General features: G+C 39.7%; 34 protein-coding genes (2 of these 34 cut by a window edge). 7 read left to right on the top strand and 27 right to left on the bottom strand.

Features of this window, described 5'->3' with window-relative positions; genetic code table 11:
- The 21 genes from ACFO6W_RS08905 to ACFO6W_RS08805 form a co-directional block, all read right to left on the bottom strand.
- On the bottom strand, positions 1-396 hold the 5' portion of the coding sequence (locus ACFO6W_RS08905; RefSeq protein WP_379995463.1) for a phage tail sheath family protein. It extends 1,089 nt beyond the left edge of the window; 396 of the gene's 1,485 nt are visible here — the first part of the coding sequence; the start codon lies at positions 394-396; its stop codon lies off the left edge, out of view.
- Positions 397-414: 18 nt separating this feature from the next.
- The gene (locus tag ACFO6W_RS08900) at positions 415-1,113 is read right to left on the bottom strand and encodes a hypothetical protein (RefSeq protein WP_379995461.1); all 699 of its coding nucleotides are present in this window, start codon (positions 1,111-1,113) and stop codon (positions 415-417) included.
- Positions 1,110-1,652: a Pvc16 family protein gene (locus ACFO6W_RS08895; RefSeq protein WP_379995459.1), complete on the bottom strand. Its 543-nt coding sequence runs from the start codon at positions 1,650-1,652 to the stop codon at positions 1,110-1,112. Before ACFO6W_RS08895 ends, ACFO6W_RS08900 begins: the two co-directional genes overlap by 4 nt.
- Before the next feature lie 113 nt (positions 1,653-1,765).
- Complete coding sequence (locus tag ACFO6W_RS08890; protein WP_379995457.1) at positions 1,766-2,149, bottom strand: hypothetical protein; 384 nt, start codon at positions 2,147-2,149, stop codon at positions 1,766-1,768.
- A 668-nt stretch (positions 2,150-2,817) separates the two neighbouring features.
- Positions 2,818-3,948, bottom strand: a complete 1,131-nt coding sequence (locus ACFO6W_RS08885) for a clostripain-related cysteine peptidase (protein ID WP_379995455.1) — start codon at positions 3,946-3,948, stop codon at positions 2,818-2,820.
- 45 nt (positions 3,949-3,993) lie between these two features.
- Entirely contained in the window at positions 3,994-6,879 is a 2,886-nt protein-coding gene (locus ACFO6W_RS08880; RefSeq protein ID WP_379995453.1) for a FimB/Mfa2 family fimbrial subunit, read from the bottom strand.
- Between the two features lie 80 nt (positions 6,880-6,959).
- Entirely contained in the window at positions 6,960-7,901 is a 942-nt protein-coding gene (locus ACFO6W_RS08875) for a FimB/Mfa2 family fimbrial subunit (protein WP_379995451.1), read from the bottom strand.
- Between the two features lie 119 nt (positions 7,902-8,020).
- Entirely contained in the window at positions 8,021-9,133 is a 1,113-nt protein-coding gene (locus tag ACFO6W_RS08870) for a hypothetical protein (protein ID WP_379995449.1), read from the bottom strand.
- 111 nt (positions 9,134-9,244) lie between these two features.
- Positions 9,245-10,297: a DUF3868 domain-containing protein gene (locus ACFO6W_RS08865; protein WP_379995447.1), complete on the bottom strand. Its 1,053-nt coding sequence runs from the start codon at positions 10,295-10,297 to the stop codon at positions 9,245-9,247.
- 18 nt (positions 10,298-10,315) lie between these two features.
- Positions 10,316-10,915 (bottom strand): DUF3575 domain-containing protein, encoded by a 600-nt coding sequence (locus ACFO6W_RS08860; RefSeq protein ID WP_379995445.1) that lies wholly within the window; start codon positions 10,913-10,915, stop codon positions 10,316-10,318.
- A 466-nt stretch (positions 10,916-11,381) separates the two neighbouring features.
- A complete protein-coding gene (locus ACFO6W_RS08855) occupies positions 11,382-12,236 on the bottom strand; it encodes a helix-turn-helix domain-containing protein (RefSeq protein WP_379995443.1) in 855 nt (284 codons plus the stop codon).
- Between the two features lie 359 nt (positions 12,237-12,595).
- On the bottom strand, positions 12,596-17,371 hold the full coding sequence (locus ACFO6W_RS08850) for an Ig-like domain-containing protein (protein WP_379995441.1): 4,776 nt from the start codon (positions 17,369-17,371) through the stop codon (positions 12,596-12,598).
- Positions 17,372-17,491: 120 nt separating this feature from the next.
- Positions 17,492-18,430: a fimbrial protein gene (locus tag ACFO6W_RS08845; protein WP_379995439.1), complete on the bottom strand. Its 939-nt coding sequence runs from the start codon at positions 18,428-18,430 to the stop codon at positions 17,492-17,494.
- A 12-nt stretch (positions 18,431-18,442) separates the two neighbouring features.
- The gene (locus ACFO6W_RS08840; protein WP_379995436.1) at positions 18,443-19,744 is read right to left on the bottom strand and encodes a fimbrial protein; all 1,302 of its coding nucleotides are present in this window, start codon (positions 19,742-19,744) and stop codon (positions 18,443-18,445) included.
- A gap of 35 nt (positions 19,745-19,779) precedes the next feature.
- Positions 19,780-20,760: a FimB/Mfa2 family fimbrial subunit gene (locus tag ACFO6W_RS08835; protein ID WP_379995433.1), complete on the bottom strand. Its 981-nt coding sequence runs from the start codon at positions 20,758-20,760 to the stop codon at positions 19,780-19,782.
- Positions 20,761-20,854: 94 nt separating this feature from the next.
- On the bottom strand, positions 20,855-22,438 hold the full coding sequence (locus ACFO6W_RS08830) for an Mfa1 family fimbria major subunit (RefSeq protein WP_379995431.1): 1,584 nt from the start codon (positions 22,436-22,438) through the stop codon (positions 20,855-20,857).
- A gap of 57 nt (positions 22,439-22,495) precedes the next feature.
- Positions 22,496-23,968, bottom strand: a complete 1,473-nt coding sequence (locus tag ACFO6W_RS08825; protein WP_379995429.1) for an OmpA family protein — start codon at positions 23,966-23,968, stop codon at positions 22,496-22,498.
- A 6-nt stretch (positions 23,969-23,974) separates the two neighbouring features.
- Positions 23,975-24,562, bottom strand: coding sequence for a DUF3575 domain-containing protein (locus tag ACFO6W_RS08820; protein WP_379995427.1), 588 nt, complete (start codon positions 24,560-24,562; stop codon positions 23,975-23,977).
- A gap of 1,470 nt (positions 24,563-26,032) precedes the next feature.
- Positions 26,033-27,055: a hypothetical protein gene (locus ACFO6W_RS08815; RefSeq protein ID WP_379995425.1), complete on the bottom strand. Its 1,023-nt coding sequence runs from the start codon at positions 27,053-27,055 to the stop codon at positions 26,033-26,035.
- Positions 27,056-27,819: 764 nt separating this feature from the next.
- Positions 27,820-30,693 carry a glycoside hydrolase family 3 C-terminal domain-containing protein gene (locus tag ACFO6W_RS08810; RefSeq protein ID WP_379995423.1) on the bottom strand — a complete coding sequence of 958 codons (2,874 nt, stop codon included), beginning with the start codon at positions 30,691-30,693 and terminating at the stop codon, positions 27,820-27,822.
- Positions 30,694-31,268: 575 nt separating this feature from the next.
- On the bottom strand, positions 31,269-33,833 hold the full coding sequence (locus ACFO6W_RS08805) for a glycoside hydrolase family 3 C-terminal domain-containing protein (RefSeq protein ID WP_379995421.1): 2,565 nt from the start codon (positions 33,831-33,833) through the stop codon (positions 31,269-31,271).
- A gap of 264 nt (positions 33,834-34,097) precedes the next feature.
- Here ACFO6W_RS08805 and ACFO6W_RS08800 point away from each other — a divergent pair, with 264 nt between their 5' ends.
- From ACFO6W_RS08800 to ACFO6W_RS08775, 6 genes are all read left to right on the top strand, one after another.
- On the top strand, positions 34,098-36,680 hold the full coding sequence (locus tag ACFO6W_RS08800; protein ID WP_379995419.1) for a hypothetical protein: 2,583 nt from the start codon (positions 34,098-34,100) through the stop codon (positions 36,678-36,680).
- Between the two features lie 263 nt (positions 36,681-36,943).
- Positions 36,944-40,258, top strand: a complete 3,315-nt coding sequence (locus ACFO6W_RS08795; protein WP_379995417.1) for a glycoside hydrolase family 2 protein — start codon at positions 36,944-36,946, stop codon at positions 40,256-40,258.
- A gap of 204 nt (positions 40,259-40,462) precedes the next feature.
- Positions 40,463-42,136: a DUF6377 domain-containing protein gene (locus ACFO6W_RS08790; protein ID WP_379995415.1), complete on the top strand. Its 1,674-nt coding sequence runs from the start codon at positions 40,463-40,465 to the stop codon at positions 42,134-42,136.
- A gap of 244 nt (positions 42,137-42,380) precedes the next feature.
- Entirely contained in the window at positions 42,381-43,454 is a 1,074-nt protein-coding gene (locus ACFO6W_RS08785; RefSeq protein WP_379995413.1) for a Gfo/Idh/MocA family protein, read from the top strand.
- 96 nt (positions 43,455-43,550) lie between these two features.
- Positions 43,551-44,465: a sugar phosphate isomerase/epimerase family protein gene (locus ACFO6W_RS08780; RefSeq protein ID WP_379995411.1), complete on the top strand. Its 915-nt coding sequence runs from the start codon at positions 43,551-43,553 to the stop codon at positions 44,463-44,465.
- 47 nt (positions 44,466-44,512) lie between these two features.
- Entirely contained in the window at positions 44,513-45,898 is a 1,386-nt protein-coding gene (locus ACFO6W_RS08775; protein WP_379995409.1) for a DUF1080 domain-containing protein, read from the top strand.
- A gap of 106 nt (positions 45,899-46,004) precedes the next feature.
- On the opposite strand, the gene ACFO6W_RS08770 is transcribed toward ACFO6W_RS08775, so the two are convergent.
- The 3 genes from ACFO6W_RS08770 to ACFO6W_RS08760 form a co-directional block, all read right to left on the bottom strand.
- On the bottom strand, positions 46,005-47,180 hold the full coding sequence (locus ACFO6W_RS08770) for a PepSY-associated TM helix domain-containing protein (protein WP_379995407.1): 1,176 nt from the start codon (positions 47,178-47,180) through the stop codon (positions 46,005-46,007).
- A complete protein-coding gene (locus ACFO6W_RS08765) occupies positions 47,180-49,561 on the bottom strand; it encodes a TonB-dependent siderophore receptor (protein ID WP_379995405.1) in 2,382 nt (793 codons plus the stop codon). Before ACFO6W_RS08765 ends, ACFO6W_RS08770 begins: the two co-directional genes overlap by 1 nt.
- Before the next feature lie 260 nt (positions 49,562-49,821).
- Positions 49,822-51,615 carry a glycoside hydrolase family 15 protein gene (locus tag ACFO6W_RS08760; RefSeq protein ID WP_379995403.1) on the bottom strand — a complete coding sequence of 598 codons (1,794 nt, stop codon included), beginning with the start codon at positions 51,613-51,615 and terminating at the stop codon, positions 49,822-49,824.
- 206 nt (positions 51,616-51,821) lie between these two features.
- Here ACFO6W_RS08760 and ACFO6W_RS08755 point away from each other — a divergent pair, with 206 nt between their 5' ends.
- Positions 51,822-54,008, top strand: coding sequence for a bifunctional alpha,alpha-trehalose-phosphate synthase (UDP-forming)/trehalose-phosphatase (locus tag ACFO6W_RS08755; protein ID WP_379995401.1), 2,187 nt, complete (start codon positions 51,822-51,824; stop codon positions 54,006-54,008).
- 55 nt (positions 54,009-54,063) lie between these two features.
- Here ACFO6W_RS08755 and ACFO6W_RS08750 read toward each other — a convergent pair whose 3' ends face one another.
- The 3 genes from ACFO6W_RS08750 to ACFO6W_RS08740 all read right to left on the bottom strand — a co-directional run.
- Positions 54,064-55,182 (bottom strand): DEAD/DEAH box helicase, encoded by a 1,119-nt coding sequence (locus ACFO6W_RS08750; RefSeq protein ID WP_379995399.1) that lies wholly within the window; start codon positions 55,180-55,182, stop codon positions 54,064-54,066.
- Positions 55,183-55,378: 196 nt separating this feature from the next.
- Positions 55,379-56,602 (bottom strand): DUF4374 domain-containing protein, encoded by a 1,224-nt coding sequence (locus ACFO6W_RS08745; protein WP_379995397.1) that lies wholly within the window; start codon positions 56,600-56,602, stop codon positions 55,379-55,381.
- Positions 56,603-56,639: 37 nt separating this feature from the next.
- On the bottom strand, positions 56,640-57,671 hold the 3' portion of the coding sequence (locus ACFO6W_RS08740) for a TonB-dependent receptor (protein WP_379995395.1). 1,386 nt of this gene lie beyond the right edge of the window; the window shows 1,032 of its 2,418 coding nt (coding positions 1,387-2,418); the start codon falls outside the window, past its right edge; the stop codon is at positions 56,640-56,642.

Genomic DNA, 57,671 nt, shown 5'->3' with positions numbered 1-57,671 from the left:
CTGCTCCATTTTGTCTTCCTCTATACCGGAAGAATAATCACCAACCGAAACTATATAACAAGGGCCTCCACCATTTGCATAGAATAGCAGCATACTATAATAAAGTATATAGCTATCGGTTCTTTGCAGCAAGTAACTCTTTCCGTTAAAATTAATGGCTGAAGAACCGGCACCCTCAGCTAATTCAAACCTGGGTTTCGGAGCCTCTCCGAAGTAAGACCTGAACTCTGCCATGGATGTGATTCTCCAAGGCTTATTCAACAAAGATTTGTTACCATTGGCTGCTTTTTCCGTATAACCGATAAAAGCAGGTACAGCAGTTGCCACTTCCACTACAGAATTGGGGAATGCGTTTTTTTCAACGATATACACCCCTGGTGTTTTCATTGCACTCATAGGTTGAAATTTATTGGTTTATATATAAAAATATGTCGTCACGGTATCTTCCGGCTGCGTCATGGAGACTTCATCAGGACGAGGAAGCGGAATATTTCCACTTAACAGACGTTCACCGTTGCTCCTGATTTCATAGAGCCGGACAACATGTTCCTGTGTCTCCTTTATCTTATTTTTCTCAACGGTGGATACTCTGAAAGCCTTTCCCACACTGGGAAAACCGATCTCTTCCATATCTCCGAATGTTATCCGGTTACGTTTTTCTTCTATTCTAAGAATCACATTGTCATCGGCATATCGGGGAATAATTACAAACTCCCAATATTTGAATTTGGTTCTTAATCCTATATCTATTTCCTCTTTTACATTGTCAAACGGAATCAATACATTCATCCATTTCCCCACAGCGAGACTTTTCTCCAATATATAATCATCATTATCTTTTTTCTGTGGCAATTCGGTAATATAGTAAAATATATTGTCCTGAGGAATCATTTCAAAAGATAATATGCCGGCAGTTTCTAAGGCAAAATCCTTAGATTGTGTCAGCAGCACCCATTTGTTGTTCCCCGTCATCTTACAAATTATTCCATTTCGTTTGAAGAAGCTTATGGTTTCCCGCGATGGAGTCAATGCGACAGGACAATTCCCATTGTCATAATATTCATGAACCACACGGATCGAGAACCATATATCATATTTTTCAATACTATTCATGTGTTAACTTCTTTTTGACTTACAACGCGTTGTAATTGTTTTATTTCTTCCGAATCGATATCCAATACTCTCACCTTACATAATACAGAAGGGAAATAATTACTGCCATTGATACTCCACAAATTGGATAATTCGTTAAAAGACAAATTAACAGGCTCCATATTAAAAGTAATATTCGATTGTGGTATAGTGAATTTACTGTTAGTCTGTAAAAAAGCAAATAAGGCTGACAATAACTGCAATGATTCCTCATATTGTTTTTCTGAAAATACCGCTGCAAACATTATATAAAGATTCAACATCCACGATGGAGCCCCTTTCTGAGCATATGAGCCGGAAATAGAAGTTTTATTAAACTGGATTCCTCCCGCAGTCTCCCTTTCCACATTTACTAATGAAAGATGGATTTTATTATCCGGAGATGATCGGGATAAATTGAACAATGGCTGCAGACAAACGATATCCTCATCTACGTTGAAAGTTCTCCTTAGATAATCCGATGAAAAAAAAGATAAAGCTGATAATGTTCTGGCTATCATAAACCGGCATGATTTTTATTTTACACCCTGATATAATAGAAATATGCGTTTCTCTGATCAAAAGTCAAATATAGACAGGTATAACGAAATTTTATTTCGTCATCTGATAAATTCTAACAGTTAAACATTCTTATTTTAGCGACAATCTCTTTAAGCGACTCATAGTCATCATCCAGAATATAATTTCGCATCAATACCAATAAATTTTGCATAAGAGAAACCTCTTTATTAGAAAAGCGATGCGGGAATAGTCGAAATTCGCCCTCTTCATAATAATATGCCTTCCTGCGGCGGCAATATTCTATTGGGGCAAAATATCCAAGAAATGGATCATCCCTCATCGCCTCAATATCCATTTGAATAGTACGTTGAGTAATATTACACTTTAATTTTCGCCGGCAAATCTCGACAATATACGCAGTTTTAACATACTCATGTTTATGAAGCAGGCTATCAATCATACAATAACGGGCCAAAGCAAATTTGTTCTGAGGCATATCTCTATCATTTTAAAGTTAATCCGATTCCCTTAATTCTAATAAAAGAATATGCGCTATAAAAATAGCGATATATAAATGATAACACTTTTTAAGATATTATATCCGAATGAATCCAGATAAAAAATTTAAGAATAGCTTATAAGGCTGGTAATATTTTATTGATCCCCACTGAATCTCTTTCAAATTCCGGCCGGTCATTACCCTATGATTCAAGCTTATACCTTTACATTTTGCATGGGAATAATTTACAATGTCTTACTTCAATCACGGCGTAATCTTTGAGGTTTACTGACAGAAAATATGAGGAAATAAAATTGTTATTCAATAAGGAATACGACTAACGCCTCCGGCCTGAAACATCTATGCATCCTCTTGAGATATATAAACACTCCTTATCTCTGAGGCAGAGGTATATGTATTCTCCAGGTATATACACAATAAAAAAGATAAAAGCGGATGTGTATTTTTAACTGATAGCTCTTTGAATTGAAAATCGGCGGAGCCAAAGATTAATTAGTAAATTCGTGTATTAGCAGATTAGCAAATGGGCGAAAAGGTGTAACTTTTTCGAACGTTACGAGTTGTTGACTGTTAACTGAAGGTGTTACCTTTTGAAGAAAAGTTACAAGCAGAGAGATACAATGTATCCTGCGACAAAAGTTTCATTATTTTTTCTTCGTTTTTGTAACTGCATAGTACCAATCCAGATATGTATATTCTTGATTGAGCCGTGTAAATTCCTCCTGCATAATGTAAGTTGTCAGCCCAGAATGTTTATTAATTGTAAAACCATTATATCCCGGCATGAACGCCTTAGTCGCAAGTTTATGAGCTACCACATTGTTTATCAGGATATGTAAGCCCTCTCTCTTGTCTTCCGGCATCAACCGGCTGAAATAATCTTCGAAATCGAAAAATAAGTGATAAGAATATCTGTCGAAATGCTGAATATCCGATACGGGAACTTCCTTGCTAAAATCACAATTCTGCCTGATATACCCGGCTAGGGCATCTAAAGAGTCGGTTTTTATCAGTGAGAAAGAAGCAGAATTCATATCTCCTGTTTGCTGGTTAAAATAATTAAAGGCAGCATCTATAAACTGTTCATTATCGCTATGTACTAATTTACTTACTTCATGAGGGAAGATATATGTAAATCCCGGGGAAAGTATCTCTGCCGATGATGCAACAATATAGTTCGCTTTATCTTTGAGCTGATATGCCACTTCTATACCCGCCATGAAACAGGCCTCGAAGATTATCGTATGAAATGCCTTATCAGGAATAGCTTCTGCAAAATCCGGAAGTTCCATCTCATCATCTCCATCAGCCAGTATGGTCTTTACCTTGCCTGCGGATTTGGGAGATGATAAAGTTCCGGCCGGAAGCCAGCCGGAAGCGTGAGAAAAGACTAACAGATTGAAAGATGCCTGAGGATACAATGCTTTCGTATCGGTAATTACACGGCGAAAAACATTCTTGCCCGCTGAATTTTCTTCTTCATATTGCCGGAGTGTGCCGAACGAGCCTTTCCCGTCAATCTCCAGCAAACGGGGAGGCTTATCCCGGGAATCCAGATAAACAAGAATCTTTGATTTCGGGTCTGATTGCCATCCGCGGGATAGAGCATCTAATTTGAGGCTGGCTTCATCCGACAGGTTGTTATCTCCTCCCAGATATACGAGCAGTACATGGCCGATTTCTGTATATTTGCTATCTTCAGATGTACATGAATATCCTGACCAGAAGATAAATAATAAGGCATACAGAAGTATTGTCTTCCTTTTCTTTACCATACTCTTATCACTTTATCAGCATTATAAAATCTATCTCTCCTTATTTTATTCTACAACACACCGGACAGAGAAACCAAGTCCCCGAACTATGCTTTGTCCCGGATTTACAGCATTATTGTTGCCAAAAGATATGAAATAACCACTTGCATCTATAGAAGAGGAAGACCAATAACATGCGTTTGATCCGGTATTGATTAAAATACCGGTACCTAAATTGCGATAACCGGCGGCAGGGAAGAATGGCGCCCCTATGTCTGCCTTATTATATCCCATACTAAACGAGAAACTGCCATTCGTCTGGGTAGATGTCACATTTCCGAAAGTTCCTGCCATTGTATATGCACCTGATGCAGGATAAAACTCCGAGGAAGTTGGCATACGCCATTTTTTTCCTGCCGGAGCCCAACCTTTATCTGTGAGGTACTTGCAAATATCACCAACTCCGGTCGGTCCATCAGTCATTTCGTAAAGATGGGCGCGGTCCTCTCTTGATTTTCCGGCAGGAGGATTACTACCTGCAAGAGTGACAGTTAAATAAGGAATAACACCCCAGGTAGCCATAGTTGTTGTACCGCCTAACGGTGGATAGATGACTGTCGAAGTTAAGAAATCACCTACAGGCGAGATACCATAGAGGCTTCCCCCCAGGAAGTACACTCCCTGATAATTCTTATGAGTAGTAACACCCGTATCGTCGAAAGTAAGGTGGCCTGCGGCAGTATCGTAATAGATGTTACTTCCCGCCCAACCTTTGTGAGCAGCAGGATAGTATTCATTACTCAAATTGAGGACAAGGGTTACATCGTCAAATTTCTTAGGAGAATCGGGGCTCTCAAAAACGACGGTCAATTGACCGGCCAGACTGACAATATTACTTGCAACCCGGAAAGTAACCGGAGTACCGGGGTTGGTATTGCTGCTGCCTGTAGCTCCTACCACCAGATTATCCGATACCTGCAAATTAAGGAGAGAGCCTGTGCCCGAAGTCAGCTGCTGTGAAATGGATTTGATCCGCCAATTGGCATTGCTTCTGACATTGAAAGTATAGGCGCTGCCATTTGTCCAATAAGAACTGCTTACATTACTGAATACCAGATTATAAGTAGACTGCCGCAGGAATATACTTTTTGACAGGTAAGTTTCTCCGTTGAATAATGTAAAATCAACTTTTGATATTTTCTCCAGGAATGGATTGCTGGTAAGATCCGAACTGACAATAGCCGTTGGGCGGATCGTAAATAACTTTTCGCCCGACGGATCGCTTATATTCAGTAATGCGCCCGAACCCGGCTGATCGGATGCACCATCGAATGAAAAGGCGGCGCTACCTACAGCACTATTAACCGATGTGACTGTAAAAGAGGCCGGAGACCATTTTATCCTGAACTGCTGCGACACCGGCTGTGTATTTATCGGTGCGGCAAACACTAATTCGGTGATATTATTAGTTCCTGCTGCATTTTTTATATTCAGGGCAATATCTGTATTGATACCCTGTGTGACTTTCACTACATAAGCAAGGCGTCCGGCCTTCAGATGGATGAAGCCTATACGGGCAGAGCCGCTTATATTTTCTGTGAGCTTCAATTTCACATTTGTTGTGGAACCCGATGCTCCCGACACAACAGGAGTGCCTGACAGGGATACCAGACTCAGCCAGCTTATACTGCTCCCTCCGGTATCGACAATCTTATCCACCAGCCATCCCGAAGGATAATCGGTTGTAATCGAAAGTGCATTATTATCATTCGAGGCAGTAAGCTCGTTACGAGGCAACGTAAACTCTCCCTGAGATACTCCGAGCATATACTGGCCATCGAAAACGATATCTGAAATTTGCCCGTCGTTCCACTCTATAATCTCGGCTTTAATATTTACAGGGCGGGAATTAAAAGCATCGGCAGGAGTAGCCAATCCCGGGCCGCTGACTTCAGAAATATTGACCTTATAATGATGGTTCCGGAGTAAAGACAGGTAGGTTGTGGTAGAAGAAGTCTGGGCAAAATCGACACGGTAGTATGTAGGCTGGGAATCACCTGTATATATTCCCCCTATAACAAGGCAGGTGGCGTTTCCCAGCGACGACGGATTTGCTTTTACAGCCTCGAAGGTATATATTTCACCGATAGAGGATACATCGGTAGTAGTAATGGAAGTTCCATCATATAATAATGGCCCCAATGTAAGTGCCGACGTAGAGGGAACACTTGGATTAGTAACAATATTTTGCGACTGGTTCCAGTTTGCGGCATCAGGAGCAATACGTCCCTGGTTATTGTAATTATACAGGCGTATACTTTTCAACTTGAGATTATCAGTTGCAGCAGTGCCTGTAAGGGTAACATCAATCTTGGAAACCATGCGTATAAGATTGACAGGATTATTGGCCGGTGTGCTCTGGTTTATAGTGATGGAAGCAATTTCTCCCCACATAGGCATCGGGATATATCCTCCCGATGCAGAATTTGCATTCCATTTCCCGGCGTTGGTGATTATCAGTTTATCAAGGACTGATGCTTTCGTATCGCCAACACTGAAACTGCCGGAAGTGTTTGATAACGGCTGACGCGAATTGGCAAGCACCACTATGTTGTAAGTTCCTTCGGGTACTTTTACAGTAAAAGTTTTAATTTTGCTGTCGATAGGATCTGTATTGATCACATTACTGAATATCGGCTGGTAAACATATTTACCATTAGTATCGAACAATAGTATTTCAATGCTTTTAACCTCGTTTTCGTCATTTGTATTCAAGGCATAAGTGCTTGGTGTGGACGAACCGGGAACTTTTACTGAAAAAGTCACCATCGCTGCATCTGTATCAGAAGCTTGTATGTCATCATTATCCTGACAGGAACCGGAAAGAAAGCCGGATAGGATAGACAGACTGACGATCAAGCTGTATCTGATATATAGTTCTATTGTTTTCATACTGTATCTCGTTTTACTTTATGTATTATATTTGATTCAGGCCGGAGCAGACAGTAACATCCACCTGCCTGATTTATTCTTTATAATTCGGGATCTACCGGAGTTTGTCCCCATTCGGGAACGCTTATTATAATAGAGGCTTCTTTATATTCTACCAGTATGGGTATCACCGCCTCCGGGGTGTTATCTACTGTTATATTATTTTCTAACATAAAATTTTTCAGATTTATATTAGTCAGTATGCTGCCATCCGAGCCTTTCCTTATGATAACCTCTATGGCATTATTATCTGTGAAGCGGGGAGTAAGAAAGGTTATTGCTGTAAATTCTTCCCCTGAAATGTTTTGAAACGCGGATGTATCCAGATAGCTGATCGGATTGCCGGCGGTCTCCATTGCAAAATTATAACCGCCGGGGACACCGGTCATTTCAATTATCGGCGGTAAAAGTTCTCCTTGTGCATTTTTATCTACGAGTCCTTTTGTATATACCTGTACTGTAATGTGAGCGCTACGGAAATTGAGGATGCGTTCTATGACATTTTCAGCTTTAGTTGCCGTCTTCAGGCTTGGGGACAATGTGAAATTGTCGGACGCAAAATATAAAGAATCCCCGTTTGTAGTAGCTATGCCGCTTCTGGCAGCAGTATTGTATAAGAGCGCATCGCTCAGGCGATTGCTTCTTTTTAATGGTGTTATATGGTTTTTATCTGATACATTACCCCAGCAAACAATCTGATAGCTGCCCGGATCGAGGTTTAAGGTGATACCTGTAAAAGAGGTTAATGCCGCGAGGTCTGCACTCTGTACTGTAACGAATAGCCCGTCGTCAGTGAAAACAAATACATCCACCTTTTGTATCTTTTTGATAAAAAGTTCATTCGGGTCGTTGCCCTGGTAACGGAACTTCAATATAAAATTGTCTTCAGGTTCAACCGGACATCCAGCGTTTGCGCTGTCATCGATGCATCCGTTCCACATCAAGACGGCAAACAATACAAAAATCAGATGAAATAGTTTCATAAATAACCCTTTTATATTTTATAAGCAGTATACTCAAACAAGGCAAATTATCTCAGAGTTTATCAGATAAGTCTTATGGGGAAAATACTTTCCGCATTTCCCCATAAGATTTTATTTGGTTATAATTCAGGTGTGACGTCAACAATTGTCCATGTAGCCAAAGTGACGGTTACAGTCACGTCTATTGCGTTCATATTCGGAGCCGGAGTCAGATCTGTTTCTTTGAACGAAAATGCTCCCGCGCCGATATTATAAACCTTTCCTGCTTCAATCGCAGTCAGGCTTACGCCCGAATCCTTCAACCCTTTAATTGTAATAAACTGAGGGGAAGCGTATGTAGACCCGTCATTGGTTGTAATATTGCTCAACCGGATAATAATGCGGGGAACGGCAAAAGCGCCGACAGTCGTATTGGCAAACAGGTTATATGCCCATACATCTCCTGAGGTAGCCGGTGCGGCAACTTGCGATGATGCAGTTATTCCTGAAGTGTAATAGTCATAAGCAATAGTCTTAAGAGCTGTAGGGTATGCAACTGAATTATCCGTGAAAGTAGCAGGGACAGATCCGTTGCTCTTCAGATCACCTGAATCTACCGATCCATCGGCTGTCGCTTCTGAGTAATAATTGTCAATGAAAATGCCATCGACCCGGAAACCGGTTATTTCACCCGTTGAAGTCATATCGGTCAGTTCAATACGTGCTACAGTCGGCTTCAGGGTGATAGCACAATTGTAACTGTTTCCTGACGTCGGAGTAGGTATTGCACTTCCGTACAGGTTTACCTCTGCGATATCCGATTGTGATGTTATCTGCAAAGCTGTTGCTTTTACTGTTGATATGTTTCCTGATGTGGGAAGACCAGAGGTATTTCCTACTACATGCACGGCGGCTACCTGGCCTGGCAGATTACTAATGATTTTCCCGGCCTGGATATCTGTCAGGCTGATATTCGTGCCGCTTGTCAGTGAGGAAGAAAGTGTATAATGCTTTAGGATAGCGCCTGCTGCGTTTACAAAGTAGAGGTCGCCGGAACTAAATCCAACAGTCGAACTACTGCCGACCGGGGATTCTTCGGAATAAGTTATCGGGGCTTCTTTGTTAATCTTTAGAAACACACTTTTGGTTTCCGTAGAGTCTTCTCCTTCTATCTCTTCTTTACTGGAACAATTACTGAATCCCAGTAACAAGACCATAGCCGATAGGATTAAATAAACGAATTTTGTCTTCATACTTTTTAATTTTAAAATTGATTCAATGTGATTGATAAAATAATTTTTTATATATCATTCATTTAATTAGATTCACCTGTTTCTGAGGTTGTTTAGCAGTGTATTCTGGAGTTAGTCCTTTACCGAATAACAAATTTTATATTCTGCATGTCTTAATTCCGGAAGTATCTTATGACGTATGCTGAGATAGGGTAGTCCCTTGTCGAGCTGTTTTAATGCTGCTTCGCGTCTGTCGTATGAGCTGGCAGATGTTATAATTTCCAGAATTTTATCTTTTTTGATTATATCACTGATGCTTAAGATAGCTGTCAATCCTTCCCAATCTTCTGCAACAGAGCTTATCACAAACAAATCTTCGGAGATGCTGAATTTATTCTTTATGTAATCTTTTAAGGCATAAGCCCTTGCCTTAGATAATAAATCATTCTTCTCATATACGCCATCTGGTGAAGCATAACCTTCAATATATACATTTTGCAGTGTTACATTTTTGTTATTTAACATATATTGAAAAATACTATCTATTCTGGCTAGTTCTTTTGGGTTAGACAAGTATGCAGGAACGATAGCCGAGCGTCCAATGGGAAAATACAAATTGCCTTTACTATAGACGCAATGAAGCTTATCTTCTTTTGGCGGAGTAATAAGAGTCAGCTGAGGCGATACAGTCGACGGCTCATCAGAAGCAGGGATTATTGGGCTATTAATAGAGTCTGCCATATAAGTGCTTTTCCCTCTGTATCCTATAAGGTATTTGTTGACAGTCAGATATGCTGAATCTGTTTTTTGTTTGTAAGGTAAATATACATTGAAAAAGAGGGTCGTATCATTTTTTATATCGGCATTGATAAAATCTGTACTTAGTTCTTTTTTATAGTTATTTGCCCAACGCTTAAGAACCTTTAGCTTATTTTTACCCATGATAGTTATCGGCGGTAAGTCATAGAAAGAACTATCCGTGGCCAGTACCGGCGTGATATACAATGCTTCTCCGCTCAAGACCGGTTTCGTGCCTATTTTTACCCGATAGTTAGCTACCAGACTATCCTCTATTTCTTTGATCTCAGTAACATCGAACCGGATATTCTGCCCAAAGATGTTGTATGCGGGGAAGAAATGCAGAACGAGTAAAATGAGTATAATACGATATTTGATCTGATCCATAAATATTGTAAGCTAAGTTTATTTAAGTATATAAATCAGGGAAATACCTGCTTTGGTAGGGCCAAAATAGTTATGGCTGCCCTTTCCCAATTCCCGTCCACAGACTTCACATTCGTAGCGTGTATAATCCATATGGATATAACCGATGCCGAGCGAAGCCTCGATACTCCAGCGCGGAGACAATATCCACTGATAACCATAAGAGACGCCAAATCCATAAGCATCACCCTGATAACGGTAGTCTGCAAAGTCACCGAAAGGTAAGTTGCCTACATTAAAATGGCTGTACAGAAGATGACCTCCCCAAAAATGCCCGTTGAAAGGCTCGTTGATCCAATAACGAAGCTCGGGCTGAATCATGAAATGTTTGAATTTCCTGTTGTTGGAGAATGTCCACGGATTATAATTCAGCGATATATCCAGGGTCAGATATTCCGACATGCGGACTTCTGCTCCCAGATTTACAGTAGTTGTTAAATCATAGATAAGGTTACTTTTTAACCCTAAGAAAGGCATTGTTTCCTGCAAAGGCGGGTTAGTTTTTAGAGGAAACTGTCCGTAGCATCTAAAAAATAGGCTCCCAGTAAGAGCTGTAAGTAATACAACTATTCTAATCATTGGAATATTATTGAGTAATTATTCTGCGTATTCTGTGTATCGAATTTATCTGAGTACAATTAACCATACCTTGTTTTTCAGATACCGGTTATGCTTAATCTTTTTTTGATTCTGACTTTAGTATTCGTCCCAGTTATTTTTTCCGGTATTCCCGAAACTTAATGCCATTACTTTTGAATACCGGATTTATTTCTTTATTAACAGATACTAAGCATTCTTTATATACAGAAATAAACACGGGTTTAATATGTCATTTTTCTTTCTTTATTAATATCTGTTAAATCCCCTGTTATTAGAAAATAATTTCAAAAAATCGGAATGGACTTTTATCAGATATCAGGTATACTCTCAAACCTAGCTTCTTATTATTGTGATTTCCTTGTTACAAAACTAATGTTAAGGCATCAAAAAAAAATTATACAAATTCTCCTTTTTTGTTTATTTAGTTTCCCATTTTATCTTTTTCTCACCGGTCTCGAAGTTGCTTACGTATATATCCGGGGGATAAACCCAGTTTAGTTTTACAGAATTTGTGAAAATGCGATACCGACGAAAAGCCATAATCAAAGCTTATTTGCTTTATACTTTTCTGAGTCTTGGTTATTTCGTGATAGATATCATCAGCTCTTCGTAACGCAATCCAGCGTGAAGCCGAAACTCCGAATACCTTTAGGAAACGTTTTTCAAAACCCGACAAACTATAACAAGACATGGTCGCCAGTTCACGGATAGATGAGGCCTGTCTGTAATTCTTATATATAAGGTCAGAAAATTTTTTATCGCTGGATATTAAAGCTTGAAAGAAAAAAGTCCTTTCAGCCAGAGAATAACTTATAGACATCAGCTGAAAAAGCTCCCTGGTTTTTATACCAAAATAGAGCGGATCATTAAAGCCCGATTGTAGAAACCATTTTAAATAATCAACATAAGCTGTAATCAATGGAGTGAATTGTAATACAGATAATTTATTTTCTGACTTTTTATTATTTGACTTCTGTCGTTGACTGTAAAACGGATAATTGTAAAGGTTTAAAATATCCCCGGGCTTCAGGCATATAAGTGATACCCCCTCGGTAGTGCTTATACAACAACGAGATCCCATCGATATGAATACCATTCGTCCAGATCCGATATCTTCATCAATATATCCTTGAAGAGAGCAGATAAGGCTGCCGGAAGTCACAAATAAAATATTATGTTCACCTGCTATAAATTCGTGATATTGATTTTGTCCTAATATCCAAATATTAACCGATACTGTTGTCTCCTCAGTATCCATGATATAGCTTTCGGGCGAATTGTTTCGATAATTTGTCTTCATAAATATCAAATTCTCCCTGTTTTGCCTTAATCCAACTATAAAAAAGGCCGAAATATACAATTTCAACAGACAAAAAGTAAGATTGTTCATTTTATTCAAATTATCATATCCTTATTTCCAATTATCAATCCTCTGTTGAAAGTGATAATTTGAAAACAACAAACGACTAAACATTGCGATTAAACTGCTATCTATTAAATTATCAAACATTTATCGGCAAAACATCAAAATACGCCGGCATTTCTCAAAAAACTAAAACCCACGAATCCTCTCGACTCATGGGTTTTATAAATCTTTACAAAACTATACCACAACCAATATTGAAAGGCTGTGTTTTTTATATAACAGGCCTGAATAATTTATTTTATCAAAACCCGTTCAGACTTATTTATGGATTTATCTTCACTTATTACTTTCACAATATATATACCTGTGCCGATTCGTTGATTTCCGGCAAAATATTCATTGGAATTCTTGTATATAGCCTTTTCTCCAAGTAATCGGCCTGTTATATCATAAACCGTAGCTATACAATTTTGGTCAGACTGATTATCAATAACAATCTGATTACCGCTGATATAAACATTTACGAGAGAAGCCTCCTGGCCGGTTGAAGCCAAAGGAGACGGACTTACTGCAATTTTGAATCGTCCATTAGTGATACTGCTTGTTCCGGAAATAGTATATTCTGCATTATTTTCAACCGGATAACTACGTCCTGTATATACATCAAGTAAATATAACTTGCGTGCTTCTACGTCTGATGTTACAGAGAGTATTATAGTATAATTCTCACCTTTTCCTGCATTTACGCCAAACGTTGTTCCCGAAAACTCAGGAACAGTCGCTATCTGGTATTTGTACCCGGCATCATCAGAGATATATACTTGCGTCAATCCCTCTTCCTGTAATTTATACGCGTCCCATCCGTTATCAAAGCCTGCAGTGGATTCGGAGTTTTCAAATAGCCATACACGGTCGGCTGAAGTATTACTCATTGCATCCATGATTATATAAGGAAATCGCAGTATGTTGCTTTCAGTAGCGGCAGACTTCCATGGTTTTGTTGTGGATGCATTCAATTCGTTTTTTATCAATTCATTATACCTCAATGTCATATTACCGGGGGTTGTTACATCCAGCATGAATGTATGCATAGATAATATCCTGTCCGGTATTCCGGCTTGTCCTGCCAGATTAAACGGTACAGCCTGGTATTGACCTCCTGTAACCCCACTAACTGTCCCTCCATTAAGTTTTCGCCATTGGTCACGTGTTCCTGTATTGAAAAGATAGACCGTATTTTCACTCAATTGTGCACTACCTAGTTCAATCGCTGCCGAAGTAATAGGTATAGCCGCGGTAAACGAATTACCGACAAGATTCATTCCCGAATAATTAACATTGGATGTTTTAGTAAGCGAAACAGTAGCGTCCCCTACATTCAAAGTACCCGCAAAAGTATAAATATTTGTCGGCAGGGTATTGTTATTGTTTGTCATTTCGTAGCCTTTGAATGCTTTTAATCCCGTGTCCGGCATGTATGGAGCCGGTTGCCATTTATTACCATTAAAAAATTCTACCCACTGGTTTACAGTTTCGACTTTTGGTACCAGATAGGGAAAGTCCGATGACTGAACCGGAATACCGAAATATTGCCATTGCTTCTTATAAAATCCGCAGGTTGAACATTCATATGCCTTATTATAAAACTCTACCTTAGCATTTACGTTCCGGTTATTGTTAGGATTAGCAAATATGAGTGTGCCTGTAGGTTTATCTGTTGATGTCCGAACGATGATGGTCCCTTTATCCGGGTTGTTATCTTTTACCTCACCGTTAATAATAAGCTGATTTTCGGTAGTTATCAGTAGATCTACCTCGGAATCGTTGATCAAGTCTCCGATTACACGGTCTTTGTCAAGATACAAGTCTCTCACAGCCGGGCTTCCGTTGTTGTTGGCATTAGTGGCAAATTCAATATTTTCTCCGGGCTGAGGAACGTAATCAGCTGTCCAATTGCCTGTTTTGGCCCAATCGTTATCAATCGTTCCATGCCAGAAATTATTGGGGGATTTCATTATTATGATATATACAGTCGCTTTGTCACAAGAAGATTCAGGAATACCGTCATCACATACTTCATAGATAAAGCTATCAGTACCTGTAAATCCATTATTTGGGGTATAAGTAAAAGTCCCGTCAGCATTCAAGACTACCGAGCCATAGACCGGATCTTTCAGAGGAACTGTATTTACTATTTGCCCGTCTCCTTCCGGATCAAAATCATTATCCAATACATTTCCGCTAACGGTTTTGTTTTCTTGCGTGTAATATACATCGTCATTTGCATATGTAATGTTTATATTGCTCTTGGGTAATACTGTGATTGTCACTATTGCTTTGTCACAAGTCTCAGGAATTCCGTCATCACATACTTCATACTCAAAAATGTCCGTCCCAGTATAGCCCGGATCAGGCGTGTAAGTATAAGTTCCATCTGGCAGGATTGTAACCGTTCCATGCGACGGAGGATTTACGGGAGTGGTATTTAAAATAAACTGATCCCCATCCGGATCAAAGTCATTACTCAAAACATTACCCGACACCGGTTTATCCTGCTCTGTTATAGCTTCATCATTATTTGCTATGACATTGTTATTGGCCGAAGGGTTAAGGACAGGAATAACATTGATAGTAACTGTTGCTGTAGCGCAAGCTTTAAGCGGTGCAGGAACATCATCACAGACCGTGTAAGAAAAACGGTCTGTACCTGTAAAATTCTCTTTTGGTGTATAGATATATGTACCGTCAGCGTTAAGTTGTACATTTCCTCCTTCGTCAGTCGTTATCGAACCTGTTGAAGTTACGGTCTGGATATGGCCTTCCAAATCATAGTCATTGGTTAATACATTCCCGTTGACAGGGGTATTCTCAAATGTTATATTGATATCATTTACTGCATTTGTGCTGTTGGTAGGATTTACCGCAACGGTTGACGAATTATTGCCATGATTCGAGTCCGAAGACCTTACTTCCGGATACCCTTCGGCCGTATTGTTGTATATTCCGGATTTAAGCACTTTGGCCGTAATAGTCAATACCCTTTTATTTTTGCTTAAATCATCGGTATCATAAGGGATGTCGTGCACCGTCCATTTTCCTGTAAGGGGATCGTATGTTGTTTGCGTATTTCCCCATGTTTCCGGATCGTTACTTCCTATAGGGGCAGGAGTAACGGTTGATCCCATAGGAGCTGTATGACTCACATACTCATATCCGGAAGGTAACAGATCGTCCACCGTTACATCCTGAGCATACATCAGACCTTTGTTCGTTGCCGTAATTGTAAAAGTAACTTCACTACCTATGGCCGGAGTGGGATTACTAACTGTTTTGAGAATTTCCACATCCGATTTATCCCAGTTAAAAATGAAGTTCAACTCAAGGGTTTCCATCCATGAACCGGCATAAACGTTGAGCGTATTATTATTTCCGATGCCGTTATCTCCGCTTGCCCACCATATATTACCGGGGCTGTCCGCTCCCGTGGTGTTGATAGCAGGTGATTGCACATTATAATCAGCATAAGTTGTTGAATTGTCATTTCTTGGCACCGTACCCCATTGATTAGCTCCTAAAGGGTTATTGTTGGTAACCCTTGTACCCGGTACTCCGGTATAAATATTACTATGGTCCCAGAATAATTTCACCGTTGCACTCTCCATATCTATCGGCCTTATGTTTTTCATTGTTATTCCAAGACTTTGTTCCATATCGTAGACCGGAAAATGTACCGGGAAAAAGTTTGCAGATGTAAGCAATTTTATTTGAGTACCTGCCGGAACAACATTTCCGTTCCCATCTTTACCATCCCAGTATACATCATATGCTCCCGGTATATCAAAATACCTGAATATCTGGACATCTCCGGCTGAGTAATTACCGGAATTATCCAGGTCGACCAAGATATCCAAAGACCCGGGAGTATCCACTTCTACCATGAAATATGCTTCTCCTCCGGTTGCATCCGCTTTTCTTCTGAACCTCACGTCTGTACTGGCAACAGGGGCAATTGAAGTCTTCCATATTGATTCATCGGGTTCTTCTACAAATAATGGATACTGATAACGGTTGGATGTGCCTTTAACAGACTTGCGGTTTCCTTCAATGTCGGGGTCCCCATTCGGTAAAAAATTGTTTAACGGGCCGGAATCATTCGCAAAAAATACCGCATAGCCTGCGTTAGATCTTCCAAAATTGACATACTTGATATAATAATCATCTGTCTGATCGGTATAAGTATTGTCTACCGGAACATAGAATCCGAAATTATCGTGGTAAGCTGAAGTATTCGGTTGCCCGTTTGTTCCGGAAGGCAGACCATTATAGATACTCCAATATTTACAATACAGCCGCCCCGGGCGCTTAGTAGTACCTGAAGCAACGGTTACATCCCATTCCGATATTTCAAAACCACTATTACCGGGTGAAGTCATCTCCACCCAGAAAGCCCGGTTTTGTCCGGTATTATTTGTGAACTGGCCTCCGGGATTGGAACTGGAACTACTTGCTGTCCCACTGGTAACATAACCTCCCGACGTTAAAGCAGACGGGCCGGCAACAGCTTGTGCCTGAATCAAATTTGTGTTAGTACTCGTCCTGCCCTGTAAGTTACTGTTTGCTGTTGTAACTTCTGTCCTTCCGGAGCCTGATATCCCCGAAGGAAAAAATGTATTATATCCGGCTGTTGTATTATCATAATACCAGGTAAGGTTACTGCTGGTACTGCTTCTGAAGCTAAAGTAAACTGTTTCACCCGCTTTCACATAGACGTAAAAGCGATGATTCGAATCATAGTTGGAAGCAGCACTCGGTCTCATCATGCTACCGCGGGTATTATAACCTGAATTTCCCGTATTATTCCCCGGAACCCACAACGAACTTTGGCGACTTGTCTGAGTACCTTTCCACTTACCCGAACCTTCAGCTTGAATATTTACCTGCGGTACTGCAATAAGCAACAGACCCAGAAGCAGCAAATAGAGGTTTATTTTTTTACGACAAGCGAAAAGGTATTTCTCTGCCTTTAAACCCAGATCCGGAAAAACCGGAGTATGATATTTTTTCTTCATATATCAAATGATTAAAAGATTTACTGATTCCCCATCTGAAAATTTTAATTCAGCGGTCTATCAATATATCATTAATATCTTCTTTCAATTTGTATTGTAGAGTTTAGCCCGACTTTAATATTATATCTCCATATCATATATATACCAATGATTGCGCTCAATTTTAGCAGGCAATAGCAGCTTATAGGTTTCATTACCAAATTCAGGCGGAGGCAATGGTCCTGCTCCCTGATAAGGAATACTTATCTCTATCGCACTTCCCGCATTATCACGCTCATTAATATAAGTGGTAATAATCAATCCCGTAACCGTCCCGTTCTCCAGATTGTATGCTGATACAGTTCCGTTAGCCTGCCATGCTACCCAATCTGAAGAACTTACCAGATCATCAGTTTTGGATATATGCTTTAACGCATATGTATTCTTATCAAAATCAATGAATTTATAATTATACTGCGCGATACTGTTGAACAAGGGGCTACTTTGATGTCCTGCCGAGAGTTTTACATTAAGCTGTACTTTAGCTACAGCACGGGTTAATGGTATATTATTGAGTTGAAAATTAGAATTAAAATCGTGAGTCGTATTCCCCGACATCAATACAGGTGTAGTTATATTATCCGACCAAGGTTGGGACGTTTCCTTCAGAATCGATTGTAATCCTGTTAATGAGGCCACAGCATCAAGCTCTGATTTGACAGAAGAACAGTTGGCTATGATATAAACCTGTCTGTTACCGGCTTCTGCCTGAGTCAGGTTTAACGATATCTTGCCATTGCTACTGTTCCATGAGCCTCCGGTAAAAGTTGAAGTATTGACATAATACTTTTTCAAGGTTTGTGAACCTGTCGTAGGAAACAGGAACAAGTATAAATCGTCTATACGTTGTTCTTCCACTGTTCCGGCATCAACTGCCTTTGTCTGCTTTGTGATGTAATTATCTATTGTGAAGGATAATTTAATCTTATTATTGTCTAAGGCCGGATCACTTGTTTCCTCTTTCGAACAGGCCCAAAATAACAAGCTTAAAAACAATGATATATATACTATTCTTTTCATACTTCTTATCTGTTATTTCGTAAAGGTTTTAACGAGGTAACCATTATACCATACTTCAATATATGACTGACCTGCGGCAGGAACAGACTCTAACTGATAGTTTTCAGATGCCGTAGTATCCAGGCTATCGAATTCTTTTTCGACTGTACCGTCAGAAAACTTAAAAGGAGTTATGGTTTTCAATTTGACAGCATGAGGCGTACATGCTTCTACCGTATTACTGATGGTAACCTTCCCATTCTCGTCCACAGTAACATTATATCCGTATCCCATATAGGCTGAACTTTGTTTAATTTGCCACGGATCAATTGTATAAATTATTTCTATCTTCTGCAGCTTACTGATAATATAGAAATAATGACGGTTGCGATAAATATTATAATCCGGCTTATCTGCCTGCCGGCCTGTGGCAAAAGATAAATAATCAGTATCGGTTATAGTACGGTTATCCGTTATGATCGGAATTTCGTAGAAAGTACCATCCAAGGTTTCGATCAAAAAATAATTAACCGGCTTATGGTCTGCCGAAGCCGACCAATCCGGTGCCGTCATCAGAGCTTCAGGCATATAATAGATATATGTATTTCCTACTTTTTTCAAAGGTTTATCTTCATAATAAACCGGAGTAACAGGAGTAGCCGGTGATACAAGGTTGAATTTCCTCTGTGCATTTTTGTAGTATATGTTTTTCACGCCGGAACTGATTTCAGAGCCTTCGATCTGTACTTCCAGCTTTGCTGCTACACGAACAAGTTTTACCCTTTCTTCCCCATCCGGATGGAAAGGTTTTGGAGAGTATATATTACCTCCTTCGGTAATAGCCTGGTTCATATATACCCTTGACATGGGAAAACCTTTCGATCTTACCGCGTTCAGATATAAATCTGTATCCAGATCACGGAAAGTATTCATATAAACGTCCATTGCAGATTTCGTAGTGATATCTTTCAGTTCATCCATCGCCATATTAGCGATAAAATAAAAATCACGCAGACCAGTTGTCATCTGAACCGTAAAGGTTTTTTCCTTATCGGAAAATGGTATCCCCTCTTCATAAAATTCGCAGACCTTAGCCCCGGTTGACGAATCAAAGACCAGCATGGCTAAATCATGTACCCGGTCTTCATAATCCACATTATCGGTATTAAGAGATTCCAGCCCTGCAGCCTGCGCTTTCGTTATTGACAAAAAAACCTGGGGCTCCTTGCCTATCTCTTTATCTATTTCCTGATGATTATCGTAGATCTGTGACTCGCAGGCCGAAAAAGAAACCAGCATTCCAATAAGTGCTACATATAATAAATTCAATCTCATAATCATATTGATTATTTAAGCCCGACAGCTTAGATTTACAATTCTGTACTATAGCTGTGTACAAGCCAGTTATTTACATAAACAGCACAGCTAAAATGTGTCCAGCATTCTGAACAATAATCTTTTATCACGAATTTGATAGTAAAATCGTTTTCACAATTCAGGTTGATTCCACCTTCCACAGTCCTCAATAAAATGCTGGCAATGAGGTCTCCGTCAAAAACGAGTTCTTCTTTATCATTACCTGTATAAGTTATTTTAAGTTTATTATTATATCCGGTTACAAGATCGAGCATCGAATAATTCCATGTACCCGAATTGTCGACAAATTCAGTTTCAAGCGCCGGATATGTTAATACCTGTGTATTAAGTGGCATCGTACCATCTACACGTACTGTTCCGTTAGCAGAAGAAACAGCCACTTGCAGCTTTTGCGGATCATAACTCTTCATCGTAGCCTGATCGAATTCTACAATAACATTTAGCCTGTTGGTCAGCTCACGCAGATTTATAGCAGTATGTTTATATAATGAACCATACTTTTCGGGTTCCGGAAGAAAAACAATAGGACTTTCCCCTTGCCAGATACGTTCGTTTACAGCTAAACGGGCAGCCATATTATTTGTAGAATTGATGGCCAGCATTATATCCTTCTTGGTTGTTACCCTAGGAGAAAAGGTGCTCTTACTGAATTTTTCATTGACCCCAGCCCATGCTATAAATGAATAGTTGCCATTGGAAACAGGCATCAGAACCTCAAAATCATGGCTGAGAGTGACGTTTTCCTTATATACTGAGGCAACCAGTTTATTTTCTTCATCGAATGCAAACACTGTAAGCGATGACACATCACCAATAAAAGTAGAGTCTGCCGCACATGGTGTCATGGAATAGAATTTTACATAAACACCCTGGGGGCAATCTGCCAGATCATTGTAGATAAGGGAATCACAACTCCACAAAACTGTTCCCAGTGTGAGCAATGTCATCATAATCCTGATTCGCAAATTCTTCATCCGTTGCATTTTTAATTAATTGATGGTTGTTTAAATAACCGGGGAGGTAGTTATGCCTCCCCGGCAGCATTTTACATATCTGAAATTTCTATATTTAAATTCCCAGATCTACTTTATAAGAGTGTAGTTTCCAGGGAAGTACAGTAACATCCACGCTCATCCATGTTTCAGGAGAAGTTAACGGATCGGTAGGATCAATCGGATTTTCAGGTTCTGTTACTCCCGGTACACTTGGTTTTGGGTCCGGATTTTTCAGATTAGGACTGTTTGGATCTTCAGGATAAAGTGGATTCCAGTTAGTTCCTAAATTCTTAAAACCTGTAATATGAACATGATAAACATTGTTTCTCACAACAGGGGAATTATACCAGTTTGGTACATTATCCGGATTCACCCAGGCATAGTACAGTATTTTACCTCCTACATATTTAGCTACAGTCTGTCCGATAACACCGCCTTTTGCCGGATCTACAGCATTATCCGAAGTTGTGTAAAATCTTCCGTTTGCTCCTACATAGAAGTCGTCCCCAGCTGTATAAGATCCTCCGTCAATAAACGCAGCCGGAGTAAATTTAGCCCTCACCAGGACATATGCCGTGTTTCCCTTTTTAAAGTTTGAAGTACCAGCACCCCCAATGGCATGTGTATTCGCCAGTATGAACTTACCTGATAGTTGTGCATCCAGATCGGCAGTTACTGTTCCTTTAGGGTCTGTATTATAATCAGACATTGTTGGTACTACTGTTCCTCCAAACTGAGATGCCGGATCGTATGCTTCGAATAAGCCTGAATAGTCATATTTATTACCGGCGTCACTTATATATGCCGCATCTGTAGCAGGCGACCATTCAAAATTAGGTGTAGCAAAATCAGCTTTGCGCTGAACAAACAGGGAGTTCTCTCCCTGAGCCAGTACCCATTTTATATCTGAAACAGTACCCAAAGTAGCCGCTCCCGACTTTATATCATAAGTATTACTTTCCGTTGTCACCATCACCCTGGCCACAGCTCTTTCCACATTCACACTGGCACGGTTTTGCCCTCCGGAAATCGTCTGATTTTCTGTTATATTAGGAGCTACATTGATTGTGATTTCGGCAGTATTAGTCATCACAATTGTTTCATCAACAATTCCATTTTTCTTCGCCAGCTTATCGGCTGATGTGCTTACGGCAAGATCTGCACCCGAATTAGCAAGGCTCAGGGCCAAAGTCTTATAGGCATTTTCAAATGCATCGGCAGGAGTAGCAGCCAAAGCTGTCTCGACTTCGGATGTTCCGTTTACCAATACATAAACTTTTTTAATACCTGCGGATGTTTTAATCGCTGCAGATGTCTGGGGTGTTAAAACTACCTGATTACCATTCTTCGTCATTAAATAATCAGTACCTACAGTGAAAGGCTTCATCGCAACGGAGGTTCCGTCGACAAGGTAAATCGCTATTTTTTCTATTTTATCTTTTCCTGCCCACTCATCAAGATAATTATAATCCTCCGGTAAACCTCCCGCCTTGTTTGAATTTTTATTTCCGCTCAAAGACATACTCAGCGTAACACTTACGTTTGTGTTGGCTTCTTTTTCTCCACCCGATGATGTTATATCATCGTCGTTGCCACATGCTGTAAATCCTAAAGCCAAGGCCACAGCGCCAATCATAAATAATTTCCTAATTGTCATATTTCTACCTGTTTTAAAGAATTGTTGTTGTAAAATCTATTCTGTATTTATTACTTTTCACCTTTTTGCACCTGTTGACTTTTCTACTATTTCAAGGTTTGCCATTCCGTCCGGGTCCTTGGAATCCGCTGATTTTGTAAAGTATTTCAGAGCCTTCTCCACGTCTCCTTTAAGAATATATGCAACTCCAAGGTTATTCCATGATTGTGGTTTATTTTCTATTTTCTTCAGCCGTTCAATGGCGGTATCCAGATTTTTACTTTCGATGTCTGCGGCAGCAGAATTCATAATCGCTATTTCACTTTCAGGATATAACCTCACGGCGATATCGAATACTTCCCTGAACTCTTTACTATCGGACGAATAACTCTCCGCCACCAGATATATTTCATTTAGGCTGAGCAGCTTAGGATTCGTTTTAATTATTTGTCTGGCTTCCTCCACATTGAAGGCACGCACTACATATGCAACAGAGTATTCGGTCCGGCGCAGCACCGGATAATAATTGTTAAGCAATATACGGTAAGTATCTCCACCCGAAAGTGTTAAGAGTCTCCCATCACGTGCATCGGGATTCGAAACATTGTCAATAATATCTAATATAGCCTGTTTATCCGTTAATGCAGATGCAGCTACAGCTTTCCGCAATCCGGGCCAGTCTTCCCCTATCCCATCGACTGTAAATTTATTACGCGGGATACCAAATTTAGTTACTAGATAATTGGCAAATGAGTTAGCCCTGTTTTCCGCCAGTTTCCTGTTATGCTCAAATCCTCCTTCCGGTGAAGCATATCCGGCTATGCTAAACTCTGTAATCTCCAAGTCTTTGTTATCTCTTATTTCACCGATCACACTATCTACCTGAGCAAATTCCCGCGAGTTATTCTTGTAGTCGCGTAACAGCTCATAGCGGTCAACGATATAATTAAAAGTAGCTGTATGACGATCATTGCGAGCTTTAACAGGCTCTACCTCAGGCACAATAAATGTAAGTTTATACAACTCCGGATCTTTCTTAGGCAATATATTCTGTACAATCAGTTGGTTGTCTGTAGGTTCGGAACAGTTTGCACACCCCGACACATTCGTTTCAATGGCAAGTAATGCGTCATCCATCCAGGATTTATAAGGAACGCTTACACCGTAATTAATTGATTGTTCGGTTTTATTTTTTCTCTTAAGGATTATTTCCGGTTGCGTATCAAAAGGCAAATCTCCTCCAAGTTTATTCTTGCGGTTTATAATCTTATTCCGTAAACCTCCTGTTATAGCTACAGGTGGAAGATTTAGATAATCCATATTATTTTCATTGGATTTCAGCACAGGTGTGAGGATAAGCATATCATTGCTTCCAACATTCATTCCCTCAGGAATAACTATATCCATAGAAACTGATACCCGGCTGCCGTGCCTTACAAAACGCTCTGTCAATACCTGTATATTTGAAGCCTGTGTTTGCGAATAAACAGGTGTTAAGAATACTGTTAATAGTACGGATAAGGATAACTTTAATATATTTTTCTTCTTCATTGCTTCCTATTTTAAGAAATAAATAAAAGAAAGGCCTACTTTGGTTATACCCCAATAATTGTAATTGCCTTCATCTAATTTGGTCCCACAATCTTTACATGGATACTCATCGTAATGAATACGGGCATAACCTGCCCCAATATTGAATTCGAGGTTCCATCGGTTAGATAAGACCCATTGGTAACCATAGCTTATGCCTCCGCCATAGAGATACCCTTCGTAACGCTTGTCCTTGAAGACATCCAGACGGCCTACTGGTATATCCCAACCTCCGGCATTAAACTGTGCGCCATGCGCATGCAGACCTATAAAATGGCCATTAAAACTCTCGCAAAGCCACCATCGATATTCGGGTTGGATAAGCCAGTGTTTAAAACTCTTATTATCAGAAAACTCAAAGACGTTTAATCCCCCGGCGATTTCCAATGTGCTTTTCTTACCCAACCCAAACTCAAGGCCCAAATTGGGAGTAGTTGTACCCCAATATGCCAGATTGGTCTTTACACCTATTTCTTGAGATCTACTTACAGAATAAAAGCTTGTAAAAATCAAAATAACCAGGCAGACTTTTCTTAATGTTTGACTATTATTCATTTTCTTATATTATATAATAATTATCAGGTTTATACTCCTTACCCTATGAAAAGAAGTTCTACATTATTTATTAATATATTTGTGTTATGACTCTATATGATTTCATTCGTTTTTTTATTCTATAATAAAGAAATACCGATAAGGGTAAGCCATAATGACACGCATAGATCCACAGTTGCATTATTTTACGCAACCTCAGCAAAGTATTTCCGCACATTCAATATTGATATTATCTATATCCCAAAAATGATATATAGCCTGTAATTTAAAATCATCTTGCTATCTTTTGTTATACATCCAGAATCAATCATTAATGTAAAGTCTCACATTGTATTTCTTTTTACAAATATCTAGTTATATGATCTTATTAATGGTACATTTTTATAGTATTTCAAAGTAGTGGTTTTCTATTTTCAAATCTTAAAGCAGAATAATCACTATTGATATGATTTACAATTTACATATTCCCGTTAAATGTTTTTTAACCTATAAAAAACACAGGATAATGTATTTGACAAACGCATAATGCAAAAACAGAGGATTAAACTTTATCTCTTTATCATGCTATAAATCAAATAATTATAAATAAAAACTATTAAATATAGATATAATATATCAGCCCGTTTATATGAAATAAACTTATGAAACAGAAGATGAAAGTCTCTCACTAAAAGATGTATCATCTTATTTTTAATTTCTTGAAATATTAATTGATACATTATTTACATGGTATCAGACGCCATTTACAGCAGATTGGATGTAAAAAAATTCTTTAGCACATATTAATTATCCGGTTATAAATAAAAAACCTCCGAATCATCCCGACTCACAGGTTTTTGGAAGACAATAAGTATACACAAAAGCATATACATTAAAAACAAATCTTACGGTCATCACGACCATCTAATTCTCCACGTCATAAACTAATATAATTAGAGAGGCCTTTCACTCAAATACCCTGATAATCAAAGTCTTGTTTGTCAGTCAGATATTTAAGTATATTCTTCATCAACATCCTATTTCATACATTCTGGTATCATTAAGCAAAGTATTGTGAAATGATTTTTTAAAATTACAAAAGACACCGGCTAAAAAAGATATGATTAAAGTCCATATATTCTTCCATAAATACATAATAAAGATATTCATGCACAATTTACATAATTGAAAATCCGCGAACCATCCCGACCCACGGATTTCTCCTTAACACAAACTTTACAAAACTACACAGTAGCCAATATAAACTAGCTATCATTTTCCTATAAACTTTTATTCTATTCTTCTTTCACTTACATGTGTAAAAATATATAATCCAAAGTTTATAAAAGATACAAAATGTGAGCAGCAGTACACCCTCTACTTTCTATTTTAATATTTGCGGAAAGATTAAGAACATATATTGCATTTAATTTTCAAACATTCCATTATTTTGCATTCCGCAATTCTGTTATACCAATAATCGGGAATAAGTTATCTGGATGGAGATAATTTAGAGTTAATCAATTTCCGTTGCTCCTGGAAAAACTTATGCCTTTGAATCTCTCCACCAAATGTTATAAGGGTTGAATACCGTTTCAAAGATTCGATCCATAATGAGTGGTTCTTACAAATGATTGGATCAAGGGAATTAATGCCTCCTACGCCATATAATGCAATATGTGAACGCGAACTACCCTCACTCTCCAGTAACAGATAAGTAGCATCGATATCTATATTACACAAATACACGGCAATATTCGAATCTGTATTATTGTAAATTCCGGAAATCGATATATTTTCTATTTCTGATATCACTTCATTTAGCTCAGACTTAATGAGCTCGAGATCCTCTGCATCGAGCAAATTTAAATCATAAAAATAATTCATATCTCTTATCACAGATGCGAACATATCATGGTTAATTATTATCTGAGAATTTTTTACTTTCCGGATTTCTGTTACAAAGGCCCGGTGAGCAGTCATTAATTCTTTGTCTATCATGAAATCCCTAAAAGGCATAGACTGCATTCTCATAACCTGATAAGCCCATTTAAATAAGCGAAATTTAGCTAAGCTATCGTAATGGAGAAAAAATATAAAAGGAAGGCTGTTGAATGCACATTTAAACGTTGAGTTTTCCATTGTTCCAAACTTAGACGCTAATAATACATATTCCTCGATTCTTTTGGTATAATTCAGGTTAATATGGGTCATATCGACCAGATTCAATTCAAAGATCGCTTTCTTATCAACTTGTGAGCCTATAATATTATCTACAGAAAAACCCAATGCCTGTGATATTTGAGCTACTTCTTCAAATGAAAATCTTACTTCTCCCCGCAACCTCCTGTAAACGGATTCTTTACCCAGGCATAAAATATCGCCTAATACAGAGGCTACTTTTTCTTTCTCAGATTTTGTCAGATTCTCTTTTTCTGTAATCGCAGTCCGTATCGTCCTGATTAGTCTGTCATGCGCACTTGTCTCTTTCATAGAATTTATTCCTACATTCATGATTTAATTCCCTTTTAGTCTGTTTATAAATAAACTATAGAAAAGATTATTTACTTAACAACATTCTCATTTACACAATCCTTAAATCCTGTAAATTCAATATAATATAGCAATTGTAATTTTGTCGCAAAATTATAGATACAGACACTTTCGAAGAGTACATTTTGTGATTATTATCAAAGTATAATTTTCTTTTATAGCATTTAGAATATTATATATTTCATTTATAACATTTAAAACTTTTTACATGTCATTAAATGAATCAACACACAACATAGTGCAAATAACGAGCCTACCACGCATTACTTTTACTTTTTTTGACATTAATAAATAAATATATCAATTTATTAATATTTTCCAACCTTTACACGACTCCAAAATAAACCTTATACACTCAGCATGAAAATTTTTGACAGAAGTTGATCCATTTTATTCTGGAAATAAATTTAAAAATCACAAAAAAGTCTCTATCATCATTCTTTTTGCCAGTATATACAACATTTAGAATATTGAGTCTTTATCATCTTGAGATGGGGCAACCTATTTGTTATTATATGCTAAGAAGCATAGCAATGTTCTATGCTACCTAATTCATATCACTGATTATTAGAATGATGACGAAGTTGTACTATTTTTCCTCTATGAAGTTTGAACAAATCATTATACACAAGCAGACCGGGACCGGAATATCATATAATACAGAGAACTACAAGGGATAGCCCTTGTAGTTCTTCACTTTCAGATTATATGTAAATTAGCTACTATTATTTATTTGTGTAGCTTACGCTTTTATATTTAGAGGTAAATTGTAATGTCTTAAAATTGCTCTGTAATATCTCAATCCGGAATTGTTTTTCTTCACCGGGATCTAATTCATAATGGCGTGTGTCCCCGGCCTTCTTCCCATCAATATAGACCGTCAACTTTCCGGTATCTGTAAGTTTTCCTGTATTGGTAACCAACACATTCGCCACTTTTACGTCTTTTCCGGGCAAGTCTTCAACACCTACGACCGTTATGGCAAAATCTGCATTAAAGTTCAAAGGATAATCTATCTCCCCGTTGATACCATCCTTAGTTTCGATGAAACCGACACTGTCTTTTATCCGGTCTTTAGCTATGTAAGACGGGCTCTTTCCACCGACCATTATCTTGAATGATCCTTTTTCAACCACCCTGTCCATCTCATCATTAAGTAAAGACAATTGGTAAGGAGTGAGAACGAAAGACACTTTCTTCGACTCCCCCGGGTTCAGATGAATCCGTTCAAAGTCTTTCAATTCCATCACACGTGTTTTTACACTGGCGTACATATCGGTTATATATAACTGCGCAACTTCGTCTCCGGCTATTTTCCCTGTATTTGTCACCGTAGCATTCACAGACATATTCCCATTCTTTTCCAATGATATATTCAGATCCGAATAATCGAATGATGTGTAGCTCAATCCATAACCAAATTGATATAAAGGGTAATATGGCATATCTACATAATCATAAACCCGTCCCGATGTTTTGAAGTTGTAATACAACGGCAACTGGGCTGCATCCCTGGGGAATGTCATTGGTAAGCGCCCGGCAGGATTATAGTCTCCGAAAAGCACATCAGCGGTTGCATAACCTCCCTCCTGACCCGGCAACCAGTTTACCAGTATTGCCTGGCAATTTTCCGCTGCATATGACAGGTTATAAGGGCGGCCGGCCTGTAGTATTAACACGACCGGCTTTCCTGTTTTGCACACAGCTTCCAGCAATTTCTGCTGTTCTCCCGGTAATATCAATGTAGCAAGGTCGTGGTTTTCTCCCGAAGTATTGGTTATTCCCTTCAGGGCCTCACTTGTAGAACAATCGCCCAGCACAAGTACCGCCACATCGGCGCTTTCAGCCGCTTTCACAGCCTTAGCTATATCAGCCCCCTCTGTGCCGATAAAACGGCATCCTTCCTCATACACCACCTTTGTACTGTTATTCACTGCGGCTTTAATACCTGTAAGGACAGACTTTAACTGACCCGGCCGAGGCTTGGAAGTGTAGTCTCCCGGTTGCAGGTTATCTGCTGCCGGACCGATTACGGCAATCGTTTTAAGAGACTTAGATAACGGAAGGATATTCCCTTTGTTCTCAAGCAACACGATAGATTCCTGAGCCGTTTTGCGCGCCAGCGCCTGATGCTCCGGAGAATTCCATCCGGGATATATTTTATTCCAGTCGAGAGGTTTACATGGATTATTCTCGAACAACCCGTTCCTGAATAATGTGCGCAGGAGGGTTTTACATGTATAATCCAAATCTTCCATATTCAGCTCTCCTCTTTTAGCTGCCGCTATAACATCGGGGTCGTTGTAGGTGTCGCCGCAATTGGTGGCAATGCCTGCCGCAAGAGCCTGTTTTGCCGCTTCCACCTTGTCCTTCGCTGTATAATGTTTGCGGGCTGTAAGATTACCCAGGGCTCCGCAATCGCTGACAATGAACCCGTCAAAGCCCCATTCGTCGCGCAAGATTCCTTTCAGGAGCTCTTTACTTTTCGCAACAGGAACTCCCTGATAATCGGAGTAAGACATCATTATCGATTGATACTTGTATTTCTTAAAAATATTCCTGAAAGGTACAAGGTGTATTTCACGCATCTCCCGCTCGGAAAGTCCTATATCGTGGGAATCCCTCCCGCCTAAAGGCGCCCCGTGTGCCGCGAAATGCTTTGGAGTCGTCATCAAGCCTTTCGATTGGTATCCCTTTATCCATGCTCCGCCGATTTCCGTTACCAGAACCGGGTCTTCCCCGTAAGTTTCTTCACATCTCCCCCACCGGGCATCCTGTGCTACATCCAGTACCGGCGACCATGCCTGGACCGCATTTGCACTTACCGTTTCGTCCCCGATAGCCATAGCGACTGTTTCTATGAGTCCTTTATTCCATGTAGCGCCCATACCTATCGACTGCGGAAATATAGTTGCGCCGCTGCCATAAGAAAAACCATGTATCGCTTCCACTTTTTGTATAGCAGGAATCCCCAAATGTGGTATACCGGGTATTCCCCACCCTTCGCGAAGCAATTCCATTTTATCTTCTGCGGTCATCACGGATAGCAGATTTTCGACCCGAAGTTCCAGAGGCAGATCAGGGTTCATATAAGCCCTGTCCTTTAATGGTATATTTGCTATTTCCGCTTTTTTATCGAGGATAGATACTGATACCTCCTTAATTATCAAGTCTTTATTCAATATCCCCTCCTTGAATACAAAGCGGACATGTGCGCCATATTTCGGTGTAAACGACAGTACAGACGCCTTATCTTTCACCGACACTGTGTAATTCACCGCAGCACCCAGATTCATGGGATCGTATGTAATATACACAGATAATAGTTTTTGCAATTCCTGAGGAGTTATTCCCTCACAGTCTATGGTGATTGCATTTACATCTCCTGCTTTTTGTAACGAAAACATCAGCCACTCCGCTTTTTGCAAGTCTTTCGGGCTCAGTTTCCAATTCGTTTTCAGGCTGTTGTCAGCAACGGCGTTGACAGTCTTTTCATTGACCGATGTAGAAATTCCCGCTATGTTATTCTGCGCCACTGCTATTGTGGAGAAAAACAAAACACACAACAGGCTGATAAATGCTCTTGTCTTTTTTTTCATTGTACTCTTAGTTTTTTTATGATATTATATTCATGTATATTTTTCATATGGCACAAAGAAAACAGTATGGCATTAATAAATAGTCCGATGTAAGATTAACAGACACATAAAAATTCACTTAATGACGGATATCAACAGAGACATGAGATGAAAAGGTAACAAAAGTAACAAGAAATCAGTTAACAGTAAACAGTCAGCAGTTAACAACTCGTATCTTGTATCTTGTCTACTCGTAACTGCCTGTAGGGCAAAGTAACTCGTAACTATCAAAAAGTAACACCTTTTTAGCTATTAGCTGATAGCTGTTAGCCAATAGGCTATGTACAAAACTTGACAAACTTGACACATTTTCCACTTTTTTCTCCTGTCACTTTTCCTTATTCGGGCGTAAAACTTTACGTCCCTACAAATTCCAAAAAGTAACATAGGTTACAATTTTTTACACATATTCAATTTTTAAATCATTAAACCTTGAATCTTTAAATCTTTCCTATTCTTTCAAAGAACTATCAGCTGACGGCTATCAGCTAATAGTATAGATAAAGTTTTCAATTATTTATTCAATAAAAAGGCCATTAGTCCAGTGTAAAACTCTTTGTCAGTTTTATATCCTGAGACGAAGTTCCAACCATAAATTCGTAGTTGCCTTCAGGGGTAACAAATGTTTCCGTTGCATCGTCCCAGTATCTCAACAGGTCTTTCCTTATATTTATTTCCACAGTTTTTGTTTCACCTTTTTTCAGGGTGCTGCGCTGAAATCCTTTCAGTTCTTTTATCGGCATGACGATTCCCGGAGAAGGAATTTTTACATATACCTGAGAAACTTCATCCCCAGCCATACGCCCGGTATTTTTCAGTTCGAAGGAGACTTTGATATTATCTCCGTTGTCATTTACCTGTATGTTTTTGTAAGCAAATGTCGTATAGCTCAATCCATAGCCGAACGGATACAGCGGCTTCCCTTTAAAGTATTGGTATGTACGTCCTTTAGTAATGTCATAATCGTCAAAAGCGGGAATTTCGTCAAGGCTGTTATAGTATGTAACAGGCAATCGCCCGCCCGGATTATAATCTCCGAACAACACTTCTGCTACGGCTGCCCCACCCTGTTCTCCCGGATACCATGCATTCACTATGGCAGGGACATGCTCATCCATCCAGTTGATAGCCAGAGAGCTTCCTGCAACCAAAACGACTACAATATTAGGATTGACTTTGTATATTTCCTGTATAAATTCGATCTGGTCGGCAGGCAAAAGAATATCATACCTGTCCTGCCCTTCGCGCTCGATGGTTTTATTTATACCTAAAACAGCTATTACCTGCTCACATTCCCTTACTGCTTTTCCGGCCTCGCCGTACATATCCAGACGCTGCTTCGTACCTACATCCGGAACCTTCCAATATAGCTTGGCTACAGCATTGTCGCGGTTATTGAAATATTCGGCCCTGATGTCGTATTCTTTCCCTCCCTCAAGATATAAAGACACTGAATCGGTAGCAATGCTACGCTCAACCCATGCATCTATTAATTTCTTCCCATTGATGAAAAGGCGGCTGCCGTCATCGGCTGTATAATATATCGTATAATTTCCGGATACCCCGGGACGCAATTTACCCGACCAACGGATCGATACCGGAAACGGAGGTATAAACGGGTCCGGCGCCTGATTGGCTGGTTCGAAGTTTACCCATTCTTCGGTGCGCACTTTCGGTGTACCCGAAAGTTCCATATTACTGAAATACTCCGTCTTCAGACCTCCGGGAAAATAGCGGGCTGAAATCATCTCCTTACCGTCCATCGCCGATTTCCACGGCGCATATACTATTTTCATTTTATCCCCAGCCTTGCCTTTGATTCCCTGCAGAATAGAAACCGGAGCATTAGCCGGAATACCGCTATAATCTCCAAATTCGGAATTCCCGGCATTAATACCGACTACAGCTATAGACTTCACTTTTTTAGGATTAAGAGGTAAGGTCCGGTTGTTATTTTTCAATAAGACTATACTCTGGCGAGCCGCTTCAAGAGCCAGTTGTTTATGCTCAGCCGAACCAACAACCGACGGAGAGATTTTATTATACGGATTGTGGTTAGGATCGTCGAACAGACCCAGGTGCATTCTTGCCCTCAATACCCGGTATGCGGCCGTATCTATATCTGCCTGGCTGACCATATACCGGTTGTATGCATTGAGCAGTGGCTGCATATAAACATCATCGCCGCATTCGAGGTCTAGCCCGGCCTTTATCGACAGAGTAGCGGCAGCTTCCTTTGTTTTTACATATTTCATTGCCGACACTAAAAGACTTGGGCCTCCGCAATCGGAAACAACATATCCGTTAAAACCCCAGTCGTGCCGCAGAACCTTTGTCAACAGCCACGGATTGGCCGTACACGGAACATCATTTATCGCATTATATGCAGACATGACAGATGCAGATTTACCATCTTTCACGCACATTTCGAAGGCCGGGAAATAATACTCACGCAGTTGTCTCTCCGGTATTTGCGGGTTACAAACAAACCGGTTGTGTTCCTCATTATTAGCGGCGAAATGTTTAGGTGTGGAAACTATCTTAAGATAGCGGGGATCATCTCCCTGCAATCCTCTTACAAATGCTGTACCTAATACGCCCGACAAGTAAGGATCTTCCCCATAAGTCTCAGGTGTACGTCCCCATCGCGGGTCACGGGCCATATTCACGGTAGGCGACCAGAATGTAAGCAGGTCGGTAAAACGCTGGGTCTGCAACCTGCCCTGTTCCAGTTCGTTCCACCGGCCACGGGCTTCATCGGATATGGCAGTCGCTATTTTGTGGTGCAGCTCCGGATTCCACATACTTGCCAGACCTATTGCCTGCGGGAAAACCGTGAAACGGCCCGGACGGACAACCCCGTGCAATGATTCGTTGCCATGATAATACTTAGGTATCTGCAAACGGGGGATTCCCGGAGAAGTCGCCCTGAGAAGGCTTATTTTTTCTTCTATGGTAAGCCTCGGTAACAAATCCATTATTCGGTCGTGTACCGATGCTTTTTCATCCAGATATAAATCTTTTTGCTGCGCATGTAAACCGGCCGGCCGGAAAACCAACAGTAAAGGGAATAATCCCAATATTAAAAACTTTCTAAACATTGCTTTGTCTTTTTAGTATAAATTAATCGGTGGACAATAATTATATCTTATTATATGCATATCTTTCTTCTCTTCTGTGATGCAAACATAACTGCAGGGGATTAACAAGAACATAAAAAAAAGATAAATATTCCGGATGATTCCTCTTATAATTATCATATTCACATTTAGTTTTTTTATTTTTTGGCAAACATGAAGAATTATTCTAATTTTACATTATTCTATATATGTTTTCCTTAGTCGTACAGATAAGCCGCCTGATCAATGAATAAAGTAAGCTGCCTGATTTTAATATTTGTATTGAGCCTTTGTTCCGCACATGCACAAGATAAATTAAATAAACTGGATCATGGGTTATTCATAAAATCCTATCCGGAAAGTGACTCCCAAAAAACATCATTCATTTTGGAAAATGGCTCTTCTGTCAAACTAAGTAAAGAGCTTACCATGTCATTTGAAATGTATATCCGTCCGGAATACTTATTTGGCGTGGTATTCCGTATTATCACGGATAAAAAAGAAAATATAGATATGTTGATTACAGTCAGCGATGATGACAAGCGATATCCTCTGTTAGCTATTAATGAAGCGGCTCATGCACTATCACAGGAAGTTATCTGCGGGCAATGGGTTCCCGTCAGTATCACTTTATCCAGAGAACGCAGGGAAATAACTTTGTCATATGGCTCCGCAACATTGACTAAGCCTTACGATCTATCATCTTCATCGGGAGTTAATATCTCATTTGGAGTTTGCCCTATTGAAAACTTTGGAATTACAGATATTGCGTCCGTAAATATCAAGGACATTAAGATATTTCGTAACGGCAGCCTCACCCGTTACTGGAAACTCAAAGAACATAACGGGGATGTATCTCTCGATTCTATATCCCAGGTCCGGGCTGTAGCGACTAATCCAAAATGGATCACCGATGATTATGCTTCATGGAAAAAAATATATTCGAAAAAGATTAAAGATAATTCCCAGTTTACATTCGATCACGATCATCTGTTTTATATCGTGTCACCGGATTCGAAAAGTATCTCTGCCTTTGACTCTAAGTCCGGTAAAGAAACACAAATAGTATCCAGAGGAGGATATATGGTCGCTAATGTACCCAATATGATTTACTTCGATACTATCAGAAATCAGATAGTGACATATAATCTGGATGAAGATATAACTTCCAGTTTCTCTTTTGAGACCAATTCATGGAGCTATTCATCAAAACCGGTTAAAGAACCGGCTTACATGAATAATACGGCCGTCTATCTGGCCAATGAGTCAACGCTTTACTCTTTTGGCGGATATGGGTTTTATAAATATAACCACGACCTGGTAAAAATGAATACGGATGGAGGAAGCATGAAGAAGTTTCAACTATCTGAAATTCTGCCCAGATTTTCGGCTTCTTCTGCAATTGTAGACAATCAGATGTACATATTTGGCGGACGTGGCAGCAAATCGGGAAGACAGGAACTTTCTCCGCGTAATTATTACGACTTCTATTCTGTCAATCTCATTATGGGACAGGCGAATAAATTATGGGAAGAAGACAATACAGGCCAAGACTTCATGCCCGGAGAGAACATGGTTTATGATAAGGAGCAAGACTGTTTTTATCTGTTCACAACAAAAGACGGAGGAACTCTATTTAAAATCAGGGCCAATAAAAAAGGATTTGAGCAGATGTCCTTTCCCATTCATGAAGACCTTGAAGCCTTTTTCCTGTATACAAATTTGTATTATTCTGCATCTCAGCAAAAGCTGTTTGCTCTATTCTACAGGAAGGTATCCGATACGGAATCTTTTCTATCTATTTATTCTCTCGATTTTCCGCCGATTTATATAGCCGATTTGCAACAGGCTGTCATAAAACAAGAAGATGGTGAAAAGGATTATATATTGCCCATTGTAATTTCGATCCTATCCGTCGCTATAGTCTGTGTAGTATTCGTTCTATTAGTAAGAATAAGAAGCAGGAAGCAAGGGAGTTCTATTGGAAAGGGGATAACCATATCAGAGAATATACAGAGAAAGAGGACGGATACGGATAAAATGCCGGATGAGCTTGTTATCCGGAAACATAACTATTACAATTTTGAGAAACAATCGATCTGTCTGACAGGAGGATTTACAGTAATGGATAATGAGGGAAATAATATTACGGGAATGTTTACCCCTACTCTGAAATATTTGCTTATTTTACTCATATTATATACTCAAAAAGATACCAGGGGGATATCCGGTAAAAAAATAATACAACTTTTGTGGTTCGATAAAGATGAAGTTTCCGCTAAGAAAAACAGAAATGTATATTTTAGTAAACTCAGGTCTATATTCGAAAATGTAGGAGGTGTTGAAATCACAAGTGTGAGTGGTTTTTGGTCGGTTAAATTCGATAAAAGTATAACATGTGATTATTTTGAAGCCATGCGGTTATTCTCTGTAATAAGAGAGAGTCAGTTCGATGATCAGGATTCGGTTAACCGTCTTCTTGAACTACTGTTGAGAGGGGTTTTATTGCCTAATACGGAAACAGACTGGACTGATAATTTCAAAAGTGATTTTTCAAATCTGACTATAGACGTTCTGACCGATATATTACAGAGCGGAAAATATCAACTGGATGATAACATGAAGCTTAATATTGCCGATACAATTCTTTTACATGATTTTATAAACGAAGAGGCTCTGCATCTGAAATGCTCTATTTTGTTCAACTCCGGAAAAAAAGGAATAGCCAAAAGCATTTATGACAATTTTTGTAAAGAATATATGAACCTGATAGGTGTACAATATAAATATTCCCTGACTGATGTCATAGAGAAGAAGTATGAAAGCTAGCTTTTGTAAAATAAAAAACATATACTCTTTTCAGGGACTTATGTCTTACAAGTCCCTTTTTATTTCATTATTTTTATATAAATAAATAAGACTTTACATTTTAATCTTTTTTTTACCCAAAAGTTAACCGGGCTGTTAATCGGTTCCTTCTTTATTTGTATAATCCTTCTGGTAAAAGTTGTGTGCTTACCGGATGGTTAAAACGTATTGTCTTAAATTATTATACAAACACCAATTTCATGAAAAAAAATTATTTAAAACTTATGGCAGCTATCCTACTGTGTATGGTATGTACAAATAAGGTGCTGCCACAATCCCGGATAGACTATAAATTTCCGTTTAATCCCATAAAAGGATTAGTTAATGAAGAGGAAAAGCCTTACCGTCAGGAATTATGTTTAAACGGGAAATGGGATTTCATGCCCGTTTATAATGCAAAAGCTTCTGATTTTAAAGTCCCGTCCGTGTTCAAAAAAGATAATGTCTCAATAAAAATACCATCGCCGTGGAATGTAAACAATTTTACTGACGGACAAGGCGGTGATTTTGTCGCCTACCCGAGTTATCCTAAAGAATGGGAAAAAGCCCGGATAGGCTGGATGAAGAAAAATATATCAGTACCGGCCGGTTGGAACGGAAAACAAATAATTCTTCACTTCGAAGGTGTAATGGGGAAAAGCGAAGTATATGTGAACGGACAGAAAGTAACGGAAAACTTCGAATTATTCCTGCCCTTTGAAGCCGATATCACCCCGTATATCAAAGCCGGGCAGGAAAATGAAATCATGGTCGGCGTTGCCAAAGGAAGCTTGTTCGACGAGCCCGGGAAATACGGCCGTCGCACTTATGTGGGAGGATCAATGTGGGGTATAGAGATGGCCGGGATATGGCAGGATGTATATTTATTCGCATATAATCCTGTGTATATACAGGATATTTTTATTCAACCGGACGTAAAGGGCAGGAATCTCACGATAGAGCTCGAAATTAATAATACCACTGCCCGGAAGAAAACAATAACCCTGAGTACGGAGATAAGAAAATGGTATAACCTGGCAGGCCGCTCAATAAATGAAAGTCCCGAAGAAAAGAGCGAACTTGCCGCAAAAGCATCCCTCGTTTTTCCTGAAGAGAAAAGAGTGGTATTACCAGCAAATACCGTAACCAAAATAACCATACAAAGAGCTGTTTCGGATGAATTGGACTATTGGAATCCAGACACGCCTAACCTGTACGGCGCTGTAGTAAACCTGAAGGAAAACGACAAGACAATCGACATAAAACAAGACAGATTTGGCTGGCGGCAATTCACTATATCCGGCGACCGTCTTCTACTGAACGGGAAGCCGGTCTCATTAAAGGGTGACTCATGGCACTTTATGGGTGTGCCTCAAATGACCCGCCGCTATACATGGGCATGGTTCAGCATGCTGAAAGACGCCAATGCCAATGCAGTACGCTTCCATGCTCAGCCTTTTCCGCGCTTCTATCTGGATGTTGCGGATGAAATGGGAATATGCGTGCTGGACGAAACAGGAATATGGTCGAGCGACGGAGGCCCGAAAATCGATAGTGATGACTATTGGGAAAGTTGTGCCGCACACATCCGCCGGCTGATAAAACGCGATAAAAACCATGCTTCGGTATTTGGATGGAGTGTATGTAATGAGACTGTTCCGGTAGTGATGCATGTTTTCAAAGCCCCTGAATCACTTATCCAGAAGCAATTGGATGAAATTAACAGATGGGTACGAATCACAATGGAAGCAGACCCTACCCGCCCCTGGATTTCCGGAGACGGAGAGACTGACCGCCCTACAATACTACCTACGGTAATAGGACATTATGGGGGTCAGGACGGTATGAAGAAATGGTCATCGGAAGGTAAACCGTGGGGTATAGGAGAACAAAGTATGGCATATTACGGCACACCAAAGCAGGCTTCCGAGTACAATGGTAACAGGGCATATGAGAGTATGCAGGGGCGAATGGAAGCCGTTGCCATCGAGAGCTATGCGCTAATCAGGACGCAGCGGGAGCTGAACGCATCTTACAGCTCTATATTTAATCTGGCCTGGTATGCTTTGCAACCTCTCGAACTGGGGTTGAAGAACACAAAACGCGCGCCTGCAGCCGATGACGGTATTTTCTTCGGATTCGATGAAGGTGCATATGGTATGCAACCCGAAAGATTAGGGCCATATACCACCACATTAAATCCGGGTTACGACTCCTCGTTACCCCTGTACCGCACATGGCCGCTATTCGAAGCCGTGCGGAATGCAAATGCCACACCTATACTTCCTTATAGCGGAAAAATAAAAGATACGGCCGAAAGTGAAAATACAGTAAGTCCTGTAGATGCGATTATCTTATACACAGGCCAAAACTCCAGGTTGAAGGAAAATTTGGAAAACATTGGTTTAAAAGTTCTCTCGGACGGGAAAGTAACGAACAAGAGCCTCATTATTATCGATGGCAACAATCTGATGGACAATACTCAAAGCCAGTTAACCAAAATACAGAAAGCTATAGAAGCCGGGGCAAAGATATTTGTAATGGGTGTTAACAGGCAGTCGGCGGACTTTATTAATAAAATTATGCCATACGCTGTCGCATTAGAAGAAAGAGAGGCTACATCATTCCTGAAAGAGGGGGAACCTTTACTCCTGCAAGGACTGAATCATTCCGATTTTTATTTTTCGGAACTGATTCAGCGCGGCGGAACAGCCATGCACTATGGGCTATCGGGTGATTTTGCGATGAAAGCAGATGTTATACTGAGAGCATGCAACACAGACTGGCAGCGTTGGAACTACCGTCCTGAAACATCCAAGACGGGAAATGTTTTTCGCAGCGAACGTGAAGCAAAAGGCTCAGATATAGTAATCGCTTCCATAAAATCAGGAAATGCAGAGATTATCATTTCTTCGTTGGATCTCAGTGAAATCTCAACAGAAACAACCTCTTTGTTGACAAAAATATTATCCAATCTGGGAGCCACTATATCGAACGATAATATAAAGGATATGCAGGCTCTCGATGCCGGCGCCAAATTACACAGGGCATTATTGCTAGGCCCTTTAAGTAAAAACACTCAGAGTGTCGACAAGTTATTATCTACCGATTTTATAGATGGCGAATCTTCTATTGTTCCGCAATTAAAGACCATCTCCGGCAATGAGAGTTGGATAGTAACCACCAGTGACAATAACGGAGTTTTCACCTTAGCCAGACCCGAAAGAGACCGGGTACCTGTGGCCTATATGAGCTTTTGGATATATAGCCCGCGCTCTCTGAGCAATTTACTGGCCGAGCCGGATATGCCCAGCCTGGATATGTATTCAGTATTGGAAGGCGGTATAACCGTCTACCTTAATAATCATCAGATAGCTTCAATGGAAATTGCGGGGAAAGACGAGAACAGAATTCCTAATATCATGCTGGATAAGGGTTGGAACCATATGGTGATAAAGCTCGTGAATCCAAAGAATAATTTCCAGCTAAAGGCAAATATCCGCTTCGATTCTGCGGATAAAAACTTTATGAAACAGGTATTATCGTCTGTTGTAAGATAAGTTTGCCTTCAATACGGATAATACCAATTAAACCAAAGAAAACAATCCTGTCCTTCATGATAAGGACAGGATTGTTTTACAAAAACAGGATGCACTATGTGAATAAATACAAAAATTACCCTATATCATTTTCCATCTAAATATAATCAGATACATTTGTATTTCAACAAATAAATGGGCACCGCAACAAGGTTGTAAAGAACCATGAAAAACAAAAGAAGCATACGCCAAAAGTATTATATTATATCTCTTTTCTTCTTCATTTTTTCTATTTCATTATATGGAGAAGATGACCTTAAGTCCATGTCCGATTATCTGGATCATATAATCAATAACAAGGAACAGTTTACAGAGCAGAAGGAAAAAGGAATCTATAGCCTGAAAAAGCTATTGGAAAAGAAAGCTCCTTCATTGGAATATGAATATGAAATAAACCTCAAGCTATATAGCGAATATAAGAAATTTAAACTGGATTCGGCAATACATTATGCGGAAAGAAACGTACAGATAGCAAAATCGCTGGATAGCCAGAATCTGAAATATAATTCAGATATTAATCTTGCCAATGTTTATTCTTATGCCGGAAGATTGCTCGAATCGGAAAAAATACTGACAAGTCTCGATTCCCGTAAACTCCCTAAGGAACTTTTAGCGGATTATTATGAGACTTATTCCCGTTTTTACGAACACTACGGGGCTACAAGCAACCAAAGCAAATACTATCATCAGGTTGAAATGTACAGAGATTCGTTATTAAGTGTTTTAGACCAATCTTCTTTTCTATATAAAATCAATATTGCTCACAGATATATCACTTTGCGTAATACGGAAAAAGCATTGGAATTGCTGAATGATCTACTCAATACCGAAGATATCGACACTCCCGAATATGCCTTGATTACTCATTATCTTGGAGCAATAAACGGCATGAAAGGCAATGCCGAACTGGAAAAGAAATATTATACCATGTCGGCCATCGCCGATATAAAAAATTCGATCAAGGAAAACGCTTCTTTCCAGCGCCTGGCAGTAATATATTATAACAGTGACGATATCTCCAAGGCTTTCAAATATACACAATCCGCTATCGAAGATGCCGTATTTTCGGGGGTTCAATTCCGTACCGCTGAAATGTCAAAGTTCTATTCGATCATCAATGCCTCGTATCAGGCTAAGGAGGCAAAGACAAACAGTAAATTAAAAACTTACCTCGTTTTGATAAGTTTACTATCCCTGTTCCTGATTTTATTGGTTACGTATATCTATAAGCAAATGAAAAAATTATCCCGTATCAAGGAAGAACTGTCCGGAACCAACAAAAAACTGATTGCTTTGAATGAAGATATCAATGGAACCAATAACCTGCTGAACGAGCGGAATGAGCAGCTATGGGAGTCAAACCAAATCAAGGAACAGTATATCGCCCAATTTCTGGATCTCTGCTCGAACTATATCGACAAAATGGAGGATCATCGTAAAACCCTTTACAAATTAGGCATAAACAGGCATTACGAAGAACTGATAAAAAAATTAAAATCCACTACGGCCGTAGATAAAGAGCTGGATGAATTATATGCACATTTCGATAATACTTTTTTAAGCCTATATCCGACATTTGTTTCCGAGTTCAATTCCCTTTTAGCCAAAGAAGAACAAATTACACTTAAAACGGAAGATCTGTTAAATAAAGAGCTCCGAATCTATGCATTGTTACGGTTAGGAATAACAGACAGCAGTAAAATAGCAGGATTCTTACGTTGTTCTATGAGCACAATTTATAATTACCGGACAAAGATGAGAAACAAGGCCGCTTCCAATCGTGACGAGTTTGAAGAAATGGTCTTGAAAATAGGAACAATAAACAGGAAATCTGAATAAATTAATTCTAACCAGTCTACATTTTTTTCCATTTAAAAAAACATTACAAACTATATATCAAAACTATACGACTTATGCATTTCTACAAAATACTATTCAGAAAAACCTGCCATCATTATTTGGAATTAGCTTTGTTACAAGAGGAAGATCAGTTTGTTTTCTTTATCTTGAAAGACAACTGAAACATTTTTACCTGACGTTTTTCCTCTTATAAATTTACAAATGATCTTTTATCGTTAATAGCATGAATACTAGAATTAAAGTCGGGCTGATAGGCTTTGGCAGGATGGGAAGATTTTATCTTCAGGAAATGCAGAAGAGTGGACGGTGGAATATAGCTTATATATGTGATGTAAGCCCAAGTTCACGGGAACTGGCAAGAAAACTATCTCCTGAATCTGAAATTATAGAAAACGAACAGATAATATTTGATGACCCAACAGTACAGGTTGTAGGCCTGTTTGCCCTGGCCAATTCAAGAAAAGAGCAAATAGAAAAAGCGATCCAGAGCGGAAAGCATGTTATCTCCGAGAAACCAATTGCCGATACTATTACAAGAGAGTGGAGCGCCGTCAGCGCTGCAGAAAGTACAGATCTTTTCTCAACAGTAAATCTTTATCTGCGCAACTCGTGGTATCATAAATTAATCAAGGATTTTATACAGAAAGGCGAAATCGGAGAATTGGCCATCATACGCATATGCCATCTTACACCAGGGCTTGCTCCGGGAGAAGGGCATGAATATGAAGGACCGTCATTCCATGATTGCGGAATGCATTATGTAGATATTGCGCGCTGGTATACCGACTGCAATTTCAGAACTTGGAACGCGCAGGCTGTACGGATGTGGAATTATAAAGATCCGTGGTGGCTGCAATGTCATGGTACATTTGAGAACGGCGTTGTTTTCGATATTACTCAGGGACACGTATATGGACAATTATCAGCGAAGCAGACCCACAACTCATATATAGATATGATCGGGACAGAAGGTATTGCCCGCATGACGCACGATTTTAAAACAGCTGTGGTTGAATTACACGGAGTAACTCAAACTATACGGGAAGAGAGGGCATTCGGTGGTAAAAATATAGACGTATTATGTAATCTGTTTGCTGACTCTATAGAATCGGGTATCAGACATCCCGACTTACCTACACTGCGTGATTCGGCTATATCATCAGAGTATGCATGGGAATTTCTGGAAGATGCCAAGAGCAAGGATCTGCCGGCTATAGGGGAAATACAAACACTTGAGAAAATCCTGCAAAGAAGAAAAACAATGAAAAACGGGTATGGCCTGTTACAACAAATATAATATTTACAACAAGGGTTTGGTTGTCAGCTCCATTTGGGGAGTTTAAGGACTCTCCTGTGGAGTTGTTTTAGTATTTACAAATTAGAAATGAATATCATGAAAAATAAGTTTTATTTACTGCTGGTATTAGCTTTATTAATAATATTGCCGCAAGCAATTCCGGCACAGAACAAAAAAAATGTAAAAAAAGATATAGCGATACAATTATATTCTGTCAGGGATAGGATTGGCAGTTATGTGGATCAGACCGGTAAGTATGATACCGATTATACAGCTATACTGAAAGAACTGGCACAAATGGGATATACTGCTGTAGAAGCCGCCGGATACAATGATGGTAAATTTTATAACCGTACCCCGCAGGAATTTAGAAAAGACGTGGAAACTGCCGGGATGAAAGTGTTGTCTTCTCACTGCACAAAACCTCTTACTCAGGAGGAGCTGGCTTCCGGTGATTTTTCAGAATCGTTGAAATGGTGGGATATAGCGATTAAGGCACATAAAGATGCCGGGATGACTTATATAGTAACTCCATGGCTGGAGGTACCTAAGACTGTTAAAGACTTGAAAACATATTGCGATTACTACAATGAGATAGGTAAAAGATGTAAAGCGAGTGGTTTGAAATACGGATATCATAATCATGCACATGAATTTCAGAAAGTAGAGGACAAAGTGGTGATGATGGACTATCTGATAGAGAATACAAACCCTGAATTCGTGTTTATTGAGATGGATGTGTATTGGGTGGTAATAGGCAAAAATAGTCCTGTCGATTATTTCAATAAATACCCCGGCAGGTTCTCTGTCCTGCATATTAAGGACCATCGTGAAATCGGACAAAGCGGGATGGTCGGATTCGATGCCATCTTTAAGAATGCTGAAACAGCCGGAGTAAAACATATTATAGTTGAAGTTGAAAAATACAGTAGTACAATTGAAGAAAGTATTAAAAGCAGCCTGGATTATTTGCTCAATGCTCAATTTGTGAAAGCAAGCTACAGTAAGTAAGCAAATATCCTCTTTCTGTAAAAAAAACAATTAAGCCTTTTTATTTTATGAGTAGGACCATAATATTATTTATCATAAGTTTCATTTGTTTAAGTTCTTGCACGAACTCAAAAAGCAGGATATTATTCAATGGGCATAACGACAAAAACTGGAAAACCTCCGGTAATGTTTCGGTAAATGATAGTATGTTAATACTCTCGGGACCAGACTCCCGTGCCACCCTGAAAAACGGTGAATATAAAGACTTTGACTTAAATCTGGTATTACGGACCACACAAAACGGGAAAGGCTTTATAAGTTTCCATACAGACGAATCTTCGGGTAAGGGTTACCGGATAGCAATCAACAATAATATTTCAGATCCCATATGGTGGAGAATGACCGGTAGCCTGCTATCTGTACGCAATCTTACCAAAAGCCTGGTAAAAGACGATCAGTGGTTTACTATGAATATCCGGGTAGAAGGCCAATCCATTATTGTAAAAATAAACGGGGAACCTGTCGTTGAATATTTAGAACCTGCGCATCCCTTACGTATATCACCAAACGATAAATGCATTCTATCCGAGGGTACAATTTCACTGGCGAGCAAAGGTAGCGGAAATATAGAGTTTAAAAGTATTTCGATTGAAACCCTCAATAGAAAAGATATAAATATTCCCGCTCAACTAACCATTGCCAAAGACGAACAAAACGATGATATACTTCATCTCCACCAGGAAGATTTCCCTGTACTCGACTATCATGTACACTTAAAAGGAGGACTTACGAAAGAATCCGCAGCTAAACAATCAAGAAAGGCGGGAATCAATTATGTAGTTGCCCCTAATTGCGGAGTCGGCTTCCCTATTACAAATGATAAAGAAGTCTTTAACTTTCTGGATACGATGCGCACCCAACCTTTCATACTGGCTATGCAGGGTGAAGGGCGTGAATGGGTGACTACTTTCTCGGAAAAGGCCCGCGACGGGTTCGACTTCGTTTTCACTGACGCCTTGACCTTTAATGACATGAAAAACCGCCGGGTACACTTATGGATAAATGAGGAAGTTAAGATTAATGATGAGCAGCAATATATGGATATGATTGTAGATAAAATATGTTCGGTTTTGCGAGAACCTGCCGATGTATATGTCAATCCATTCTTTCTTCCAGAGCAAATGAATGACCGCTACGATGAATTCTGGACCGAAGACAGAATGAACAGAGTTATCGATGCCCTTGCTAAAAGCGGTATGGCTTTAGAAATAAATGAGTTGTATCGCATCCCCAATAAAGCCATTATCATGAAAGCTAAAAAAGCAGGTATAAAATTCACTTTTGGATCAAACAACATCAGCCCTGAGGTGGGAAAACTGGAGTATTCCATACGCATGAAAAAAGAATGCAACCTGATGCAGCTGGAGATGTATAAGCCCCAGATTAAACTATGAATATTGCATTACCCATACTGATTTGGTCCAAAAAATTATAACAGCACATATTGCCTGCATTGTAACAGACAGCCTCATCAGGGTATTTAATGCTGGTTATTCCAATTCATTTCCCCTCTTTCGGCTTCTTTTTCTTAAGCCATATCATAAAACCGGTCACAGGTAAGCTGGCTATGATAAAGCTTGCCAGAAACATGATTATTTTGCCCGGTAAACCACCTATCGCCCCAACATGGATATCATAAGTCATACGGTAAAACTTATCAGCATTGGAAGAACCCTCATAACTTATACCATATATACCTCCGCCTTCCAATTCCTGCAATGAGTTACGGTCAAAAAAACGAAAATGCCGCTTGTAATACGTCTCATTATTATCAGCCGAATTGAAACAAATACGGTAAGCACCTGTGTCCCCGATAGGAAAATCAAATATAAATACACCTTGTTCACCTATTTTGTATTCCTGCCTGACACGCTCCCACAATACGTCGTCCGGATTTGAAAATGAGGGAATCAAAGTAGTATCGGACAAAGCCGGAGTCCATTCTTTTAACTCCTCTCCTCCGGAGATTACTTTATAGTAAGCATTTGAATACCATTTGAAACTCCATGTCAGGCCTGTAAGAGCGAAAATAAAAGCAAACAGAACCGTATAAAATCCTAATACCTTATGCAACTCGTAGAATAGCATAAATGATCTGCTTTTCCGCTTTATAACCAATCCCGCCTTTACAGCCTTTTTCTTCCATTTGCGGGGAATCCACAGCACAATTCCGGTTATTGTCACTATCGCAAATACAACAACTGCCCAGCCCACTATCTGATGCCCTATTGCATAAGGTAGCCAAAGATTGCGGTGGCCGGAAAGAATAAAACCGAAAAAGTCGCCACTATAAGTTTGTTCTCCAATATATCCGCCCGAATAAGGGTTTAACAACAGAAGAGTATATCCTTTTTCGCTATGGTTATATGCCACTGTAACGGGTTTGTCGCGTTTACTATAGCTTACTCCATAAATTGCATTCAGGCTGTCACCGGGAGCTTTGAAAACATATGGTTCTGCCTTCTCTTTGAGCTGATGGGGTGACAAAAACGGCTTATCTTCCATTACAACAGATTGCTGAGGTTGAAAGATGCCACGTAGTTCTTCCTGAAATGTATAAATGCAACCGGTGATGGCTATAATAAAAACAATGATCCCGGATATTAAACCAAGCCAAAGGTGCGCCCAATGGCACACCTTACGGAGTGAAAAGCTTTTCTTTTGTTTTGTGTTCATTAAAAGTGAAATGAAATATTTCCGATTACCTGTCTTAATTTTTGAGGTTCAACGGTGCTCCAGCCTTTCCAATATTTTTTATCGGTCAGGTTATCCACCTTCAAGCCAAAACGGAATGCACCTGTAGAATAAAAAGCGGTGGCATTCAATATCGTATATGCAGGGATAACGAATCGGCCTGTTTCTGCAGTATTAGTTATTGCATTCTCACTTGCATAATTACCACCGAATCCGAATCCAAGCCCTTTAGCAACACCATTTTGTATAGTGTAACTTACCCATCCGTTTACTAAATTTCTGGGACCTGCACTTATCTCCCTGCGACCATCCACAGATGGACTTGTCTTTTTGTTTACGCTTTCGTTGTAACTATATCCGGCAATAATGCTAAGACCTGCTATGGGATTAACTGTAAAGTCAAACTCGACACCACGGCTATAAACATCTCCGTTCTGAATTGTAAAATTAGGTTGTTCGGGATCAGGACGAACCACATTAGTCACATATATATCATAATAGCTCGCTGTACCGACCAGTTTTCCATCAAACAATGATGTTTTAATGCCTCCTTCGATTTGATTCGCCTGCTTTGGTTTGAACGTACGGACAGAACCATCCGGCTGAAGCGAAGACTCTACATTTTCAAAACCATTCATATAGTTGGCAAAAATAGAAAGTTTTTCCGGTAATATCTGATAAACGGCCCCAAACTTAGGAGAGAAAGCTGTCTGACTGTAATCCCCTGATGTTTCACCACTGTTAACATCGTAATAACCTTTGTTGTCAAAGTAATCGAGTCGCAAGCTGGCCATTAACAAGAGTCGGTCGGTAACATTCAATACATCCGAGAAATATACGCTATATGTATTTGCATTCGAATTTGATAAATACGGACTATATCCCGACAACTTGGCATTTACGGCAGCCGCACTCAGATTTGTATAGTTAGGGTCGGCTACCTGACTATTGATGGTGTCGAACGCTACATAGTTGCTGCTGCTATTCGATTTGGTGTTGAAATAATCGAATCCTACTACCAGACGGTTTCTCATATTTCCTATTTTGAAGTCTCCTACAAAATTTTGCTGAATATCGACTGTTGTCCCTGTTGTATTCTGTGAACCTACCCATCTGCTCAATGAATCGTCTCTGAGAGGTTGGAGAAACATCACATACGAGTATAAACCTTTCGACTGACGGTTGCTGTACGAAACAGATGTTTGCGACGTCCATTTATCAGATAATTTATATTCCATCATACCAAACAGCTTAGTGGTAGGTGTTTTTATTGTTATGTCATTACTTGTAAATGAACGTTTATAATCCATCCCCAGTGCATCCGGTGTCTTATATTCCAGTTCCCGGCTTCTGTTGAGGAATACCATCAACGGATTTGTACTTTCCGATGTATAAAATTCAGTATTCACGGTAAACGACAATCTATCATTTGCTTTATATAGTAAAGATGGGGCAAGAAATACAGACTTCTTAAAACCTGCGTCCTGAAAACTGTTCTCTGACTGATAGGCCGCATTTGTCCTTAACAACAATTTCTTTTCCTTGTCTATCGGTGTATTTATATCGGCGGCGATCCGGCTTAGCCCGTAGCTACCCATGGTATATGATATATCACCGGCAAAATTCTCAAATGGCTTCTTTGTTACAATATTTATTAATCCGCCAAAAGAAACGAGACTACTGCCAAACAGTGTACCCGAAGGCCCTTTCAAGACTTCTATACGTTCTATATTGGCAGGGTCCAATCCTCCGTTTGTTTGTCCGCCCAACCCATTTACCATTGTCGGCTGAACAGCGAACCCCCTTATTGTAAAGTAGGCAGCACCATCCCCTCCCCGTCCGGTAGAAGACCAGAGTTTATCTATTCCCGGACTATTTTTAAGAGCATCGTCAAAATTGACGATTATTTGCTCTTTAATCAGATCCTTTCCGATTACGGAATATACCTGTGGATTTTCAAGATTCTTAAGCGGGAGTCTGGCTATATGCTCAGACTCTTTGTTCGAGAATCTATTTACACCGGCTTCAACAACCACTTCTGTTAATTCATGCGCCTTTTCCGTCAATACAATATTGAACGTACTTTCTCCCCGTTTTAGGTTTACAGCCGATTTGTAAGGCTTATGATCCAATGACGATACAACAAGCATATATTGGCCTATTGGCCCGCTGAAACGGAATTTCCCATTTTCATCACTTAAAGCCCCATAATGGGTGCCTTCAATCGAAACAGATACATTCTCCAATGGTATCTTATCTGGAGATACAACTGTGCCCGATACAGTAGAACGGGTATTCTGGGCATGTATAGATATACTGGTTATAAATAGCATAACCATGAAACAAAATCGCAAAGTTTTCATCGCTTTATTTAAAATGTCAATTTGTGAAATAAAATCGACACAAACCTACGATAATGACACATTCCAGACAATCACCATATATGATTATATATATACCATTTAATACCAAATTATAGTGATACCAAAAACGAAAAATTAAATTAAAGGGATAAATGTGGCAATAACATATATAACAAAGAAAATAGCGTACATAGTAACAGCAAGAACATTGACCTGATCTTACCCCGTACGAAATCTATCTCTTATACAATTATTATAAATCACGCCCTGACAAATTTAGAGAATGGACGCTCATCTGAGAATAACAATGCCGTGTTTATCAATGCCAGATGGGAATAAGCCTGAGGAAAATTCCCCAACTGCCTCTTCGTATCAAAATCCAAATCCTCACTGAATAAACCCAAATGATTTGAATATGTAAGCAATTCATTGAATATTTTCAAAGCTTCATCCGTTTCGCCCGTAACGTACAATGCCCTTATCAGCCAGAATGTACAAATAGTGAAAGAAGAAGAAGGCAAGCCAAAGTCGTCATTATTTTTATACCGGTACATCAACCCGTTATAAAACAATTCTTCCTTTATTTTCTTCACGGTTTTGATAAACTTCTCATTATCCGGTTCAATAAATCCGTATTGTTCCATCAACAAGAGGGAAGAGTCTACATCACAATTGTCATATGCCTGGGTAAAACTCTGTATTTCTTCATTCCACCCGTTTGTCAATACATCGTTTTTTATAAGTTCGGCCTGTTCTTTCCATTCTATCTCATATTCAGGCATATTCAGGAAGGTGGCAATGCTCACAGCCCTATCCAGTGCTACCCAGCACATTACTTTGGAAAACACGAAATGCTTCTCCGTATTCCGGAATTCCCAGATGCTCTGATCGGTATTCCGCCATTCCACAGCCACGGTTTTCACAATAGTTTTCACTACTTCCCACATCTCTTCTATTTCGTCCAAAGTTCCCGGGAAATGAATATAATAATTGTAGATAACATCCATAAGGTATCCCAACGAATCGTTTTGCCGCTGGTTATACGCTGCATTTCCGATTCTTACGGGCTGAGAATTCTCATATCCTGACAAATGCTCCAGTATTTCCTCCCGGAGAATGCGGTTGCCATCTATCGCGTACATAATCTGAAAAGAATCGGATTTAGATTTCAATATTCTTTTTATGAATCCCATAAAGCGCTTTGCCGAAGCCTGATGTCCCATTTTCAGCAAAGTTTCTATCGACATGGAAGCATCCCTTATCCAACAAAAGCGGTAGTCCCAGTTGCGCACCTCCCCTATCGTTTCGGGCATACTGGTCGTCAGAGCGGCGATTACCGCCCCTGAATCCTGAGTAGACATCAATTTCAATATCAATAAACTACGGGATATGACATCATTGTATTGGACAAATTTACGGGAACGGCTATTCCAGTTCAGCCAATAGACTTTGGTCCGCTGGTATTCGAGATAAACCCGGTCGATATCTATGGAGACAAGTTTTTGACTATAGGATAACATCAGAAACTCCTCTTTTTTGAGTATCATTTCTTCTTCATTTAGTATCGTATCAAAATCAATACTTGAATACAGATACATATTATCCCTGACATTTTCGCACGAAGATGTTTTTATGCAATCCTCAAATTTACGGTGAACCGCTGTTTCTTTCGCATAATTCATTACAGGTTCATATTTGACACGGAAACGCGGCTCGCCTGCAAGTAAACGGATATAGCGGTAAATCTCAGCAGGGTAAAAGTAATCCATTTGCATAGTCCTGTATCTGGGCATAAAATCAAGTACTTCGAAACTCCCTTCATCCGATGCAAATCTGGTACAAAGGATATTAGTACCTTTCAGATACTGCTGCGAACATTTATAATCTTCCGATACCAGGAAAGCGAAGCTTCCCCCTGACTTCTTATCCAGAATTTTAGAAAATACCGACGGAGAATCAAAATTGGGTACACATAGCCAATCTATGCTCCCGCTTTCAGATACCAATGCCGCCGACTTACAATTCCCTATAACTCCGTAATTTAGATTATGCATGTTTATATTTTTTTTATTCAATGATTATGACGTTCTTTACAACACAATATAGCCTTTGATTGAACCAAATACGCTATTTCTCTGTTTTAATTAGTATTAATTCACATTTCTACTCCTATCTATTTCTTTCCCTGATCTGAAAGAAATACATTGTCAGGAATATCTCCGGATACTCCGGCAACTTTTAATTATTAAAAATCGAAAAGATGAAACTTATTATAATATCTAACAGGTTACCACTCAAAATAGTTGAAAAAAATAACATATATAAAGTAATATCCAGTCCGGGAGGATTGTCTACAGGTCTCGATTCGTTGGAAATGAAGATGGAAAAGCACTGGATCGGCTGGCCGGGAATGTACCTCGACGATTGCAAAGAAAAAGAAATTATAGATGACCAGCTCGAAGGGCAAAACTTTCATCCGGTCTATTTATCTCCCGAACAGATAGAGAACTATTATGAAGGATATAGCAATAGCGTACTTTGGCCGCTCTGCCATTACTTCTCCAACTATATGCACTACGAAAACAAATACTGGGAAGCTTATAAAGAGGTCAATAATTTATTTTGTGAAGCAGCTCTGGAAATTATAGAACCCGGAGATATTGTATGGATACAGGATTATCAGTTGATGTTATTGCCCAAAATGATCCGGGATAAAGTATCCGATATCAGCATCGGGTATTTCCACCATATTCCTTTCCCCTCTTACGAATTGTTTCGCGGCTTGCCCGAAAGGGCTGAAATACTGAACGGACTGCTGGGAGCGGATCTAGTGGCATTCCATACTCACAGCTATATGCGCCACTTTATAAGTGCTGTTTACCGGGTATTGAAGCTGGATTGTAATCTGGATGAAATACAAATGGACAGGCGCGTGGTCGATGTGGATGCTTTCCCTATGGGTATCAACTATGATATGTTCCACAATGCTTTATTAAATCCCGATATAAACAAAAATGCAGAAGAGCTCAGGGCGAGTTTCGGAACAGGTAAGCTAATCTTATCTGTAGACAGATTGGATTACAGCAAGGGAATTATGATCCGGCTCAAAAGTTTTGAAGAGTTTCTCGACAATCATCCGGAATATACAGGTAAAGTTTCATTGGTAATGATTGTAGCCCCTTCCCGCGACAATGTGGATATTTATGCCGAACTAAAGAAGGATATAGATATGAAAGTGGGAGCAATCAATGGGAAACATTCAACGATCGACTGGACTCCCGTCTATTACTTTTACCGGGCATTCAATTTCGAGGAACTGGCTGCCCTTTACCATATAGCAGATATAGCCCTGGTAACCCCGCTCCGGGACGGAATGAATCTGGTTGCCAAAGAATATCCTGCTACCAAGAGAAATGAGCCGGGTGTCCTTATTTTGAGTGAAATGGCCGGAGCTTCCATAGAATTGTCTGATGCCATCATAGTGAATCCTACAGATACCAAAGAGATAGAGAATGCAATAGTACAAGCATTGGAAATGCCTTTGGATGAACAGTTAAAAACCATAGCATCTATGCAGGAAATCATATCCACTCAAACAGTCAATCAATGGGCCCAGGATTTTATAGAGGAGCTGACCAGCATAAAATCCAAAAACGACGCATTGCAACAAAAGATCGTTGAAAAAACGAACTTCGATATCATTAAGCAAGCGTATGATAAAACTCAAAACAGGCTGATTATACTTGACTATGACGGAACATTATCACCATTCAGAAAAGAGCCGATGCAAGCATATCCGACACCCGACCTGCTCAAAATATTGGAAGAATTAAGTACCTACCCGGGAAATCATGTAGTCATAAGTAGCGGGCGCGACAAGCAAACCCTCGATAAATGGCTTGGGCATCTGCCAATAGGACTGGCTGCCGAACATGGTGCCTTTTACCGGGAAGATGGGATATGGTATCAAACCGCCCAGAAAGTAGAATGGGATGAGGAAATACCAAACATAATCAAACAAATTGTAAAAAGAACCCCGCGTTCGAAAATGGAGGTAAAAGATACGGCACTGGTGTGGCATTACCGGAACGTGGACATCTGGCTTGCCGACCTGCGTGTCACCCAACTTATCAATGCTTTGCTAAATCCTTGTGCACGTAACAACTTACAGATAATGAGAGGAAATAAGATAGTAGAAGTAAAATACGGCGATATTAGCAAAGGTTCGGAGGCCAGAAGGTTGATCGGGAAAGGAAACTACGATTTCATAATGGCTATAGGAGATGATACTACCGATGAAGAGATGTTTCTGGCATTGCCGCAAGATGCAATAACAATTAAAGTTGGCCAGAGTTCCAATGCTGCATTGTACAATCTGCCGACACAGGAACAAACCGTACTATTTCTGAATAAACTAATGAAGGGAAAAAAGACCGGCTATATCTAAATATATCCGGTCCTTATCTTTTCTTTTATTTCCGGATTCCTGTCCGGAAATAGGTTTAAATAGCGACAGGTAATACTTTGCCTGTCAGCTTCTGGATATCTTTAAGCATCGGCCGTTCATCCTCAGCACAAAATGTCAGAGCCGTACCGCCATGACCGGCCCTCCCTGTACGTCCTATACGGTGCACATAAGTTTCAGGGACATCCGGCAAATCGTAATTGATAACCAGTTCCAACTGATTGACATCTATTCCGCGGGCGGCAATATCAGTAGCAATAAGTACACGGGTCTTATGCGATTTGAAATTTTCCAATGCTCTTTGACGGGCATTCTGCGATTTGTTCCCGTGAATGGCTTCACTGCCAATCCCCGCTTTACAAAGCAAACGTGCTATCTTATCGGCTCCGTGCTTCGTACGGGAAAATACCAGAACCGATTGTTTCTTATCTTTTTTCAGTAAGTTGATAAGCAAATCTTTCTTATCCTGTTTTTCTACAAAGTAAACACTTTGCTCGATCACATCCACCACGGACGAAACGGGAGCGACTTCCACCCTGACAGGATTCCTTAATATAGAACGTGAAAGTGCAGCTATAGCCGGAGGCATTGTAGCCGAGAAGAACAGAGTCTGCTTATCCTTTGGCAGTTTGGGCAATAAACGCTTTATATCATGGATAAAGCCCATATCCAGCATCCGGTCAGCTTCATCGAGTACAAAGTGAGTTATAGCATTCAGGCTTATAAAACCCTGATTCATTAAGTCCAGTAACCGCCCGGGCGTAGCAACAAGGATGTCGATGCCTCTATGTAGTTCATCGGTCTGGGCCTTTTGCTTCACACCTCCGAATATCACACAATGTCGTAATCCTGTATACAGGGTATATTCCCTGATGCAATCGTTAATCTGGATTGCAAGTTCACGGGTGGGAGTGATGATCAACGCCCTTATTTCTCTTTTCCTTCCGCTTATTTTATTCTGATACAAATGTTGTATAATCGGTATCGAGAATGCTGCTGTTTTGCCTGTACCGGTTTGTGCCAGTCCAAGCATATCTTGCTTTTTGAGAACTACGGGGATTGCGTCTTGTTGTATCGGGGTTGGATTTGTATATCCTTTTTCTTGCAGAGCCCTCAATATCGGCTCTATAATGTTTAATTCTTGAAATGATGTCATCTAATATTCAGTCTGCTCTTCCGGCAGTCATCTTTAATTTATTAATGTGCAAAATCGTGGGGGAAATAATCACAGGATAGAACCGACACAAATTGTTTGCGCCACAAAGGTAAGACTAATAATCGATTTAACAACATAAACCTGATTTATTCACCGATATCTCAGGTTCTTCGGATCAGAAAGATCAAACAATATTTCAATTAAGTTTAAAAAAGCCACCGACAAAATTAGTAGAGACTTTAGCTCCCCGCTCCGCTGTTGCCGTTTTAGGATCGATACGATAAATATAGACGCCTTCATCCTTTACCTTTACAGGGAAATAAACGTATCCACCGTCAACCAGGACAGAAAAGCGGCGTCCTCCATCCCCGTCATGTACAGGAATCTCCGGTATTTTTTTAAATGACTGGTTGTTCAGATCTATTATATAGCATGCCAGTGATTTATCTCCCCATCTGTCATTTGCTGTCTGGGGATTAATGGTACTAACCTCAGCGAATACCAGACCGTCACCAATATACTTTACATGGGCAGGTTTCAAGCCTCCCGACTTAGTCTCGAAATCGAAAAAATAATCGTCGAACCCGGTCGTGCCTGCCGGTATACGCAAAAATCCGGCTTTTTTCGTACTCTGCGAATATCCGTTGGCAATGGCAGAATTAGACATGATATACATATCCCCCGATTCGACCTTGAATATACCATTATGCGCATACCACGATCCGGCCGGGCCTGTACGCGTATCTTTCATCACCTTGTCCAATGTCATTTCAGGATAAGAATATACAGCAACATAAGTGGTATCGGTATATTTGGTTTCGTATGTCTTCGGATTCATATGGAAGTAAGTCATGTAAATCTTATTACCGCTCATACACAAGCCAGTAATACTCGGCCATTCGAATTGGGAAAGAGGCGCTATCGGGGCAGTCTTGCGACTGGTAATAGCAACACTGTTAATATCAACATTATAAAACGTTATATTACTTCCCTCTTCAGCATTACCGGGAATCTCTATTCCCATCATACTGTTATTGTCAATCTGTGTAAATGCACTGAGAGACTGATTGAAAGTAAATTCACCTTTTTCAAGCAAGTAACCGTCCCCTCCCCTTACTACTCCGGTAGTATTGGTAACTCCAAGACCGCCCACACAAAAAATAGTTTGGTTGCCCTGCTCATAATCATGGAATCCGCTTTGCTCTATTCCTTTGCCTACCGCATTGATGTTCCCCGACATAAGGTCTTCCGCCGTAACGAGATAATAGGCTGTTGTCCCACCGGATGTAATCCCCAGGCTTAGAACATAAGGAGCAAAAGGAATTTCTTCAGTGCCAAATTCATCGTCATCGCATGAGGAAGCAAATAAGACGATACATCCTGCGATTATATATGCTGTAATTTTATTTATATATTTCATGCTCGTTTTCATTAAGTAAATCTGATTGTATAGTTTATTATTTCAGAAAATAACGGAATTTCAGATTAAATGCCCTACCCGGCTTCTGTAATCTGTAGTTATCATATAATTTTTCATCCGTGAAATTCGTACATTCCAGCATAACGCTATAACGCCCATTCTGCATCGTGTAACCCAGGGAGATATCATGCGAAGTCTGTTCGGGAATTACATCTTTGGTCGACTTTGCCCCAAGACCGGGAAAAGACAGATAATACTTCCACATATAATTGATCGAATAGTCTAAAGACAATTCTGAATCTTTTAGCCCTATATTCTGAAACTGCACCCCTATGTCTCCATGACCGAAAAAGTAAGGGATATTAGGCAGACGACGCTTATAATTGAGATTCTCGGATTTTCCGTTTCCTACATAAGTGCCCGTATTCTCTTCATACTTCTGATTATCCTTTATGTCCTGATAAGTCAGATTTGCTCCCGCATGAAGGCGGTTTTTCCATTGATACTTTATTCCGCCCTCTACACCTTTAGTGAGAACTTTCCCCATATTTTTATAACCGGTAACAGCCGAAGCTTCTGTCAGGTCTTTTAATATAAAGTCTTTCGTATCCCTGTATATAAAATTACCTTCGAGGAAGACTGTATGTTCTTTTAAATTCTGTTCGAAGATAAAACCAAGATTCGCATTATTACTACTCTCGGGCTTGAGATCGGGATTACGCAACTGATTAAGTCCGTCACCAAACATTTCGGTGCTTTCCGGCAAGCGGTAAGCCTTTTCATAAGAAACTTTCGCCTGTAATCTGGGTAAAATAAAATAAGTAAATGCAGCCCCGTATCCAACATTTGTTTTATCGTCATCTACTTTATCGAGTCTTTCATCTTCTTTATACTGGTTTATTATCTTATAGGTAGAACTGCTTGTACTGTATAATTTAGTAAAAACATTGGCGTTCCACCTATCGTATTTTACCTGCCAACCCAGACCTGTTATGTTCTTCGTCAATTTTTGAGGTATTTTGTTCGATTCATTGTCAGGATCTACCTTGTCATGAATTTTCCGGTTTAA

The organism is Dysgonomonas termitidis, assembly GCF_042654545.1.
Classification (GTDB): Bacteria; Bacteroidota; Bacteroidia; order Bacteroidales; family Dysgonomonadaceae; genus Dysgonomonas; species Dysgonomonas termitidis.
Note: the sequence above shows the minus strand (reverse complement) of the source record. Positions and strands in the feature narration are given on the sequence as shown.

Coding starts and splice junctions, on each gene's coding strand:
- ACFO6W_RS08900 (WP_379995461.1), bottom strand. CDS start 1,113: ATGAATAGTATTGAAAAATATGATATATGGTTCTCGATCCGTGTGGTT.
- ACFO6W_RS08895 (WP_379995459.1), bottom strand. CDS start 1,652: ATGATAGCCAGAACATTATCAGCTTTATCTTTTTTTTCATCGGATTAT.
- ACFO6W_RS08890 (WP_379995457.1), bottom strand. CDS start 2,149: ATGCCTCAGAACAAATTTGCTTTGGCCCGTTATTGTATGATTGATAGC.
- ACFO6W_RS08885 (WP_379995455.1), bottom strand. CDS start 3,948: ATGGTAAAGAAAAGGAAGACAATACTTCTGTATGCCTTATTATTTATC.
- ACFO6W_RS08880 (WP_379995453.1), bottom strand. CDS start 6,879: ATGAAAACAATAGAACTATATATCAGATACAGCTTGATCGTCAGTCTG.
- ACFO6W_RS08875 (WP_379995451.1), bottom strand. CDS start 7,901: ATGAAACTATTTCATCTGATTTTTGTATTGTTTGCCGTCTTGATGTGG.
- ACFO6W_RS08870 (WP_379995449.1), bottom strand. CDS start 9,133: ATGAAGACAAAATTCGTTTATTTAATCCTATCGGCTATGGTCTTGTTA.
- ACFO6W_RS08865 (WP_379995447.1), bottom strand. CDS start 10,297: ATGGATCAGATCAAATATCGTATTATACTCATTTTACTCGTTCTGCAT.
- ACFO6W_RS08860 (WP_379995445.1), bottom strand. CDS start 10,915: ATGATTAGAATAGTTGTATTACTTACAGCTCTTACTGGGAGCCTATTT.
- ACFO6W_RS08855 (WP_379995443.1), bottom strand. CDS start 12,236: ATGAAGACAAATTATCGAAACAATTCGCCCGAAAGCTATATCATGGAT.
- ACFO6W_RS08850 (WP_379995441.1), bottom strand. CDS start 17,371: ATGAAGAAAAAATATCATACTCCGGTTTTTCCGGATCTGGGTTTAAAG.
- ACFO6W_RS08845 (WP_379995439.1), bottom strand. CDS start 18,430: ATGAAAAGAATAGTATATATATCATTGTTTTTAAGCTTGTTATTTTGG.
- ACFO6W_RS08840 (WP_379995436.1), bottom strand. CDS start 19,744: ATGAGATTGAATTTATTATATGTAGCACTTATTGGAATGCTGGTTTCT.
- ACFO6W_RS08835 (WP_379995433.1), bottom strand. CDS start 20,760: ATGAAGAATTTGCGAATCAGGATTATGATGACATTGCTCACACTGGGA.
- ACFO6W_RS08830 (WP_379995431.1), bottom strand. CDS start 22,438: ATGACAATTAGGAAATTATTTATGATTGGCGCTGTGGCCTTGGCTTTA.
- ACFO6W_RS08825 (WP_379995429.1), bottom strand. CDS start 23,968: ATGAAGAAGAAAAATATATTAAAGTTATCCTTATCCGTACTATTAACA.
- ACFO6W_RS08820 (WP_379995427.1), bottom strand. CDS start 24,562: ATGAATAATAGTCAAACATTAAGAAAAGTCTGCCTGGTTATTTTGATT.
- ACFO6W_RS08815 (WP_379995425.1), bottom strand. CDS start 27,055: ATGAATGTAGGAATAAATTCTATGAAAGAGACAAGTGCGCATGACAGA.
- ACFO6W_RS08810 (WP_379995423.1), bottom strand. CDS start 30,693: ATGAAAAAAAAGACAAGAGCATTTATCAGCCTGTTGTGTGTTTTGTTT.
- ACFO6W_RS08805 (WP_379995421.1), bottom strand. CDS start 33,833: ATGTTTAGAAAGTTTTTAATATTGGGATTATTCCCTTTACTGTTGGTT.
- ACFO6W_RS08800 (WP_379995419.1), top strand. CDS start 34,098: ATGAATAAAGTAAGCTGCCTGATTTTAATATTTGTATTGAGCCTTTGT.
- ACFO6W_RS08795 (WP_379995417.1), top strand. CDS start 36,944: ATGGCAGCTATCCTACTGTGTATGGTATGTACAAATAAGGTGCTGCCA.
- ACFO6W_RS08790 (WP_379995415.1), top strand. CDS start 40,463: ATGAAAAACAAAAGAAGCATACGCCAAAAGTATTATATTATATCTCTT.
- ACFO6W_RS08785 (WP_379995413.1), top strand. CDS start 42,381: ATGAATACTAGAATTAAAGTCGGGCTGATAGGCTTTGGCAGGATGGGA.
- ACFO6W_RS08780 (WP_379995411.1), top strand. CDS start 43,551: ATGAAAAATAAGTTTTATTTACTGCTGGTATTAGCTTTATTAATAATA.
- ACFO6W_RS08775 (WP_379995409.1), top strand. CDS start 44,513: ATGAGTAGGACCATAATATTATTTATCATAAGTTTCATTTGTTTAAGT.
- ACFO6W_RS08770 (WP_379995407.1), bottom strand. CDS start 47,180: ATGAACACAAAACAAAAGAAAAGCTTTTCACTCCGTAAGGTGTGCCAT.
- ACFO6W_RS08765 (WP_379995405.1), bottom strand. CDS start 49,561: ATGAAAACTTTGCGATTTTGTTTCATGGTTATGCTATTTATAACCAGT.
- ACFO6W_RS08760 (WP_379995403.1), bottom strand. CDS start 51,615: ATGCATAATCTAAATTACGGAGTTATAGGGAATTGTAAGTCGGCGGCA.
- ACFO6W_RS08755 (WP_379995401.1), top strand. CDS start 51,822: ATGAAACTTATTATAATATCTAACAGGTTACCACTCAAAATAGTTGAA.
- ACFO6W_RS08750 (WP_379995399.1), bottom strand. CDS start 55,182: ATGACATCATTTCAAGAATTAAACATTATAGAGCCGATATTGAGGGCT.
- ACFO6W_RS08745 (WP_379995397.1), bottom strand. CDS start 56,602: ATGAAATATATAAATAAAATTACAGCATATATAATCGCAGGATGTATC.